Below are 57,671 nucleotides of genomic sequence, written 5' to 3' on the forward strand. Positions count from 1 at the left end.
ACCTCCTGCTCGGGCCCGAAGCCGAAGGCATCGCCGGCGTTCAATTCGGCGAGCGTTTCACGCATGGCAAGTGCGGCGCGAACCGCCTTGGTTGCGTGATCGGCCACATCGACGGGCGCATTCCAGAAGGCCATGATCGAATCGCCGATGAACTTGTCGAGCGTGCCTTCATTGGCCACAACATGGCGGCTCAGCGCATCGAGCAGGGTGTTGAGGAACGCGACGACATCCGTCGGCGCCAGCCGCTCGCTGATTTCGGTGAAGCTCCTGACATCGACGAACATCACCGTCAGCTCGCGGTCGTCGCCGCCGAGGCGCAATGCATCGCGGGTATGCTCGATGCGATGGAGCAGCGATGGAGAAAGATATTGCCCGAAGGCGCGCCGCACCGCTCGCCGCTCCCGGTCGATCACCAGGATTCGGAACGAAGTCGCGGCAAAATGGATGATCGATCCGCTGACGATCGGCGCCAGCGGGTCGAAAAGGAGCCCCGCATAGAGAAACGACAACCAGGATGCCAAAAGTGCCATTGCCGTAATCAGCAGGCCGCAGATCAGCGCGACCGCCGGGCTGACGAAGGTCGTCACCACGACGAGCAGGCATCCGAGTACGGCAATCATCAGGATTTCCAGCCCGTCCGCCCAGTCCGGCCGCGACAGGAACTGGCCGGAGAGGATCTGCTCGACCGCCTGCGCATGCAGCGAAACGCCGGGAACATTCTCGCCGAGTGCGGTGACGCGAATGTCCTGCAGGCCGGCCGCCGATGTGCCGACGAAGACGATGCTGCCGTCGATGGCGGCCGCGACCTCGGGAGAGGCCCCTTCGGCCGCAAGCACCTGCCGGGCGGATATGTAGCGCTCAGCCCGGTCGGGGCTGACATAGAGCCAAAGTTCGCCCGCAGCCGTCAGCGGCACGACGAAATCCCCGATCTTTACCGATGCCATGATGCCGGCGCGATCGGGCGCGCCTGACAAGACATAGGTCGATACTCCCTGCGCGACGCGAAGAGCTTCGATGGCGAGATTGGGATAGAGCTGCTGGCCGTCGGTCAGGAAGAGCGGCACCGCCCGCACCACCGGCGAGGGGTTGCCGGGATTGAGGCTGATATGGCCGAGCCCCGCCGCATTGGCCTCCAATTGCGGCCTGAGCGGCGTCGAGGCGCCGAGATAGGGAGGAGCCGAGACAGGGCTTTCGCCTGTGAAGGCGAAACCCGCCTTCACAGGCGGCCGGTATTTGCCCTCGTTGGAAAGGCCAAAGCCGAGGACGACAGGCTTCTCGGCAATCGAGCGGGCGAATATCTCATCATTGTCAGGCAATTTCCTAGCAAGGGAAGGATCGACGCCCGCGACCTCGCGGACGACATTGCGCGGCGACAGCCGGTCCGGCTCGGCGAAAAGAATGTCGAAGGCGATGGCCGAAGCGCCCATTTGAGAAAGCCGGTCCACCAGCAGCGCCATCCGGTCCCGCGGCCATGGCCATTGGCCGAATTCGCGCAGGGAAGCTTCGTCGATGTCGATCACCCGGACAGGCATCGGTTCGAAGGTCCTCGGAACCAGCCGCTGATATTCGTCGAACGTCACGCCGCGGATCAGCTTGAAAATCCCGGGATCGCCTGCCCGCAGGACCGTGAGCAGAGCCACGATCGCCAGGCCGATAACGACACCGATTTGCTGCGCGCGCGTCATCATCTCTCCACGCGTCCCCTCCCTCGGCCGACCGAGTAGAGCGGCCCGCATCTGCCGACGGACAGGCTACGCCGCTTTCGGTCCGAACGCCATTCGCACATGCTTCGCAGCACGCTCTTTTCGGTCTCCCCATTCTGCTTTTCACGGGGCGGCAGGGAGGACTCGTCAATATCGGCCACCCGCCAGTTTTGCCCGAGCTTTTGCCGGGATACCAAGGCTTCGACCTTGCCGGGCGCGCGGCGAAATGTTCTTGTAGCGATCGAAAACCGCATGTTTTTTCGAGAGGAATGGAGGTCGCCTTGATTTCCGAAACCGCCGCGCGTCGCAGCGGCTACTGGCTGATCGTCGTCGTGCTGGCAATGCTCGCCGGGCTGCCTCTGGCCGTCTGGCTCGATATCAGCGATCTCTCCGGAAATACCCTTCGGCGTCAGGCGCGCGACATGAGTTCGCTGATATCGAGCATCCGCTCCTATTATTCGGCCAATGTCGTGGGCCGTGTTCTGGCCGCCCACGCCAGCGGCGCGACCGAAGGCACTGTTGTCTCTCACAACTACGCCAATATTCCAGGCGCCATCCCGCTGCCGGCCACTCTGTCCCTGGAGCTCGGCGACGTCATCAAGGAGCAGCAGGCCAATATAACCTACCGTTTCGTCTCCGACCTGCCGTTCAAGAGCCGCGCATCCCACGAGCTCGACGATTTCGAGACGAAAGCGCTCGCCGCGTTGCGCGCCGATCCGCAGCAGACGCTGAACGACCTCACCCGTGTCGGATTGACCGATACTCTGCGATTCATTACCCCCGTGGTCATGGGCCAGGCCTGCGTTGCCTGCCACAACAGCCATCCCGAAAGCCCGAAGACCGATTGGAAGGTGGGCGACGTGCGCGGCATTCAGGAGGTCATCATCAGGCAGCCCTATGCGGGCAACGTCTTCGCCTTCAAATACCTGCTCTGTTATTTTCTGTTCGTCGCCATTATCGGCATCAGCTTCATTCTACTCCAGCGGCAGCAGGCGCGCGCGATCCACAGCGCCAACCGGGATCTGGAAACGGCGAACGAGTTCCTCGCCAGCGTTTCCCTGAAGATTTCGCGTTATCTCTCGCCGCAGATCTACAAAAGCATCTTCTCCGGGCAGAAGGACGTCGTCGTCCATACCGAGCGCAAGCGCCTGACGATCTTCTTCTCCGACATCAAGGATTTCACCGCCACCACCGAGCGCCTGCAGCCGGAGGCCCTGACGGAGATGCTCAACGAATATCTGACGGAGATGTCGAACATTGCTCTGGAACATGGCGGCACGGTGGACAAGTTCATCGGCGACGCAATGCTGGTGTTTTTCGGCGATCCGGAAACCAAGGGTCCGGAGGAGGACGCGAAAGCCTGTCTGCGCATGGCCGTCGACATGCAGCGCCGTCTCGGCGAACTCAAGGACAGATGGCGCAGAAACGGCACCGAAGAGCCTTTCGTCGTCCGCATGGGCATCAACAGCGGCTATTGCAACGTCGGCAATTTCGGCAGCAACGACCGCATGGACTATACGATCATCGGGGCGGAGGCCAACCTCGCAGCCCGGCTGCAATCGATCGCCCAGGGAGGAGAGATCGTCATCAGCTACGAAACCTACGCGCTGGTGAATGAAATCGTCGCGGCCCATCCCCTGCCGCCGATCACGATGAAGGGTATACAACGCGAGATCGTGCCCTATGCGGTGGATGGGCTGACGCTCGGTGCAGATCATAAGAGCCGCGTCCTTAGCGAACACCTCGCGGGCCTCGATCTGCATCTGGATATGAGCCGGCTGGAGCCTGCCGATCGCTTCCGGGTCAGGTCGGCCCTCAAGGAGGCGATCGCCGCGCTGGACGAAGCCGCGGGATCGTGACCGGATGGGGCAAGCGTGATTTTTCCGCCCGCTTCCCATATCCATCTGGACTTCCCGTACCCGATCTGCTATCTCGCATCACCAATCGCAAGGCTACGGCCGCGCGAACGTTATAGTTTTGCCCCTGGCGCTGCGCCGCCGCAGGCAGCAACCAACCAAAGGAACGTGATTCTCGTGCAGGTACTTGTCCGCGATAATAATGTCGATCAGGCTCTCCGCGCTCTCAAGAAGAAGATGCAGCGCGAAGGCATTTTCCGCGAAATGAAGATGCGCGACTACTACGAGAAGCCGTCGCAGAAGCGTGCTCGCGAAAAGGCAGAAGCTGTTCGCCGCGTTCGCAAGCTGGCCCGCAAGCGCGCCCAGCGCGAAGGTCTGGTCGCAGCACGCTGAGCGTTGCTGTCGTTTTTTTGACGTTTTCAGATGCATTGTGGCGGGGGCGATAGGTTCGCCGCCGCCTTTTTAGTTTGCCGCTGAATCGCATGTCCGCATAGCGGATGTGCCGCATGGGGAAAGCGAGCCCGAATGGCAGTCATCACCTTCAATCCGTCCCGCGCTTGGCGCTTGCAGAAAACCGCCTTCCTGCCGGCTTTGGCGCTGGCGGCAATATTCGGCCTTGCAGGCTGTGAGACGACCCCCACCTCCGATGCTGTCATCAGCATCGACAAGGCGCAGGGCTCGGAAGAGAATATCGCGTCGCTGACGGCTGTTATCAACGCCAACCCCAGGGATCCCGAGGGCTACAATGTCCGCGGCTCCGCCTATGGCCGCGGCGGCGAATTCCGCAAGGCGCTGAACGATTTCAACACGGCGCTGCAGATCAATCCGCGGTTTTTCCAGGCTTACGCCAACCGCGCCCTCGTCTATCGCAACATGGGCCAGCAAGCCCAGGCGATTGGCGACTACAATGCTGCCCTGCAGATCAATCCGAGCTATGACGTCGCCTATATCGGCCGCGGCAATGTCTATCGCATGGCCGGCCAGGACGATCAGGCCTTCAACGACTTCGACAAGGCGATCCAGCTCGGCACCACCGATGGCCGCGCCTATCACAATCGTGGCCTGATCTATCAGAAGCGCAATCAGCAGGACAAGGCGATCGACGACTTCTCGAAAGCGATCTCGCTCGCGCCGAATTCCGCCGAGCCCTATAACGGCCGTGGCATTTCCTATATCGCACTGAACGACGACGACAACGCGTTTGCCGATTTCAACCATGCGATCGAGCTCAACGGCAACATCGCCGAATCCTGGGCCAATCAGGCCCTCGTCTACGAACGCCGCGGCGACAAGGCGAAGGCCGCTCGGTCCTATCGCCACGCGGTCGGCCTCGATCCCAAATACCAGCCGGCTCGCGACGGCCTTGCCCGCGTCGGCGTCGCCCCAGCCGGCTAACGATATGGTCGGGCGGCAGGAGCGATCCTGCCGCAAAAGCGGCCGCACGACCTCAAAACGAGACGCAGCAAAAGATCCGCCGCTCTCGACCACCTGTCATAGTATGTTGCAACCTGCTCTTGCTCCCCCTAACATGGCGCTGCTTCGATAGCCCGCTATCGGGCATTCTAAAACGAGTTGAGGGCGGTTTGCGAGAGATGCGGATCTTTGCTTTCCTGGCCGCAAACGAAAACCGTTGCGGGCCGCGCGCATTACAGCGCCGCGCGTCTTTTCAGACGGGCAAAAGACCCTGTAACACTCTGTGGCGCACCAGATGAAGATTGTCGCGCTGTTCTTTCCCAAAGCCTCGATCGGCACCTATCTTGTCGCCATGGCGGTGGCGATCGCCCTGCCGATCTTCGCCTTTGTGACGCTGCTTCTGCTGCAGCTGGAAGACAACCAGCGTTCGACGCTGCGGCGCGAGACGGCCCAGGATGCGCTTGCTCTTTCGCGCATCATCGACCGCCAGCTTCAGGATATGGCAACGACGCTGCGGCTGCTTTCGAGCTCGCCGGAGCTTGAAAACGGCAATCTCGCCGCCTTCCATCAGCGCACCGAAACGGCTCTCAGAGACAATACGCTCTATGTCATCGCCGTCGACCGCAGCGGCCAGCAGTTGCTGAACACGCGCCGAGCGTTCGGCACGCCGCTTGGCGAGATAGCCAACACTGCCGCCCTCCAGTCGGCCATGACCTCCGGTCGCATCGAAGCATCAGACGTCTTTCGCGGCCGCACCAGCGGCGACTGGGTCTATAACGTCACCCTGCCGCGGAAAAATGATCCCGTCGCAGCCCTCATCATCACCCAGGACGCCAAGGATCTGGGCAAGCTCGTGACGACAGAGGGGCTTGCCCCCGGCTGGTCGGCCGCCGTCATCGATCAGAGCGGCCACGTCGTCGCCGCCACCGGCCCCGCCAATCTCGAACCCGGCACGCCCTTCGATCCGCGCATCCTGCCGGCCTTCACTGCTTCCCGCGGCGTCTTCCAGGACGAGACGATCCTGCCGCATATGCTGCTCGGTTATGCCCGGATTCCCGGCTGGTCGTGGAAGACGGTGATCTGGGGACCGATCGCCCAGGCATCGATCCTCAGCACCTGGCGTTTCCTCATCATCGGCGGCGTGGCCCTTGTGCTCGTCGCCGTGCTGGGCGCCTACGCCGTCGCACGGCAGGTGCGCACCACCATCCGCGATATCGCCGAAATGGCGAACCGCATGGGCGAAGGCCATATCGTCTCGCCGGTCGAGACCAGCGTCATCGAGGCGAACCAGGTGGCGATCGCCCTTTCGAATGCCTCTTTCGATCGCAGCCAGACCGAGGACCGGCTGCGCTTCGTCATGCATGAGCTCGTCCACCGCACCAAGAACCTTCTGACACTTGCCCAGGCAATGATGCGCCAGCTCGCCAAGCAGGCCGACAGCGTCGAGACCTTCCAGGCCGCCGTCGCCGATCGCCTCGACGGGCTGGTCCGTTCGATCGAGCTCCTGACCAGCGAGCAATGGGGAGGGGTGTCGCTGCGACGGGTCGTCGACATCCATCTGCAGGCCTTCCCCCAATCGCGCGAACAGATCGACATCACAGGCGACGATTTCGTGCTGAAGCCGGATGCGGTGCAGAATCTCGGCCTCGCCTTGCATGAACTCGCCACCAATTCGGTGAAATATGGTGCACTCTCGGTGCCGCAGGGCCGTGTCCGCTTCGAATGGCATGACGTCAAAGAGGAGGACAAACCGGATGCCTTGCTCCGATTCACCTGGGAAGAGCGCGGCGGCCCGCCTGTTGTCGAGCCATCGCGCTCGGGCTTCGGCACTACCGTTATCAAGGCTCATGCCGCCTCGGCTTTCCGCGGTACGGTGCAGGTCGATTTCCTGCCCGAAGGCCTGCGCTGGGTGCTGACGGCGCAGCGCGCCATGCTGGAACGGGATTAGACTCCAGGAACAATCACCATCTCCACCCGTTTCGGACAGGTCGTTCCAAAGGAGAAAGACCATGTTCAAGCAAACCATGATCGCAGCCGCGGCACTGGCGGCCGCTGCCTGGGCAGGCCCGGCGGGCGCGGAAAGCTATGTCACGCTTGGCCGTCTGGTCTGCGGATCGGATGGCGGCCAGGGCCTGATCGTCACCTCGCAGAAGAACCTCCTCTGCACCTATACGCCGGCGTCCGGCGGCGCCAAGGCGGTCTATGCCGGCAAGATCGAGAAATTCGGCATTGATATCGGCCAGACCGGCAAAAGCGTGATGATCTGGCAGGTGCTGGCCAAGACCGGCACGGATGTCCCGCAATTCGCCCTTGCCGGCGAATATTACGGCATCGGCGCCGATGCGAGCGTGGGCGCAGGCGCCGGCGCCAAAGTGATCGCCGGCGGCACCAACAAGGCCTTCATGCTGCAGCCATTGAATGTCCAAGCCCAGGAAGGGCTGAACCTGGCGATCGGCGTCGAGAAGATGACCCTCGTGCCGGGCGAGATATGACGAACACCCGGCCTGAATCGAACAGCCGCCCAAAGGCGGCTGTATCTGCGTCGATCAATGCGCGATGGCCTTGTTGATATCCTCGGTCATTTTCTTGGCGTCGCCGAGCAGCATCATCGTGCCGTCCTTGTAGAACAGCGTATTGTCGATGCCGGCATAACCCGAGCCGAGCGAGCGTTTGACGAAGAGGCAGGTCTTTGCCCGGTCGACGTCGAGAATCGGCATGCCGTAGATCGGCGAGGTCTTGTCGTCGCGGGCGGCCGGATTGGTGACATCATTGGCGCCGATGACATAGGCGACGTCGGCCTGGGCGAATTCCGAATTGATGTCCTCGAGCTCGAAGACCTCGTCATAGGGAACATTCGCTTCGGCAAGCAGCACGTTCATATGGCCGGGCATGCGGCCGGCGACCGGGTGGATCGCATATTTCACCTCGACGCCGTTCTTCTTCAGATTGTCGGCGAGTTCGCGCAGCGCATGCTGCGCCTGGGCGACCGCCATGCCGTATCCGGGCACGATGATGACCTTGGATGCATTCGCCATCAGATAGGCCGCATCCTCGGCGGAGCCGAGCTTGACCGTCTTATCAGAGGTATCGGGCCCACCGGACGCCGTCTCGCCGCCGAAACCGCCGAGGATAACCGAGATGAAGGAGCGGTTCATGCCCTTGCACATGATGTAGGACAGGATCGCGCCGGAGGAACCGACGAGCGCGCCGGTGATGATCAGCGCCAGATTGCCGAGCGTAAAGCCGATGCCGGCCGCGGCCCAGCCGGAATAGGAATTGAGCATCGAGACGACGACCGGCATATCGGCGCCGCCGATCGGCACGATCAGCAGGACGCCGAGTGCCAGCGACAGCGCCACGACAGCCCAGAAGTCGAAATGGCTTTCGGTGACGGCAAGTCCGATGATGAAGAGCACGATCAGCACCAGCAGGCTGGCATTGATCACATGCCGGTAGGGCAGCAGGATCGGCTTGCCGGACATGCGTCCGTCCAGCTTCAGGAAGGCGATGATCGAGCCGGTGAAGGTCAGCGCTCCGATCGCCACGCCAAGCGCCATCTCGATGCGCGCCTCGGTGTGGATCTGACCGATCTCGCCGATGCCGAACGAGGCGGGCGTATAGAGCGCCGAGGCCGCGACCAGCACGGCGGCGAGGCCGACCAGCGAATGGAAACCGGCGACCAGCTGCGGCATCGAAGTCATTGGGATGGTGCGAGCGACATAGGCGCCGACGCTGCCGCCGATGGCAAGGCCAAGGACGATCAGCACGAAGCCGCCGAAGTTCGGTGTGGCCAGCACGAGCGTGGTCAGGATGGCGATCCCCATACCGATCATGGCATAGAGATTGCCCTTGCGGCTGGTGGCCGGATGGGAGAGGCCGCGCAGCGCCAGGATGAAGAGAACGCCGGAAACGAGGTAGAGGAAGGCTGCGATATTGGTCATCACTCGCTTACCTGTCCTTCTTGCGGTACATCGAAAGCATCCGCTGCGTCACCAGGAAGCCGCCGAAGATGTTCACCGAGACGAGCACGAGGGCGACGAAACCGAAGCCGGTCGCAAGCCCGCTTGTAGAGATGCCGACCGCCAGCAGCGCGCCGACGACGATGACGGAGGAGATCGCGTTGGTGACGGCCATCAGCGGAGTATGCAGTGCCGGCGTTACCGACCACACGACGTAATAGCCGACGAAAATCGACAAGACGAAGATCGCCAGCTGAAAGACGAACGGATCGATCGCCCCGCCGGTCGCAGCACTTGCCGCTTCCGGTGCCTGGGCCGCCGCCGTGATGACGGCGGTCACCGCCTGGTCGAGCTGCTCCAGCGCTCTGTCCATTGCTTCACTGGCCATCACATGTCTCCCTTCCTCGCGCCGCCGAAGGCGGGATGAACTACGTCGCCGGCATAGGTCAGCATCGTCGCCTTGACGAGTTCGTCGTCGAGATTGGCGACGACCGTCTTGGTTTCCTTGTTGACCATGGTCTCCAGGAAGGTGACGAGGTTCTTGGCGTAGAGCGCCGAGGCGCTGGCCGCGACCCGGCCCGGCATGTTGGCGAAACCGATTACCCTGACACCCTCGACATCGGCGATCTCGCCGGCAACGACACCCTCGATATTGCCGCCGCGTTCGACCGCGAGATCGACGGCGACCGCCCCCGGCTTCATCGCGGCAAGCATGGCGCGCGAAACGAGCCGCGGCGCCGCACGGCCGGGGATAAGCGCGGTGGTGATGACGATATCCTGCTTGGCGATATGTTCGGCAACCAGAGCCGCCTGCTTCGCCTGGTAGTCGGCCGACATTTCCTTGGCATAGCCGCCGGCCGTTTCCGCCGCCTTGAACTCCTCGTCCTCGACGGCAATGAACTTGGCGCCGAGCGAGGCGACCTGTTCCTTGGCGGCCGGGCGAACGTCGGTGGCCGAGACCGCGGCACCCAGGCGACGGGCCGTCGCGATCGCCTGGAGGCCGGCAACGCCCGCCCCCATGACGAAAACCTTGGCGGCCGGCACGGTGCCGGCTGCCGTCATCATCATCGGCATGGCGCGGTCATAGACACCAGCCGCCTCGATGACGGCCTGGTAGCCAGCGAGATTGGCCTGTGAGGAAAGCACGTCCATGGACTGGGCACGGGTGATGCGCGGCATCAGTTCCATCGCGAAAGCCGAAAGCCCGGCACTTGCTAGAGCCGCGATCGCTTCGTCATTGCCGTAGGGATCCATGATGGCGATGACGACAGCGCCGCTCTTGTAACCGGCGATTTCCGACGGGCTCGGACGGCGCACCTTCAGCACCACATCGGCGGAGGCGGCATCGGCAAAGCTGCCGATCCTGGCGCCCGCGGCCTCGAACTCTCCGTCCGGAATGCGCGAAGCCGCACCGGCGCCGGCTTCGACGACGACGTCGAAGCCGAAACTCTTCATTTTCTTCACGGTCTCGGCGGAGGCCGCAACACGCGTCTCCTCGCCCGCAATTTCCCTTGCAACGAAAACGATATTGCCCAACTGCCCCCTCCTCCGGGTCAGCCAGACCGCCGCAGGCTTGCCTGCGCGGGCCAAGCACCTAGTTCACATAGCTTCGGAGAAGCTCTCCTCCCTCAGAGCGCCGTGCGTCCTTCCGGACGCACAAAGGACGCTCCGCCCCTCTGAATCGACGCGATCAGCGGAACAGGAAGATGCCGATGGCAAGAAGAATGATGAAGACGAAGAGGCCGCCGAGAAGGCCGGCGCCGCCGAAGAAACCGGCGGTCATCGCCAGCAGGAGGACGATTAGAAGCATCGAGCCGTATTTCGCGCCGGCGATGAACATGTCGTAGGTCTTTTCATGTTCCTTGTAATCCATCGGCGCGCCGGTCTCGACCGGTCCGGTATGATGTTCGGCCATAAATATCGTCTCCCTCAAATGCCTTTGCGCAGCCTGATTCCCTCGCCGAACGAGGGAAATCCCTGGCTGCAGGGATTACACAATGACAGGCGAAAGCGCAATGCATGAGAATGCCGCAGCAGCCGCCTCGCAACCACCTTCTCTTGAGCCGGAGGGAAGAAGAAATCAGAGCGGCAGATCGGTGCCGAGCTCGCCTGGCGGTACGAAACGCGCCGTCGGAATGATGGTGAGCGGCGGCAGCGTGTCGTTGGGATTGCGCGAAAACATCATGCGCTGCTCGCTGGCGCTGGAGATGAAGAAGGGATAGCGCGTCAACAGCTTGCGCCCGACCTCGATCACGTTCGTCGCCATCAGCGTCACGTCAACCCCGTAACTCTCCGCCAGCCGGCCGGGCACGATGGTATCGGCATAGAAAACCCGCTTGTAGAAGGCGGCATGTGGGGGGCGGACGGACTGAATAACGCGGTCCGCCCGGAAATACGCTGCGGCAACGATGGCGGGTCTCAGCGTCAGATAGGGAACCCATGGCATGTCGGCGGCGAAATCCGGATCGGCCGCGAAACGCGCCGGGTCGATCAAGGTCAGTCCGGCGTCCAAAAGCTCATCCATCGCCTCGGGAAAGGCCTCTCCGGACCGGCTGACACGATGCTCCGGCGTCACATAGTGAAGTCGGATCGTACTGACCAGTTCACCATAATGGTACAGACCGAAGATATAGGCATGGCTGTCGAAATCGACATCGTCCAATAGGCCTCCCGGGGCAAGCGACAGCGCGTCGTGGGCCTTGTAGGCCTTGTAGCGCAGCCGCTCTACCTCCTCCATGTCTTCGCCGCTTTCGACGCGGCGATATTCGACGTGATCCAGAATTTCCAGGATTTTCCTGCTGAAATCACCACGCGCAAAAAGTGTATCTGACATTCTCTCGATCCGCTTGTTAACGGATCATTAATCATACGCCACCGACATTTAGGCAAGGAAATCCGATAATTCGCTTTGTATATAAAGTATTAAGGTTAACGGCAGGGGGGATTTTCAGCAAAAAATGCGGCCGCTGCACGGCGCTCAGGCGACCTTGTTGCGACGGCGCGGGACGGTGCGGCGGCCGATTCCCTCTTGCAACAGCCTGATGTTCTGGGAAGGCACCGGTTGCGAGAAAACATAGCCCTGTACCAGATCGGTGCTGCGGTGTTTGTTGAGCAGGGCCAGCTGTTCCTCGGTCTCGACCCCCTCGATGACGATCTTCAGGCCAAGCTCCCGAGCGAGATGGACCGTACCGCGCAACAGCTTGAGGCGGCGGGTATCCTCGACGATGTTGCGCACGAAGGAGCGGTCGATCTTGACGATATCGAGCGGCAGGGTGTCGAGATAGCTGAGGCTGGAGAAGCCGGTACCGAAATCGTCGATGGCGATGGTGATGCCGCGGGCCCTGAGCTCCGCCAGGATGGCGCGAACGGCCGCCGGCTCGTCGATCAGGCAGCTTTCCGTGACTTCGAGATGCAGCCGCGCCGCGTCGAGGCCGGAATGAGCAAGCGCTTCGGCGACCACCTGGAGGATGTCGGCATCCCTGAGGTCCCGCGCCGAGAGGTTGACCGAGACGGCGATATGGTCCGGCCAGTTCATGCATTCGCTGCATGCCTTGAACAGGACGAAGCGGGTGATGTCGGAGATGATGCCCATATCCTCGGCGAGCCGGATGAAGACATCGGGCGGGATCGAGCCCCTCTCCGGATGCACCCAGCGCGCCAAGGCTTCGGCGCATTCGATCCGCGAGCCGTCGGCCCGGAACATCGGCTGGAAGACCAGATGCAGCGCCTGTGCCGAAACCGCATCGCGCAGATCCGCCTTCAGCTTCTGCTGCTCGATATAGCGGCCATCCATCTCGCGCTCGAAGCCTGAAATGCCGCCCCTGAAGCGCGACTTGCTTTCGAACAGCGCAAGATCCGCCTTGACGCTCCATTCGTCCATCGCGAAGGCGGTGCTTTCGAGGATCGCGTAGCCGGCGCTGAGCGAAACGAGGAAGGTCAGCTCATCGACCTCGTAGTTCCCCTGGATCGCGGCGTGCACGCGGCGGATCTCGATATCGAGCGAGGCCGGCTCCTTCGCATGCGGGAAAAACAGGATGAACTGGTCGCCCATCAGCCGGCCCAGAATAGCGTTGCCGGAAGCCTGCTTGATACGAGCGGCGATCGCACAGAGCAGATGGTCGCCGGTAACATGGCCGCGCATGTCGTTGACATGCTTGAACTCGTCGATATCGAGCACCATGAAGCCGAGCGGTCCCGACTTCCTCGGATGTTTGGCGAGATAGTCCTGCACCAGCTGGCCGAAATATTCCCGGTTGGGCAGGCCGGTCATCGCATCGAAGCGCACCATGTGCAGGATCTTCTGCTCCGCCTTCACCCGGCTCGACACGTCCTCGAAGATTAGCACGGCGCCTCCGTCGGCCCTGCGGCTGGCGGAGAATTCGAGCGACAGGCTCTCGGGAAAATGAATGAGCGTGCGCGACAGGTTGCCTTCGGCCACCTGGGTCAGCTGGCGCAGGATCAGCTCCGGCTGCGAGGCGTCCATGAAGCTGTAGCGCGCGCCATAGCGCAGCACGGCGCCGAGGTCGCGATCCTTCAGCCGCTCCGGCGCGCCGATCTTCAACAGCTCGCAGGCCTTGCGATTGACGACCTGAATGCGGTTTTCGGCATCGACCATGACAAGGCCGTGCGGCATGTTGTTGAGCGCCGTATCGAAACGATCGGCGATAATGGTGATTTCCCGGCGCGCGATGACGTTTTCATAGAGAAACTCGCGCACGCCGTTCGCCATGGCCCGCGTCGTCAGCCAGAAAGGAATGAGGAAGATCGACAGCACGCCGCGATAGAAATCCATCGCCAGCAGGCTGCAGACGATCATCGGCAGGCAGCAGAAGAAGGTCTGGAGGTCGACTGCGAAGCGCGAACCGTAATTGCGGCCGACGACGGAAACCATGGTCGCCATGGTGACGGAAATGCAGGCAAGTTCCGCAAAGGAATCATGCACGACGAAGATGGCGTAGCCGCTGGCGATGCCGAGGAGCGCGGTGGTGCAAGCTCCACTGGTAACGAGAATCCGCTCCCAACGCTCGATGTCGGCGCGCGACAGGCTGTCCTTGTCGACGCGATCGAACCGTCGGAAGATGACCATGCGAGCGCCGAAGACCAGAAGGAAGGCGGCCGACAGCAGGACATAGATGGAATACTGCGTCTTGGCGGCCACTGCTAGGCACGTCGCAATATGCACGATGACGCCAACAAGAAGCGTCATGCGGTTCCCGGAAAGGGAACTCACAAACGACAGATACACATCTAAAGGGACCCTGTTCGGGTTATCTGGCTTCATCCACACTTTCCCTGTGCGCGGGAATTCTAAGCCCAACCCTTTAAAAATTGATTTCAATGGAATCAAACATTTGGTCAAATTTTCTAAAACTAGAGGATGAACTGCACAGCCTAAGCGCGCTGACGCAGCCTATTGGCGAGATTGTTGAAATATTTTATCCACGCCTGGGTTGCTGAAATATTCGACGGTCGGATGAGCCGACCCGCACAGGTAAGACTATACTCCTAGGCAAGGCATTTATCCTTCCAATTTCAAAGGCCGTGGTCTACATCGATTGCAAGAGGGAAAGCTGCCGGAAAACCGGCAAGACAAGAACAAGGGGAGGCGAATGTCGGTACTTCTGGCAGCAAGCCGGCTGATCGACCGGATCAGCCAGTTCATGGGCAAAATTTCCGAATATATGGTGCTGTTCTGCTGTCTGATCAGCGCCGGAAACGCCATCGTTCGCTATGCCTTCAATTACAGTTCGAACGGCTGGCTGGAGATCCAGTGGTATCTCTTCGCTTTCGTCGTGCTGCTCGGCGCCTCGCATGCACTGCGCAACAATGAGCATGTCCGCGTCGACCTGATCTATGGCTCGGTTTCCGACAGGGCGAAGATCTGGATCGACATCTTCGGCCTCATCCTCTTCCTCATCCCCGTCTGCATCTTCCTCGCCTGGGTCTCCTGGCCCTTCTTCGCGCTCTCCTACCGGCAGGGGGAAATATCGGGCAATGCCGGCGGGCTGATCCGCTGGCCCGTCAAGCTGGTCCTCGTCGCCGGTTTCGCGCTGCTTTCCCTGCAGGGCGTTTCCGAACTGATCAAGCGGATCGCAGCCGTTACCGGCCATATCAGCATCGATACAAAATACGAAAAGCCGCTGCAGTAACGCGGGCTGGGAGAAACGGATTTGTTTGATTTCGGCATCATTCCGCCGGCGATGTTCCTGGGCATGGTCATCTTCATGCTCTACGGCTTTCCGGTCGCCTTTTCGCTGGCCGCGGTCGGTCTGTTCTTCGGCATTATCGGCATCGTCACCGGCCATTTCAACGAAGCCCTCCTGCAGGCGCTGCCGCTGCGTTTCTTCGGCATCGTCTCCAACGACCTCCTGCTCGCCATTCCCTTCTTCACCTTCATGGGTGCGATCCTGGAGCGCTGCGGGTTGGCCGAGGATCTGCTCGAAGGCACCGGCAAACTCTTCGGCGGCATACCCGGCGGTCTCGCCTATGCCGTCATCCTCGTCGGCGCCGTGCTCGGCGCGATTACCGGCACGGTGGCCGCCTCCGTCATCACCATGGGGGTGATCTCACTGCCGATCATGCTGCGCTATGGCTACAGCCCGCGGCTTGCCACCGGCGTTATCGCCGCGTCGGGCACCATCACCCAGGTGATCCCGCCCTCGCTCGTGCTCGTCGTTCTCGCCGACCAGCTCGGCCGGTCGGTCGGCGACATGTATCTCGGCGCCATCGGCCCTTCGATCCTGCAGGTGACGATCTTCATCCTCTTCATCCTGGTGATGTCGATCATCCGGCCGAAATCGATGCCGCCGCTGCCGAAGGAAGTGCGCGGCGACTTCAACTGGGCGCTGCTCGTCAAAGTGCTGATGGGCATGGTGCCCTCGATCGTGCTGATCTTCCTGGTGCTCGGGACGATCTTCATGGGGCTTGCGACGCCGACGGAAGCCGGCGCGCTCGGCGTCGTCGGCGCCATGCTGCTCGCCGCCATGAATCGCCGCCTCACCTGGCCGCTGATCCGCGAGGCGATGACATCGACAACGCACATCACCTCGATGGTGGTGATGATCCTGATCGGCTCCACCTGTTTCAGCCTGGTCTTCCAGGGCATGGACGGCTCGCGCTGGATCGAGCACATGCTGTCGGGCATACCCGGCGGCCCGGTCGGTTTCCTGATCTTCGTCAACATCTTCATCTTCGTGCTCGCCTTCTTCCTCGATTTCTTCGAGATCGCCTTCATCGTCATCCCGATGCTTGCCCCCGTTGCCTCCAGTCTCGGCATCGATCTGATCTGGTTCGGCGTGCTGATCTGCGTCAACATGCAGACGAGCTTCATGCACCCGCCTTTCGGCTTCGCGCTGTTCTACCTGCGCTCGATCGCCGGCAAGGATGTCAAGACCTCCGATATCTACATGGGCGCGCTCCCCTGGGTCGGCATGCAGCTGATCCTGGTGGCGATCGTGATCTTCTGGCCGCAATCGGTCACCTATTGGCTGGATCACGGCCCGAAGGTCGACCCGAACTCGATCAAGATCGAAATCCCCGCCTTCGGCGGCGGGCAACTCGGCCTGCCGCCGCTGGGCGGCGGCAACAACAGCTCACCGCAGATTCCCGGCCTCACCCTGCCGCCGCTGAACGGCCTGCCCGGGGGCGCACCGCCGGCGCCCGCCAAATAGCGTGGAAAGAAAAACCCCCGGACCGAAAGATCCGGGGGTTTTGTCATCGGCTGAAATCAAGCGTCGGCGAAAGCTTAAAGCTTCCCGGCCCGCTGCTGGATCATCATAAACGTATCGAAAGTATATTCCGAAAGCTGCATCCAGAGATAGGCGTCCCGCTTAAAGGCGGTCTGGTCGTCGTAGATCTTCTTGAAATACTGGTTGGTGCCCGAGATTTCGGCGTAGATGCCGGTCGCCGCCTGGAAGCAGGCTTCCATGATTTCCTGGCTAAACGGGCGCAGCGTCGCGCCTTCCGCAACCAGCTGCTTCAGCGCCGTCGGGTTCTTGGTGTCGTACTTCGCCAGCATGTTGGTGTTGGCGAAGGCGCAGGCATCGGTCAGCGCTGCCTGATAATGCTTGGGCAGGCTGCTCCATTTTTCGAGATTGAAGAACCCGTGCACCGTCGGGCCACCTTCCCACCAGCCCGGATAGTAGTAATACTTCGCCACCTTGTGGAAGCCGAGCTTCAGGTCGTCATAAGGACCGACGAATTCCGCCGCATCGATCGTGCCTTTTTCCAGCGCCGGATAGATGTCGCCGCCGGCGATCTGCTGCGGGATGACGCCGACTTTCTCCATGACGCGGCCGGCAAGGCCGGCAATGCGCATCTTGACGCCCTTGAGATCGTCGAGCGTGTTGATTTCCTTACGGAACCAGCCGCCCATCTGCGCACCGGTATTGCCGGCCGGCAGCGCATACATGCCCTGTGTCGCATAGAATTCGTTCATCAGCTTGTTGCCGTTGCCTTCATAATACCAGGCATTGGTCAGGCGGCTGTTCAGGCCGAACGGGATGGCCGTTCCGATGGCATAGGTCGGGTCCTTGCCGACGAAATAATAGGAGGTGGTGTGGGCTGCCTCGACCGTACCGGCGGCCACCGCATCGACGGCCTGCAGGCCCGGCACGATTTCACCGGCCGCGAAGGGCTGGATCGTGAAATTACCGTCCGTTGCGGCGGCAACATGCTTGGCGATATCCTCGGCACCGCCATAGATCGTGTCCAGGCTCTTCGGAAACGACGACGTCATGCGCCATGCGATCTTCGGATTTTCCTGCGCGATCGCAGGCGCTGCCAATGCCGTTGCGGCTACCGCACCGGCGCTGGCGGTCCCCGCCTTCTTGAAAAACGAACGACGATCCATCAAAAACCTCCCGTATAGATGGCACTGCGCGGCCGATCTTCACCCCTACCCGCAGCAAGGGCAAACCTAAGCATGGCGAAGGCCGCGATTCAAGCTTTAGTCTATTAGCCTTTGGCATCAAGACGACAATAAGACAGTGCGAACGTGCCCATCAAAATCAGCGGCTTAGCAGCAAGCACGGTAGCCTCGGCACCATTTCCGCCGCAATTTGGCCGCCTGATACAGCCAGGCGTTGACTTGACGACCCTTCTGGCGGCAGAAACGACAAGCATCAAGATTTGACCGGGGCTGATATGACGAAACCGATCGTTGCCATTCCTGCCGATATCCGCAGCTTCGACGGCGCGACCTGGCATGCCGTGCAGCATCAATATCTGCGAGCCGCATTGAACGCGGCCGGCGTCATGGCCTTCATCATTCCGGCCTTCGAAGAGGGTTACGACACCGACGCGATCCTCGACCGCGTCGACGGCCTCTTGGTTTCCGGCTCGGCGAGCAATGTGCATCCCTCCCTCTACGGCGCCGAGGCCAATGACAAGGACGGCCCCTTCGACCCTGCCCGCGACGCCACCAGCCTGCCGCTCATCCGCCGCGCCATCGACCGCGCCATCCCGCTGCTCGCCATCTGCCGCGGCATCCAGGAGCTGAACGTCGCGCTCGGCGGCTCGCTGGCAAGCGAGATCCAGGAGCAGCCCGGCATCTGGGACCACCGCCGGCCGGAAGGCGTCGACCGGGACGGCATGTACGCCATTCGCCAGAGCGTCCACGTCAAGGAGGGATCCTGCATAGCAGGCATTCTCGGCCCGGGTGAGGTCCGCGTGAACTCCCTGCATCGCCAGGCAATCGCCAGGACCGCGCCGCGCCTGCAGGTGGAAGCGATCGCCGAAGACGGCACGGTGGAGGCCGTCTCCGTCATCGACGCCAAGGCTTTCGCCGTCGGCGTGCAATGGCATCCGGAATATTGGGCCGAAACCGACAAGCCGTCGAACAAGCTGTTTGCAGCCTTCGGCGACGCCGTCCGCAGCCATGCCGCCGGCAAGCAGCCGGTCATCGCGGCCCAGGCGATCGCCTGACACTGCACTGGCCGCACCGATAATAGATAGCGTGCTGGAGCCGGGCGCAGAGTTCTTTGCGGCGCGCCTAAGCCTTTTGCGGCGTCTCCGGCACCGGCGTCAGCGCCGACCCCTTCTCGAACCAGGCGATGAGATTATCGGCGACGAGATCGGCCATCGCATTGCGGGTCGGCACTGACGCGGAGGCGACGTGCGGCAGCAGCACGGCATTCTTAGGCGCGAGCAGGTCAGCCGGCACCGTCGGCTCGTCGTAGAAGACGTCCAGGCCGGCTGCCCCCAGCGCGCCGGAGGCAAGGGCGGCACTCAGCGCCTCTTCGTCCACCGTCCAGCCGCGGCCGACGTTGACGAGAATGCCGTTCGGGCCGAGTGCGGCCAGAATTTCGGCATCGATGGTCTTGTGCGTCTGGGGCGTCTTCGGAACGATGGCGATCAGCGTATCCACCGCCTCCGCCAGCCCCTTCAGCGTCGGGTGATAATCATAGGGCGCATCGACATGGCGCGAACGGGTGTGATAGCTGATCTTCACCTTGAACGGCTCCAGCCGCTTGGCGATTTCAAGCCCGATGCGGCCAAGGCCGTAAAGCCCGATATGACGGCCCTTGAGCGAGAAGCGCGACAGCGGATAGGCCGTGCCCGGCTTCCAGTTGCCGGCGCGCAGCCAGGCTTCGGCCCGCGGCAGTTCGCGGATGGTGTTCAGGAGCAGGCCGATCGCCGTATCGGCGACCTCGTCGTTCAGCACATCCGGCGTGTTGGTGACGACGATGCCCTTATCGGCGGCACGTTTCACATCCATACCGTCATAACCGACGCCGAAGCTGGCGATCACCTCGACATGAGGGAGCTGATCCATCCAGGCGCCGGGAAAGGCGCCGGAGACGGCAACGCCGCGAATGCGGGCGGCGGTCTCACCGTCGAGTGCAAGCCTTTCCGCCCGCGGGACAGCGACAATCTCAAAACGATCCTTCAGGCTATCGAGAACACGATCGTGTATCTTCCCGGGAACGAGAATGGCGATGCGGGACACGGCTTTTCCTCTTGGGTGGCGGTCTAGGGTCAGGCGCGGGGCCGATGGGGGCTGGTGGACTGGCGAATGCGCATTTCCGGTTTGATCAGATGCATGCCGTCAGGCTCGTGGCTGCCGGCTAGGCGATCAAGCAGCGCCCGGGCGGCCAGGCGCCCGACCTCGGCCTGGCCGTTCCAGACGGTCGTCAGCGCCGGCGTGGCGATCGAGGCCTCCTCGAGATCATCATAACCGGTGACGGAAATGTCGCGTCCCGGCATCAGGCCGGCGCGCGCAATGCCGTTCATCAGCCCGATCGCCACAAGATCGTTCCAGCAGACGGCCGCCGTCGGCTTTTGCGGCAGCGACAGGAAATGCACGGCGGCCTCGAAGCCGCCCTGTTTCGAGCGCGGGCCGGGAATGCGCAGGTTCGGATCGACCTCGATACCGGCCTTGCGCAACGCATTGACATAACCCTGGTAGCGGTCGCGGCCGGTGGAGGTCTGGTCCGTGCCGCCGATCATGGCGATCGAGCGGTGGCCGAGGCCGATCAGGTGGTTGGTGGCAAGCGAGATGCCGTAGCTGTCGTCGCCGCGATAGGTCGGCAGGTCCTGCCCTTCCATCGAGCGGGCAACCAGGATCGCCGGCATGCCGTTTTCTTCCGCCAGTTGCACGTCCTCAGGCGGCGTGCCGATCGCCGGCGACATGATGACGCCGTCGCCGCCGAGCTGCAGCAGCGTCTCGATGAAGGTGCGCTGCTTTTCGACATTGTCGTAATGGTTGGACAGGATGAAGGTGTGGCGGCTGCGATCGAGCTCGCTTTCGATCGCCTTCAGGATCTCCCCGTAGAAGGGGTTCATGATGTCGTGCACGACGACGCCGATGATGCCGGAGCGCGAGGTGCGAAGACTGGCGGCGCGGCGATTGTAGATATAGCCGAGCGCGCGCGCCTGTTCCTTGATCTTCTCCCGCGTATTGCCGGCGACGAGCGGGCTGTCGCGTAAGGCAAGCGATACGGTCGCCGTTGAAATGCCGAGCGTTTCGGCAATCGTCGAAAGCTTGATCTTCTGGACCACGTGTCCTCCTCCAGGCAGCACGCAAGACAGCGAGACCCCGCCGGAAAACCGGCGCGGCCCCTTAAAATGTTTAATTAAAAGATTTAATCGGTGGAGGCAATTCGTCTTTCAGGGAAATTTCAGTCTTCGTCCGGTTCTTCGATGTGAAGGGCCTCGGCCTGCAGATTGCCGTCGATCGCTTTCAGCAGCCGGACGAGATTGCGGATTTCCTTGTCGGAGAATTCCAGCGTCGCCAGCCTGTCGCAGGCAGACGCCGCCATCTCGATCGCCTGCACGCTGCCGCGGCCGAGTTCGGTGAGATAGACCTTGGTGAGTCGCGCATCCTCGGCATCGGGCTTGCGCTCGAGGAAACCCTGCGCCTCCATGCGGCCGATCGTGCGCGTCATCGTCGGCGCCTTGACGCCGAGCTTCTGGGCAAGGCCGCCGGCCGTCATGCCGTCGCTTTCGGCGAGCGAGAGAATGACGCCGTCCTGGCCGGCATAGAGGCCGCTTTCGAGAAGGTTGCGCGACAGCACCGTACGCATGGAACGAGCCGCCTGGGTCAGCGCCGGAGAGAGGTCGACGAGCGTATACTCGGTCTGGTCCTTCTTCTTGGACTTGTTCTTTTTGCCGTCCTTATGCTTCTTTCCCATGGCCATCCCTTTGATCTTTAAGCCCCGGCACCGCTGCGATATGACATTGCCCAGGATCTCGTCATAAACAAGAGGCTACGACCGGATGATGACGCCTTCGCCGCGCTTCGAGGACAGCAACCCGGCCTTTGCTCCCGGCGAAGGCCGGCTGATCGCCGTGCTGCCGCTCGGCGCCCATGAGCAGCACGGCCCTCACCTGCCCTTCGAAACCGACACGCTGATTGCCGAAGCCATCGCCGGACGATTGCAGATGGCCTTGCCCGCCGGCCTGCCGGTCACCTTCCTGCCCGCCGAATCCGTCGGCTATTCCATAGAGCATATGGATGTCGAAGGAACGAAGACGCTTGCTTTCGACAAAGCGGTCACCCGCTGGCTCGGCATCGCCGAAGACCTGGCGAAGCAGGGCATCCGCAAATTCGTGATGCTGAATGCCCATGGCGGCAATTCGCCTGTCATGACGATCGTCGCCACCGAGGCGCGGGTCCGCTTTGCCATGCTGGCGGTGGCGACGAGCTGGACTCGCTTCGGCCTGCCGGATGGCGTGATCACGCCGGAGGAGAAGGCGATCGGCATCCATGGCGGCGATATCGAGACCTCGGTGATGCTGGCGCTTCATCCCGACAGGGTCGATATGGCGAAGGCTGCGGATTTTCCCTCGCGGCAGACGGAATTTTCCGAGCGCTTCAAACATCTGCGCGCCTACGGGCCGCATGCCTTCGGCTGGAAGATGTCGGATCTCAATACCACCGGCGCAGCAGGCAATGCCGCGGCGGCGACGGCTGAAAAGGGTGAGGCGCTGATTGCGCATGCGGTGAAGGGGCTGGTCGAATTGCTGGAGGATGTCGACGCCTTCGACGTCACGCAGCTCCGCTGAAGATGGAACCTGCACCGGGCAACCGATGTGATCTTATAACATTATAAAACCCTTTGAACTGCCGCGCCCATGCCATTATATGAGACCAACCGTTCAAGCAGCCGATCCCAAGCCGCTCGGCCGCACGCCTAATCCTAGAGGTTCTCATGACCGACGCGATCTCCACCCTGAAGCCCATTCCCGTCACCGTGCTCACCGGTTATCTCGGCGCCGGCAAGACGACCTTGCTCAACCGCATCCTTTCCGAAAATCACGGCAAGAAATATGCGGTCATCGTCAATGAGTTCGGCGAAATCGGCATCGACAACGATCTGATCGTCGAGTCGGACGAAGAAATCTACGAAATGAACAATGGCTGCGTCTGTTGCACGGTGCGCGGCGACCTGATCCGCGTCGTCGAGGGCCTGATGCGCCGTCCCGGCCGCTTCGACGGCATCATCGTTGAGACGACGGGCCTCGCCGATCCGGTGCCGGTCGCCCAGACCTTCTTCATGGATGATGACGTGCGCGCCAAGACCGAGCTCGACGCCGTTGTCGCTCTGGTGGACGCCAAGCACCTGCCGCTGCGCCTGAAGGACAGCCGCGAGGCAGAGGACCAGATCGCCTTCGCCGACGTTGTCGTCATCAACAAGAGCGACCTCGTCACCCCGGAAGAACTTGATGTGATCGAGGACATCGTCCGTGCCATCAACCCGGCCGCCCGCGTCTACAAGACCAGCCGCTCCGGCGTCGACCTTGCCCGCGTGCTCGACCAGGGCGCCTTCAACCTGGAGCGCGCGCTCGAAAACGATCCGCATTTCCTGGAACACGGCCATGACGACCATGTCTGCGGACCGGACTGCGATCACGACCACCACCATCATGATCACGATCATCACCACGGGCACGACCATCATGACCATGGCGCCCATAACCACGGTGCAATGTCGGCGATCCATGATGTGACGGTGCAGTCGGTGTCGCTGCGCGGCGGTCAGATGAACCCGGAGCGCTTCTTCCCCTGGATCCAGAAGGTCACCCAGACACAGGGGCCGAATATTCTCCGTCTCAAGGGCATCATCGCCTTCAAGGACGATCCCGAGCGTTACGTCGTTCAGGGCGTGCACATGATCATCGAGGGCGATCACCAGCGGCCATGGAAGGAAGGCGAAAAGCATGAAAGCCGTCTCGTCTTCATCGGCCGCGATCTCGACCGCGAAAAGCTCGAAGCCTCCTTCAAGGCCTGCGAGGCAGCCGCCTGATGCCGACAGTTGCACCGCTTGATCTCGACGGCCACGTTCTGGCCGTCGAATTTTTAGGTGATGTCCCCTTCTTCGCAAACGCAAACGGCACGTTTCACCGGCTGGATGGCGGCGACAGGGTCTGCGAAGCCCACCAAGGCATGCTCACCGTCATCCGCGATCCCTATAGCGAGAGCCTGATCTCGGGCGGCGAGGACGGCAAGGTGCTGCGCATCGCCGCCGATGGCAGCGTCAGCGAGATCGCCACGGCGCCGCGCAAGTGGATTTCGCAGGTCGCAGCCGGCCCGCAGGGCGCCGTTGCCTATTCCTACGGCAAGAGTTCGCTGGTGCGTCTTGCCGATGGCACGACCAAGGAATTCCCCGAGGAGCGCACCGTCGAAGGCCTTGCCTTCGCGCCGAAAGGCCTGCGCATCGCGGCGGCGCGTTATAACGGCGTGTCATTGCACTGGGTCGGCATGAGCGCCAAGCCGGTCGATCTTGAATGGAAGGGTGCGCATACCGGCGTCACCTTCTCGCCAGATGGTAATTTCCTCGTCACCTCGATGCAGGAAAATGCGCTGCACGGCTGGAAACTCGACAGCAAGCCGGGTGCCGAGGCTCGCCACATGCGCATGACCGGCTACCCTGCCAAGGTGAAATCGCTCTCCTGGTCGGTCAAGGGCAAGTGGCTCGCCTCTTCGGGCGCGCCGGCGGCCATCGTCTGGCCGTTCCAGGGCAAGGACGGGCCGATGGGCAAGGCGCCGCTCGAACTCGGCACTCGCGCCAATATCATGGCGACCGCGGTGAAATTCCATCCGCTGGAGGATATCCTCGCCATCGGCTTCATCGACGGCATGATTCTGGCCGTGCGCATCGCCGACAGCAAGGAGGCGCTGCTGCGTCGCCCCGGCAAGGGCGCAGTCACGGCGATGAGCTGGAGCAAGGACGGCAAGCTGCTCGCCTTCGCCTCCGAAGCCGGCGATTGCGGCGTCGTCGATATTTCGGCCTGAGCTATATTGGCGGCAATGGACGACCCCCCGACGGAAGCTGAGATCGTAGCGCTCTCGTCCGATCACATGCAGGCGGCCGCAGCGATCAGGCGTGTCGCCCTGTGGCAGCGGCTCCCCTGGCTGCCGGATCTGCATACGCCTTGGGAAGATGAGCAGTACTGGCGCATGCACCTGCTGCCGAACTGCACGATATTAGGTGCCGCCATGGGCAACCGGCTCATCGGCGTCATCGCCTATGGCGACAACTGGATAGAGCAGCTCTATATCCTCCCCGACTTTCAAGGCATGGGCATCGGCTCCCGGCTTCTCGGCTGCGCCAAGGAGGAGATGGACGAGATCAGGCTCTGGACGTTCCAGCGTAATATCGGCGCACGTGCCTTCTATGAACGGCACGGTTTTGCCGCCACGGAGGAGACCGACGGTGTCGATAACGAGGAAAGAGAGCCGGATGTGCTGTATCATTGGCGCCGGCTTGCGGAGTTGACCCCGGTCCTGCAGCCGTCAAGTGGCTAGACTGTCGGGGCTTGCCAAATGCCTTGCCCGGGCGAAACATGAACTGCACGCAGCGGGCGCTTGCGCCGCCGTCGCTGACAGAGGAAACGGAAATGGCGAAATCAACCGGCCTCGGTTTGGCCGAGCAACAGCCGCAGCCTTTGGGCGGCGCATCGGTCTGGGCCGTGATCCGCACCGAGGCGGCCGAGCTTGCCGCACGCGAGCCGATCTTGCGGCGGCTGCTTGCCGCGGAGGTAACGGACGCCGCCGACAACAAGGAGATCATTGCCCGTGTTCTGGCCGCGCGGCTTTGCGTGGCCCAGGTGGAAACGGGCAATCTGTTTGATCTCATCCTCTCCACACTGAACGACGATATCATGCGAAAGGTCGAGACCGATCTCGCAGCCGTGCGCGAGCGCGATCCGGCCTGCACGACGTTTCTGCACGCGCTTCTGAACCTCAAGGGCTTTCATGCGCTTGAGACGCATCGCATCGCCCATACACTCTGGAACGCCGGCCGGCCGGAGATCGCCAGCTGGCTCGCCAATCTCGCCTCGTTGGTATTCGGCCCGGATATCCACCCCGCCGCCCGGATCGGCGCTTCCATCATGCTCGACCACGGCTCGGGCATCGTCATCGGCGAAACGGCTGTCATCGAGGATGAAGTCTCGATCCTGCAGAATGTCACGCTAGGCGGCACCGGCAAAGAAAACGGCGACCGCCACCCGAAGATCCGCCACGGCGTGATGATCGGCGCCGGCGCCAAGATCCTCGGCAATATCGAGATCGGCGCCTTCAGCAAGGTTGCCGCCGGCAGCGTCGTGCTGAAGCCGGTCCCCGAGCATTGCACGGTCGCCGGCGTGCCGGCAACACTCGTGCGCGTCCACCGCGCCGACGAAATCCCAGCAGAGACGATGGATCAGAATATTTAGAGCAGATCCTGTGATCGACGAATCGATTGCGATGCGACGACGGAGCTCGAAGCTGTTTCAACATCCACGGCTCAGGCCAGTTTGGACAACGGAAACGGGAAAAATTCGCCAGTCGGACACTTTTCAATCAACGAGAGTTCGGTATTTTGAGCGCATGCTTTCGAAAGCGCGTCTCGGAGCAAAAACGGTTGCAGGCGCCAGCTTCGCGACCGTTCAGGGTCTGTTGATGGAATGACGAATGGCACCCGATCACATCGTTGACGCAATTACGATTTCCGGGGTGGAAAAGAAGTTTGGACGCGGACGGCAAGCAGTGATTGCTCTTGATGGGCTGTCGCTGCGTATTCCGCGTGGAAAGATATTCGGTCTGCTTGGCCCAAACGGCGCCGGCAAGAGCACGTTGTTACGGATCATTGCTGGCCTCGTCCGGCAAGACAAGGGAAGCGTCGAATTGTTCGGCCGCCGCCCGGACCAGGCTTCCCGGCGCAGGGTCGGCATGCTGATCGAGGCGCCGACCATCTATCCGTTCCTGACCGCACGAGAGCATCTGCGCATGCTGGGATCATATTCGGAAAGGCGCCTGCACGTCGACGCTGTCCTTCGACGTGTGGGGATATTTGCTGCGGCAGACAAAAAGGCGGGAGAGTTCTCGCTGGGAATGAAGCAGCGGCTCGGGATTGCATGCACGCTGATTTCCAGACCCGATGCCATCATCCTCGACGAGCCCACGAACGGCCTCGACCCAGACGGCATCCTGCAAATGCGGGCTCTCTTGAGAGAATTGGCAGAACAAGATGGAACAACGGTTCTCTTTTCCAGCCATCTCCTTGATGAGGTCGAGCGCGTCTGCGATCACATCGCGATCTTGCGGCAAGGCCGGGTCGTCGTTGAAGGAGATGTTGCCCATCTCCTCGATCGGGAAGGACGGTTTTGGCTCGATGTCGATCGACCGGCAGAGATCGTCGACCGCCTCGGCGCGATTGCCGAGCTTGCCGATGGCGGCCTCTATGTCCGGCTCGAGCGCAAACATATCCCAGATCTCCTGAGATCCATCGTTTCTGCGGATATCAAGGTGTATGAAGCGAAATGGGTGAAGCCGGACCTGGAAACTGTGTTCTTGTCCCAGACGAGGAATGATTGATGACAGGCCTCGTTCGCTTCGAGCTGCTAAAGCTTGCCAGACAGCCGGCGCTGCTTTTCTGGGGGTTCTTTTTCGTCCCGTTGGCGGTGACGGTGTTCAAACTGTTCCTGATCTTATTCATCTTCATACGGTCACTCCAGTCTCCGGCAACGGGATCCGATTTGATCCTCGCAGCAGCCAAGTCGCTCAGCATCTCCGGAAACTCGCTGGCGCAGCTCTTGTTTGCAATCGGCATAGCGGGCGTGTTTCACCTTGAATATCGTCTGGCGACCTGGCGCCTCGTGGTGCCGAGAGCGTCACGGGTTTCGATTTGGCTTGCCAAATTCCTGACCTGTCTCTTTTGCATTTTCATCAGCCTGTCCGTGCTTGTGCTTGGCGACTTTTCGGTTGATATCGTCGCGGCTTTCACCAGCCCCGGTTCGTCATCGCTGGAAATCCATCCTGATAGCGTTCAGATGCTGATCATCTCGTCGGCAATTGCCACGATGGAACTGACCGTCTTGATTGCGCTCGGCAATGGCGATCCTCACACGCTCATTGATTGCAGCGGTCCTGCCGGCCTTCATGCTCGCAATCGTTTCGTCAATCATGCAAGTCTATCTGGGAACAACGACATCTCCCGTCCCATTGCCCGCGTTCGGCGCAGAAATGCTGCGGACATGGTTGTTTGACCAAAGCCGCGACGTCACTGACGCCTATGCATGGAGCGGACTTGCGATTTTGACATTATGGCTCCTTGTGGGAATTGCGATTGGGTCAATCGGCTTTGCAAGGCAGCAATTGTATTCCGAGTGAGCTATTGATGTGGGTGAGGACCTGCCGCAGACCGCTCCAAGGGCTGGTCGAACGCATGCCATTTTGTGAAACTGATGAGTTGCCACGAGTGCGTAGCTTGTAACAATGCGATGCTCTTGAGAGGACTCGAGCTGCAGGCCGGACGGATCGCTCCGAGATAGGAGACTCACCCCTTCTCTAAGCAGCCTGCTGATTTTCTCCGCAGGCTTCGACCCGGTTGCGGCCTTCGCGCTTCGAACGATAGAGCGCCTCATCCGCCTTCTGCATCAGCCGTTCAAAATCCCCGTCGTTTTCACGACGCGCGGCAACACCGATACTCAGCGTCGGAAAGACGGCCAGATCCAGCCGTTGCATGACGGCGGCGGCAAAGGTGAGACGGAGGCGGTCGGCAATCAGCACCGCATCTTCGCGGGAGACATTTTTCAGCACGACCAGAAACTCATCCCCACCTTGACGGGCGAGCAGATCGCCGGACCCCATGATGTCTCGCGCAACACCGGCGAAAAGCCGCAGCATTTCGTCGCCGGCGGCATGACCATGCCGGTCGTTCAACTGCTTGAAATGGTCGATATCGATGATCAGCAGCGATACCGGCCGGGAACCGAGAGCGGGCAGATGCTGGGCAAGGCCGCCGCGATTGAGCGCACCGGTTAGTGGATCGTGGTGAGCGAGTTCGGTCAGCTGATTTCGGCTGCGCTCAGCGGCCATCAGCACCATGGCCATGCTGCGCAGCATGATGAAAGCGACCGCCGATACCGCCATCCAGCTATGAATTGCACTGCCGCCGAAAGGATCCGGCCCGCCGATCTCGCCGGTCGCCGCAAGAATGCTGCGAACCGCAAAGATCATGGCAGTGCAGGCATAGAGGCCGACAAGCAGGGCTGCCGAATAAAGCTTCTCGCGCCGGACGATGCTGACGGCTTCCCTTGCGACGGCAAGATCGCACAGGCAGCAGATGACGGAGACGTAGAGGAGCCGGGCCGATACGGCCGAAGGGTTGCTGACGATAAGCACGACAGGCACGCTGACGAGAAAGATGGCGAGCCAGAAAGTCCGCTGGTCGAGCGCTCGTCCCGAAAAGACGCGCACGGCAAAGAACATCAGCATGTAGCCCGCAATGGTGACGATATTGCCGCCATCGATCGAGACGGAATAGGGAACGAAATTGCGCAGCGCGACGAGGAAGGACCCGACACCGACAAGCAGGTTGCTCAAGCCCCACCACAGCGGCCACCTCTCGAAGCGGCCGGTCGCATAGGCTGCGAGCTGGAGAACGCCCAGCACGAAACAACTCACGGCAACAATGAAATAAATAGTCCTGAGATCCAGCAGCATGACGCTTTCCCGAGGTTCTGGCGGCGGAACCTACAGCAAGCATTTTTCAGTTTGATTGGGGGCTTCGCTAAAAATTGAACGATTGCTGGTTTTCCTGCTGCGTGACTCAAGGTGTTACAGCATCCGCCGCCAAAAAACTGGCGCTAAATTTCAAACAGGAAAGCCGGCCAGTGGCCGGCTTTCCTTCTGGTTTGTAACCCAGACCTTTTCGCTTGTTGATCAAAACTCGTGATATGCTGTGAGCAACGCTTGGACTTGGTCGTTGTTCATTGCGGCAATTTGTTGAGCTTTGAAGCCGCCAATTTGATCTTCGCTGAGGCCAGCGATGTCCGCCACCTCAAGACCTGTGATTGCTTTCGTGTTGATTGCGCCGATGTCATCAACAGAGAACTTTGCCAGATCGGCGGTGCTCATTGCTGTGATCTGAGCCGCGCTTAGCGACGCTGTTTGCGCAGTGGTGAGCGCTTCGATCTGGCTCTCGGTCATCGCATCGATCTGCCCGGCCTTGAGACCTGCAACCGCCTTGACGTTGATCGCCGCGACCTGACCTTCCGTCAGCGCACCAATCTGGCCAGTCGTCAGCGAGCCAACCTGACCAGACGTCAGAGCACCGACCTGAGCCGTGCTCAGTTTGGCGACCTGTGCCGTCGTCAACGCGCCAATCTGTTCGTTCTTCATGGCCGCAATCTGCGGAGCCTTCAAACCAGCAAGCTGATCGTCGGTCAGAGCAGCAACAGCCGTGGTCGAAAGACCGGTGATCGCATTGGCGCTGATCGCGCCGATCTGTTCCGCTGAGAACTTGGCCAGACCGCCGGTGCTGATGGCACCGATCTGGGTCGAGCCCAGAGCGCCGATCTGGCCAACGGTCAGGGCACCCGCCTGCGTGTCCGTCAGAGCGCCGATCTGCCCGACCGTGAGACCTGCAACCGCCTTGACGTTGATCGCCGCGACCTGACCTTCCGTCAGCGCACCAATTTGGCCAGTCGTCAGCGAGCCAACCTGACCAGACGTCAGGGCACCGACCTGAGCCGTGCTCAGTTTGGCGACCTGTGCCGTCGTCAACGCGCCAATCTGTTCGTTCTTCATGGCCGCAATCTGCGGAGCCTTCAGACCAGCAAGCTGATCATCGGTCAGAGCAGCAACAGCCGTGGTCGAAAGACCGGTGATCGCCTTGGCGCTGATCGCGCCGATCTGTTCCGCTGAGAACTTGGCCAGACCGCCGGTGCTGATGGCACCGATCTGGGTCGAGCCCAGAGCGCCGATCTGGCCAACGGTCAGGGCACCCGCCTGCGTGTCCGTCAGAGCGCCGATCTGCCCGACCGTGAGACCTGCAACCGCCTTGACGTTGATCGCCGCGACCTGACCTTCCGTCAGCGCACCAATCTGGCCAGTCGTCAGCGAGCCAACCTGACCAGACGTCAGAGCACCGACCTGAGCCGTGCTCAGTTTGGCGACCTGTGCCGTCGTCAACGCGCCAATCTGTTCGTTCTTCATGGCCGCAATCTGCGGAGCCTTCAGACCAGCAAGCTGATCATCGGTCAGAGCAGCAACAGCCGTGGTCGAAAGACCGGTGATCGCCTTGGCGCTGATCGCGCCGATCTGTTCCGCTGAGAACTTGGCCAGACCGCCGGTGCTGATGGCACCGATCTGGGTCGAGCCCAGAGCGCCGATCTGGCCAACGGTCAGGGCACCCGCCTGCGTGTCCGTCAGAGCGCCGATCTGCCCGACCGTGAGACCTGCAACCGCCTTGACGTTGATTGCCGCGACCTGACCTTCCGTCAGCGCACCAATCTGGCCAGTCGTCAGCGAGCCAACCTGACCAGACGTCAGAGCACCGACCTGAGCCGTGCTCAGTTTGGCGACCTGTGCCGTCGTCAACGCGCCAATCTGTTCGTTCTTCATGGCCGCAATCTGCGGAGCCTTCAGACCAGCAAGCTGATCATCGGTCAGAGCAGCAACAGCCGTGGTCGAAAGACCGGTGATCGCCTTGGCGCTGATCGCGCCGATGTCCTCGGGAGAGAACTTGGCTAGGTCGGCCGCACTCATAGCGCCAAGCTGGCTAGCGCTTAACGCCGCCGTCTGTACAGGGCTGAGCGCTTCGATCTGGCTCTCGGTCATCGCATCGATCTGCTCGGCCTTGAGACCTGCAACCGCCTTGACGTTGATCGCCGCGACCTGACCTTCCGTCAGCGCACCAATCTGGCCAGTCGTCAGCGAGCCAACCTGACCAGACGTCAGAGCACCGACCTGAGCCGTGCTCAGTTTGGCGACTTGTGCCGTCGTCAACGCGCCAATCTGTTCGTTCTTCATGGCCGCAATCTGCGGAGCCTTCAGACCAGCAAGCTGATCGTCGGTCAGAGCGGCAACAGCCGTGGTCGAAAGACCGGTGATCGCCTTGGCGCTGATCGCGCCGATCTGTTCCGCTGAGAACTTGGCCAGACCGCCGGTGCTGATGGCACCGATCTGGGTCGAGCCCAGAGCGCCGATCTGGCCAACGGTCAGGGCACCCGCCTGCGTGTCCGTCAGAGCGCCGATCTGCCCGACCGTGAGACCTGCAACCGCCTTGACGTTGATCGCCGCGACCTGACCTTCCGTCAGCGCACCAATTTGGCCAGTCGTCAGCGAGCCAACCTGACCAGACGTCAGGGCACCGACCTGAGCCGTGCTCAGTTTGGCGACCTGTGCCGTCGTCAACGCGCCAATCTGTTCGTTCTTCATGGCCGCAATCTGCGGAGCCTTCAGACCAGCAAGCTGATCATCGGTCAGAGCAGCAACAGCCGTGGTCGAAAGACCGGTGATCGCCTTGGCGCTGATCGCGCCGATCTGTTCCGCTGAGAACTTGGCCAGACCGCCGGTGCTGATGGCACCGATCTGGGTCGAGCCCAGAGCGCCGATCTGGCCAACGGTCAGGGCACCCGCCTGCGTGTCCGTCAGAGCGCCGATCTGCCCGACCGTGAGACCTGCAACCGCCTTGACGTTGATCGCCGCGACCTGACCTTCCGTCAGCGCACCAATTTGGCCAGTCGTCAGCGAGCCAACCTGACCAGACGTCAGGGCACCGACCTGAGCCGTGCTCAGTTTGGCGACCTGTGCCGTCGTCAACGCGCCAATCTGTTCGTTCTTCATGGCCGCAATCTGCGGAGCCTTCAGACCAGCAAGCTGATCATCGGTCAGAGCAGCAACAGCCGTGGTCGAAAGACCGGTGATCGCCTTGGCGCTGATCGCGCCGATCTGTTCCGCTGAGAACTTGGCCAGACCGCCGGTGCTGATGGCACCGATCTGGGTCGAGCCCAGAGCGCCGATCTGGCCAACGGTCAGGGCACCCGCCTGCGTGTCCGTCAGAGCGCCGATCTGCCCGACCGTGAGACCTGCAACCGCCTTGACGTTGATTGCCGCGACCTGACCTTCCGTCAGCGCACCAATTTGGCCAGTCGTCAGCGAGCCAACCTGACCAGACGTCAGGGCACCGACCTGAGCCGTGCTCAGTTTGGCGACCTGTGCCGTCGTCAACGCGCCAATCTGTTCGTTCTTCATGGCCGCAATCTGCGGAGCCTTCAGACCAGCAAGCTGATCATCGGTCAGAGCAGCAACAGCCGTGGTCGAAAGACCGGTGATCGCCTTGGCGCTGATCGCGCCGATCTGTTCCGCTGAGAACTTGGCCAGACCGCCGGTGCTGATGGCACCGATCTGGGTCGAGCCCAGAGCGCCGATCTGGCCAACGGTCAGGGCACCCGCCTGCGTGTCCGTCAGAGCGCCGATCTGCCCGACCGTGAGACCTGCAACCGCCTTGACGTTGATTGCCGCGACCTGACCTTCCGTCAGCGCACCAATTTGGCCAGTCGTCAGCGAGCCAACCTGACCAGACGTCAGGGCACCGACCTGAGCCGTGCTCAGTTTGGCGACCTGTGCCGTCGTCAACGCGCCAATCTGTTCGTTCTTCATGGCCGCAATCTGCGGAGCCTTCAGACCAGCAAGCTGATCATCGGTCAGAGCAGCAACAGCCGTGGTCGAAAGACCGGTGATCGCCTTGGCGCTGATCGCGCCGATCTGTTCCGCTGAGAACTTGGCAATGCCGTCATCGCCGAGCGCAGCAATCTGCGTAGCACTAAGCGCACCAATTTGCTTTGCAGTCAGATCACCGACCTGGTCGGCCGTGAGCGAATCAAGCTGAGAGTTATCCATCGCTGACACTTGCGAAGCGTCTAAGCTTTGGATTTTGGCGGCATCGAGAACAGCCAATTGAGCAACGGTCAGACCCTTGATGGAAGATGCCGAAATTGATGCAAGCTGGCTGCCGTTCAACTCGGTAAAGTCCTCAACCTCCAGCGCGGCTACTTGATCCTTGCTCAAGGCCTTCACCTGGGTCGCATTCAAGGAACCTACTTCTTCCTTAGTCAAAGAAGTAATCGTCGCGGTGGAAAGAGATTTGATCTGAGTTGCGGTAAGAGAAGAAACAATGGAGGTCATCTATGGAGCGCCTTTAGGTTGACCGATTGCGATGTTATTCCTGCCAGCGGTGTCGCGAGAAGCACCGCCGCTTGGAGCGGATCCTGCGCTTCGACGTCGCTCGCCGTCTAGCCGATACGGAACGCACCGACGACTCGGATCTTGGGAACATGAAAGTGACGAAACATCGCTCGGCGGAGCCAAGGCGTCGGGAAGGCATCATGCTCACAGGGCGAAAATGGACCCTGTCTCCCTAACCTGAAAACACCATGACTTGCCAATCAAGCCGGTGTCCTCGAATTCGATTACCGAGTACGCAAATATTTTGGACATCAGAATTCTGCTCAAATAACTATCCGGCAAATGTCTAATTTCAGGTTAACGGCGACGCGGTCTAGAGCAGATCCTGTTCAATCCGGGTCATATCCTGCAGCTCTCAAGTAGTTTGCGCATTCTCCAGGGGGGAACGGGGGTAGCAAGGCGCCGACTGCGTCCCATAGCGCATCAATCTTTCGCTCCGCTCTTGCCCGCAACATCGCTTTCAATTTCGAGAATGCGTTTTCGATGGGATTAAAGTCGGGACTATAGGGCGGCAGAAACACGCGTTTGGCGCCGGTGCGCTCGATGGCTTCGCGCACCCCGGCTGCCTTGTGGGCCGGCAGGTTATCCATAACGACGACGTCGCCGGTCTGAAGGGGCGGCGAAAGCACTTACTCGACACAAGCCATCGCTCCATCGTAGACGAAGGGTGCGGTCATGCCTGTGAGGCGGAGCGCGCAGGTGAATGTCGTTGTTTTCCAATGGCCGTGCGGTATGCCAGTCCGATAACGCTCGCCTCGAATTGCGCGTCCGCGCAACCGTGCCATTTTGGTCGACAGGCCGTTCGACGGGCAATCGATTCACTGGATCGATTGCTTCTCCGTCTCACCATCTATAAAGATCAGCCTATCGGGATCGAGATCAAGCTGACCATCGAACAGGCACATCGCCGCTTCAGGACATCCGGCCGATCCTAATGCATGTGCGGACTTTTTTAAACGTCCAGCCGCAGCGTGGCAGCCAAGCACCAAGCGCGCTACCGCTGATGCGCATCTGCCGCTCCGCGCAAAGCCACTCGACCATTTCATCGAGCGTCACGTCCTTGCGATCATCGATCATTTCGATAACGAACGCTTCGTGTGCATCCAAGCTCGAGGATCTTCGCCAACCTTGTGGACGTGCCGTTTGCTCGCCTTCTCTGCCAATGCCTCCGCACGCATCCAACCCGTCTTGCGCCGCTCTTCTCCCAGCAAACCGTCCAGAAATTGGCTCGCTGAATTCGCTACCCGCTCCTGCGTGAACAGCCGTCGCATTCGCACTTTCACATCACGCAACGAGGACGCTCAAGGCTCCAGTGTCGTCTCTATCGATACACCTGCCATCCACGACCTCCAAATCATGGAGACCTATAGATTCAGACAATGCACGTCGCCACATCCGCGGGGCTCAGGGCCGCAATCTGCAGCGAACTGAGGACGCCGACTTGGGATGACGTCAAAGCCTCTGCTTGCGCCGTCGTCAGCGCGCTGATCTGCTTGGTCGTGATTGCTGCGATCTGCAGCGAGGTTAAACTTTCGATGGCGGACGTCGTCAGTACGGCCAGTTGATCAAGAGTGAGGCCGGATACGGCACCTTGCGAAATTGCGCTCAACTGCTGAGAGCTGAGGACCTCTACGTCTTCCGTCGTCCAGGCAGCGACAGCCGCCGTCGAAAGCGACCTGATCTGAGTGAGACTGTAGGAAGAAACTATCGAGGTCATAGACAAGACTCTTTCAGCAGCCGATATGAACGGGATCGGGATGTCGCAGCCTGGCAAGGCGCGTCTTACCGATTCGCAGGAAATGAATGTCTCCAAAATTCGCCGCCAGCCTAGAGCGGTTCATTGCTTATCGGAATCGAGGTGGGATTCCCAAATCAGCAGAATTGTGATTCATCCTGGGTGCTGGAATGGAGGCCAGCATCGATGACGCGACCTTATTCGAATGATCTTCGTGAACGCGTAGTGGCTGCAGTTGCAGGCGGTCAGAGCTGCCGAGTGGTGGCTGAACGGTTCGACATTGCCGTCTCCTCTGTGGTGAAGTGGTCGCAGCGCCATCGGGTAACCGGCAGCGTCTCACCCGGCAAGATGGGTGGCCATCGCCGGCGGGTGCTGGAGCCGCATCGCGCCTTCATTGTCGAGCGGATCGAGCAGATCTCGCACCTGACGCTGCATCGGCTGAAGGACGAACTGGCCGCCCGCGGTATCGCCGTCTCCCATAATGCCATTTGGCAGTTCATGCGCCGTGAAGGTCTGAGCTTCAAAAAAAACGCTATTCGCCCTTGAGCAGGGCCGTGCCGACATTGCCCGGCACAGGCAGCGCTGGAAGACTTGGCAAGCCCGCTTCGATCCGAAGCGGCTCGTCTTTATCGACGAAACTTGGATCCGCACCAACATGGCGCCGTTACGCGGCTGGGGACCGAGGGGCAAGAGGCTGCGCGGCTTTGCCCCACATGGACGCTGGCGCACACTCACTTTCCTCGGCGCTCTGCGCTGTGATCGGCTCACTGCGCCCTGCGTCTTCGATGGCCCAATCAATGGCGAGTGCTTCGAGGCTTATGTCCGCCAACAGCTGATCCCGACACTTAAGCCCGGCGACATCGTCATCCTCGACAACCTCGGCTCTCACAAAGCTAAGGCCGTCCGCGATGCCATCAAGGCGGCCGGCGCCAGACTATGGTTCCTGCCGAAATATTCCCCTGACCTTAATCCGATCGAACAGGCATTCGCCAAGATCAAACATTGGATGCGCCAGGCCCAAAAGCGAACCATCGACGACACCTGGCGTCATCTCGGAGACCTCGTCGGCACCATCAAGCCTGACGAATGCGCAAACTACTTCACAAACGCTGGCTATGCTTCCGTCAAAACGTGAATGTTCCTGCTGGAGTCCTGATCGCCGCTTGATCCCGACCCAACCGTCTGCAGCTGGAAGGCGACCGCACGCGCGCTCGCGAAACGGGCAATCGACCAGATCGGGTGCCTGCGGCTCGGATGACGCTCCCGTCAAAACCTGGAATTACCACGCGTCGGGATATAGAAGCCGGCGAGACGCCAAATGCCGATCATCGCAGACATTGCATATGAGCGGACGGAGACGCAATGTCCACGCAAATGATGCGCGGCGCGGCGCGCCGACAAGGGCTACGACGCGGAAGACTAGGCCAAGACGAGGCCGGGCGGGCGCAGCTCAAGCTGCGTGGCCTGGGCAAGGTGAAGCTGGCCACCGGCTGAAGCGCGTCGCATCAAATTTGATTCATGCGATGCGCTTCAGCTGTTTGTTTTATGCATGCCGTTATCCCGGAACCGCTGCACACTCCGGGCGACACGCATTGGCTTCAGGCGGCGCGGCGAACCGGCGCGCTGGCCAGTATGCGTCCCGAAGGGACGATCATGCCGGCCGCGCCGTCAAGCCAGCCTTCCGTAAGCTCGAGCGCCAGAAAGCGCGAGCGTTCGAACGGGCCTGGCATGACAAGATGGCGAGCCTTCTCGGCAAAAAAGCCGAAACGCTCGTAATAGGCAGCATCGCCGACGAGCAGGACGGCGCCATGCCCACGCTTCTTCGCTTCGAGGATCGCCGCGCGCATGAGCGCCGAGCCGATGCCTTTGCCGCCGCAATGCGGCGCAACGGCGAGCGGCCCGAGCAGCAGCGCATTGATCGGCGTGCCTTCGTCGTTGACGCCGGCCTCGATGTTCCAGAGCCGCACCGAGCCGATGACATGGCCGTCGCGATCGCGCGCGACGAGCGCGAGGCCCTCGGCCGGCACGCGATTGCGGCGGATCTTCTCCGACGACTTCTTGCGGCGATCCAGGCCCATGACGCGGTCGAGCAGGTTTTCACGGGCAACGACATCCGAAGGATTTTCGGCATCGATGGCGAAAGTGGTGGGCGCAAAGAATGCGCGGACAGAATCAAGAACAGCGGCCATCTTGGCCTCCCGTACCCAATACCGTTATCAGCGGCGATGAAGGAAAATTGTGAAGTTGCCGCCCCCGCTGGTTACGGGGCCGGCGGAAACGACCTTAGATGACGTAGGCCTTCAGCGGCTCGAAACCGTTGAAAGCGACCGCCGAATAGGTCGTCGTATAGGCGCCGGTGCCTTCGATCAGGACCTCGTCGCCGATCGAAAGGGAGATCGGCAGCGGATAGAGGTTCTTCTCGTAGAGCACGTCGGCCGAATCGCAGGTCGGGCCGGCAATGACGCAGGGCTCCATCTCGTCGCCGTCGTGCTCCGTACGGATCGGATAGCGGATGGCTTCGTCCATCGTCTCGGCGAGACCGCCGAACTTGCCGATGTCGAGGAAGACCCAGCGCGCATCGTCATTGTCCGACTTCTTCGAAATCAGCACGACCTCAGCCTTGATGACGCCGGCATTGCCGACCATGCCGCGGCCCGGCTCGATGATCGTCTGCGGGATCTGGTTGCCGAAATGCGTGCGCAGCGCCTGGTAGATCGACTTGCCGTAAGCTTCCGCGGACGGAACGTCGCGCAGGTACTTGGTCGGGAAGCCGCCGCCCATGTTGACCATCTGCAGGTGGATGCCCTGCTTGGCAAGCGAGACGAAGACGCGCTTGGCATCGGCAAGCGCCGAATCCCAGGCATCGACCTTGGTCATCTGCGAACCGACATGGAACGAGACGCCGTAGGACTGCAGGCCGAGCTGATGGGCGTAGACGAGAACGTCGACAGCCATCTGCGGCACGCAGCCGAACTTGCGCGAGAGCGGCCATTCGGCGCCTTCGCCGTCCGTCAGCACGCGGCAGAAGACGCGGGCGCCGGGAGCGGCGCGCGAGATCTTCTCGACTTCCTCGTGGCTGTCGACGGCAAAGAGGCTGACGCCGAGCGCATGCGCGCGGGCGATGTCACGTTCCTTCTTGATCGTGTTGCCGAAGGAGATGCGGGCGGCGGTCGCACCGGCTTCGAGCGCCATTTCGATTTCGGCAACGGATGCGCAATCGAAATTGGAGCCGAGGCCTGCGAGCAGCTTCAGCACTTCCGGGGCCGGGTTGGCCTTGACGGCGTAATAGATGGCGCTGTCCGGCATGGCGTGACGGAAAGCGTGGAAATTGTCGCGAACCACATCGAGGTCAACCACGAGGCAGGGACCGTCGGGACGTCGGGTTGCGAGAAAGTCGCGGATGCGCTGGGTGGTCATATCGATTCCCTCTTCCAATTCCAGAGCTCCGGCATGAACCGGAGGACAAAGGGCATACGAGAACTCGCATTGGAACCAGCCGGTGGAGACCCCGGAACCATAGCAAGCGCTCGATGCGCGGATAGTGAACCAACGCCGCGGATGCGGTGTAAGTTCGGCTTTGTCTGCCATGGATTGGAGGGAGAATCCCAACCGCACTTCCGGCAATGATGGTGTGCCTCTTCAGTAACCCCCGCTGATGGAAAGCAGGGAGAGAACAAAAAGGCCCGCACCGTCGTTGCTTCAGGCGTCCTCGCATTTTCCGGTTGGCCGGAATAGCGACTGGAGGGGTTAATTCCAGGTACCTTACCGATTTCCTCACCAATTCGAGGGTTCGGCGGACACCCATGGGCACGTGCGACTTTGGGCTGAGTGGGAAATAAGAATATTCGCCTTCACAATCAAGCGTTTTTTTGATCTCGAGGCTAAAAAAAATAATTGAACAAAACAAGCCAATTTGTTCAATATTCCGAAACAGCCTGGAGGGGTGCCATGGATACCTTGACCCGCATACGCGCCTTCATCGATGTCGTCGAAGCCGAAGGCTTTTCCGCTGCGGCGCGACGCACCGGCCGTTCGAAGGCGCTGCTCTCCAAATATGTGCGCGAGTTGGAGGATGAGCTCGGCGCTCTGCTGCTCAACCGCACCACCCGGCAGTTCTCGATGACCGAGGCCGGCCACACCTATTACCGCACCGCTTCCGATATCCTCAAGGAGATCGACAACCTCGCCGACCTCGTGCGCGAGAACAATGCGCAGCTCAAAGGACGGCTGCGCATCTCGGTGCCGCGCACCTTCGTCGACGCCGATGTCGGCCAGTCGCTGATTGATTTCGCCAAAGAGAACCCGGACCTTTCGCTGGAGATCGCCGCCGACGACCGGTTCGTCGATCTGATCGAAGAAGGCTTCGATGTGGCGATCCGCGTCACCAAGCTCGAGGATTCCGGCATGATCGCCCGCAAGATCTCGGATTTCCGCGTCCATCTCTGCGCCACTCCGGAATTTCTCGAGCGCCATCCGAACATCGAGCATCCGACCGATATTTCCAACGTCCCCTTCATCGTCGATACCAATGCGCGGAGCCAGGCGAGCATCCGCTTTCACAATCCCGACAACACCTCATTCGCCGTCGCCGTTTCCGGGCCGATCGAGGTCAACAGTCCGCATGCGACATTGCGCGCAGCACTCGCCGGCATCGGCATCGCCCTCATCCCGGATTTCATCGCCCGCAAGCCGATCGAGAGCGGCGAACTGGTGACGCTGTTCAACGACTACCTCCCGACCGACCGCGGCATCTACGCCGTCTATCCGCACCGGCGCTACTTGCCGGCCAAGGTGAGGATCTTCGTCGACTACCTGCACAACTGGTTCAAAAAGCATCCGTAATGCCACCCTTCTCAAGCGATGCGACATTCCGTCCCGCTTCAGCCTCCGGTTCCGCGAATCCGATGCGGAGCCCGGTCCCAATTCCGTCCCAATTTCTGGCAAGAAGTCAGGGTCACCGAACAGGGCAGCGGGATAGATGAGATATTCGACGATACTGATGGCCGCGCTTCTTTCGCTGGCGCCGGCCGCCGCCTTTGCCCATCCGCACATCTTCGTGGAGGCTCGCCTCGAGGTCGTGGCCGACAAGGACGGCAGCGTCGAGGAATTGCGCAATGTCTGGCGCTTCGACGAGGTCTTCTCCTCCTCGGTGGTCATGGATTTCGACAAGAACACCGATCTGAAGCTGGAGCCGAACGAGCTCGCGGAGGTCGGGAAAACGGTGAAGCAGTCGCTTGCCGAATACGATTACTACATGAACCTGACGATCAACGGTAAGAATATCACCGTCCAGAAGCCCGATATCATCCATGTCGACTACAAGGACGGTCAGCTGCTGATGTTTTTTGCGGTGAAACCGGCGGAGAAGATGCCGCTCAAGGGCAGGCTCACCTTCGGCGTCTACGACCCGTCGCTTTATACCTCGATCGATTTTCCGACAGACAACGAACTTTCATTGGTCGGCGACGGCTTCAAGGCCTGCAAGCATCAGGTGGTAAGACCTGATGCCGACCAGGTGATCTCGCAGAACAAGCAGTCGCTGACCGACGCCTTCTTCAACGATCCCACCGGCACCAACATGTCCAAACTCTTCGCCACCCGGCTGGAGGTCACATGCTGATGAGACGCCTGACCCTTTCCGCTGCAGTCCTCGCGCTCCTGACGGCGGCAAGTCTCGCCCATGCGCAGTCGCCGCTCGGCATCGGCACGGCGGAGCCGAGCTTCCAGCCGACCGGCGGGCCGCTCGCACCGCTTTTGCTCTATGTGAATTATGAACAGCAGGCCTTTTACCGGGCACTGACCGAAGCCTTGAAGGCGATGCGCCAGGATCCGTGGCAGCTGGCATCGCTGATCGGCCTCTCCTTCGCCTACGGCGTCTTCCATGCCGCCGGCCCCGGCCACGGCAAGGCGGTCATCTCCTCCTACATGATCGCCAACGAGATCGAGCTGAAGCGCGGCGTCGTCATTTCCTTCATTTCGGCTTTTATCCAGGGCGTCGTCGCGGTGGCGCTGGTCGGCGGTGCCTGGCTGGTGCTGCGCGGCACCGGCATCACGCTGACGGCGGCGACCCATGCGATGGAGATCGCAAGCTTCGTCATGGTCATCCTCTTCGGCGGCTGGTTGCTGTTGCGCAAACTGCGCTCGATGGTGGGCAACATGCCGCGCCGCCGGCTGATGGCCACATCTGCCGGTCCGGTCAGCATGATGCTCGACTGGAAGGACAATGCCGCCGAACGCCAGACCTATGCCTTCAACGGCAAGGCGCAGGCCGTCGAAGCCGGCCACACCTTCGTTCCCGGCATGGCCTGCGAGACCTGCGGCAATGCCCATGTGCCTGATCCGGCCCTGCTCTCCGGCGACAGGTTCAGCGCACGCGAGGCCTGGTCGGCGATCGTTGCCGTCGGTCTTCGCCCCTGCTCCGGCGCTTTGCTGGTTATGACCTTCTCGCTGTTGAACGGGCTATATCTCGGCGGCGTGCTTTCCGTCGCCGCCATGTCGCTCGGCACGGCGATCACCGTTTCCCTGCTTGCCACCCTTGCCGTCACCGCCAAGAGTGCCGCCGTCCGCCTCTCCGGCCACGGCTCGACCGCCTCGGTCTGGATCGGCAACACCATCGAAATCCTCGGCGCCGTGCTTGTCATCCTGATGGGCGCCCTGCTGCTCGGGGCCTCGCTGCAGGGCTAGCAATTCCAGCAAGGCTGCGCAGCGGCTTTGCCAGGCAAAGCGTGAAACGCTTTTGCCGGGAATTGCGCAACGCTCAATGCTGTCGGCCTATTTCTCCTGGCCGCGCTGATAGCGCGCCCGCAGCCAGAAGACCACGAAGAACGCCAGGATCAGGCAGACGCCGACGGCAATCGCCAGCGTCGGCGAGAAATTGCCGATCCACAGCACGATGGTCGGCAGGAAATAGATGACGAGGCTGGCGCCGAGCAAGATGATGCCGGCGGCGATTGCCTGCGAGCGGCTTTCCGGGCTCATGCCAGCCTTTCCTTTTCCAGATCGGCGCGGATATCCTGCAGGCGGCGGATCTGGTTGCCCTCGGCGTCGAAATTCCCCGGCGAAAGCCAGGCCTCGAAGGCGTCGTTGATCGTCGGCCATTCGGCATCGATCATCGAGAACCAGGCTGTGTCGCGGTTGCGATGCTTGGAGATCATGTGCTGGCGGAAGACGCCTTCGAAGCTGAAACCGTAACGCGCGGCCGTCGTCTTGCTCGCCTCGTTCTTATTGTCGCATTTCCATTCGTAGCGGCGGTAGCCGAGTTCCTCGAAGACGTGCTTGGCCATCAGATAATGCGCTTCGGTGGAAAGCGGCGAACGCTTCATCTCCGGACCATGCGCCACGCCGCCGATCTCGACGACGCCGTTTGCCGGGTCGGCGCGCATATAGTTCGCCATGCCGACAATCTTTCCGGTGGCGTTGTCACGGAAGATATGGGTGAGCCAGCCGGACTTGGTGTAGACCGTTTCCAGCCAGTTGGCGAAATCGTCGATACCGGAAAAATCGTCCTGCGCGAAATAGAGAAGCAGCGGGTTGATACCCATGCCGCCGAGCCCGTCCCACAGGGCCTCGAGATGTTCCGCGCGCCGATAGGGCTCGACGGTGACGAAACGGCCCTTCAGCATGACCGGCTTCGGCGCCGGGCAGCCTTTGAAATTTGCAAGATCCCGCATGTTCACTCCCCTTGTCTAGGAGTGGATAGGCCAGCCGCCCGACAAAGGCAACCGGCCTAAAGCGCGTCGCAATCTTTCAGTTTCGCTCCTCGCGCTTTAGGACTTTATTTCTAAGCATGTCGTTATCGCAAAACCGCTGCACACTTTTGCGCGCCATGCCTTAGATGTCACTGTGACAAGGTCACCTTGGCGGAGGAGACCGTCGCCTCGATATGGTCGACCAATTGGTCGGCAAGGCCAAGCCGGCCGGCGAGGAGATCGAGATAACCGCGCTCGGCGCGCGAATCCCGCTCGATGGTGAGCCGCGAGGCGGTGTAAAGTTCGACGCGCTGTTCTTCCGTCCTCGCGGCAGCGACGAGTGCATCGAGATCCGTCGGCGAAGCGAGTTCCCGCTCGATGAAGGCCGCAGCCTCGCCGCTGACATCGGCCGCCTTGACCTTGTCCATGATGAGGGCGCGTTCGGCATCGTCGATATGACCGTCGGCCTTGGCGGCGGCGATCATCGCGCGGATCAGCACCAAAACGAATTCATTGCTGCCGGCAGGCGACGCCGGCCCGAAACCGGATTCGACCGGCGGCGGCAGGAGAACCGGATTGTTGGCCGAGGGCGCATCCGAGGGGGCTGCGGGCGCCTGCCCCGCCTGGTGATTCTTGTAGGCCTGGTAGCCGAGGCCAGCAATGGCGGCAAGACCGCCGATCGCCAATGCATTGCCGGCAATACCCCGGCCGGTCTTAGTGCCGAGAAGCGCGGCGGCAATCGCACCTGTCGCCAGCGGGTTGTTTTTAGCCGTCTGAACAGCGTCGCCCGCCCTGTCGCGGACCGAACCGCCGAGACCCGGCACCTGCGAACCCAAGAACTGGTCGAGAAGCTTCTTTGCGTCGAACATTCCTCGTCATCTCCCTGTTTGAAGCTGGAGAGGTACATAGGTTTGCGACGGCTGAAATACAAATTGAGGAGTGGGGATTATGCCCGAAGGCCGACCCCACCCTGCCGAAACTCAGGCCTTCAGTGCCGCCGCTTCTGCCGCGAGCCTGGTAATGCCAGCCCAGTCGCCGGCTGCGACCAGTTCTTTCGGCGCCACCCAGGAGCCGCCGACGCAGATGACATTCGGCAGCGAGAGATAATCATTGGCGTTCTTCAGCGAAATGCCGCCGGTCGGGCAAAACAGCGTGCCGGCGAGCGGCGAAGAGAGCGCCTTTAGCAAGGCCGCGCCACCGGCCTGCTCCGCCGGGAAGAATTTCAGCACTTGATAGCCTTCTTCGCGCAAAGCCATCACTTCGCTGGCGGTCGCAGCCCCGGGAAGCAATGGCACATCGGAGTCGGCGGCGGCATCGAGCAGTTCCTGTGTCGTGCCCGGGCTGACGATGAACTTCGAACCGGCCTCGACGGCGGCTTGCCAATGGGCGGCATTCAGGATTGTGCCGGCGCCGACTTCGGCGCCCTCGACCTCGGCGGCGACGGCGCGCACGGCATCGAGTGCCGCCGGCGTGCGCATGGTGATCTCGATCGCCTTCAGGCCGCCCGCGACGAGTGCGCGGGCCAGCGATACCGCCGACTTCGCATCGTCGACGATCAAGACCGGAACGACAGGCTGGAGTTTCAGGATGGAAAGGAGCTTTTCGGTTTTCTCGCCCATGGTCGTGCGACTTCCTTGAAACGATTGAATTCGGATCCCGAATAACGCTCCCGCCGACCCTTGTCGAGATAAAACCAGACCATATGACAAGATGGGTATGAAATGCGTGGAAATTGGTCTACCGTGCCGCAATCGTCACAAAAGGTTCACCGATATGGCGAAAGAGATCGAGCGAAAGTTTCTTGTACGCAGCGATGGATGGCGTTCCGCCGTCGAGGCGAAGTCTGTCCTGAGGCAGGGTTACATCGCCTCGATGGACGACCGTTCCGTCCGGGTGCGCATCCTCGACGGCAAGAGTGCGAGACTGACGATCAAGATCGGCCGCAGCGCCATCACCCGGGACGAATTCGAGTACGACATCCCGATCGCCGATGCCGAAGAGCTGTTGCAGAATGCGATCGGCATCGTCATCGAGAAGACACGCTACCGCGTTCCGCATCAGGGTTTCGTCTGGGAGGTCGACGTCTTTGCCGGCGAACATCGCGGGCTTGTCATCGCCGAGGTGGAGATGACGGCCGAAACCGACAATCCGGCCCTGCCCGCCTGGCTCGGCCGCGAAGTAACCGGTGATTTCCGCTATTCCAATCAGGCCCTTGTCACAGAATACGAGCACGACAGGCATGGCCTATCGCATTCGGCCTGACGCCGATTTCACCGATGAGTTCCGCAGTGTCGCGACGGAGCAATTGGAACGCGCCGCCGCGGTTCTCGAGGAACGCCCGGACGGCGCGCATGAGGCGATCCATTCCTTCCGCAAGAACCTGAAACGATTGCGTTCGCTCTACCGCCTCGTGGCCCGCGAGGTACCGGATTTCCAGGCCCGAGAAAACGCCAGGCTGCGCGATGCCGCGCAGTCGCTGTCAGCGATCCGCGATGCGGCCGCCCTCATCGGCACCGCGCAATATCTGCAGCAGTCGGCCCGTGGGCCGGAGGAGAGCGAGGCGCTCGGCCGCATCGTCACGATTCTAGAAGGACGCCGCGACTGGATGGCGGCTGCCGAAAGCGACCTGGAACAGCGGCTGACGGAAACCTCCGGCGTTCTGCAGGAGGCGATCGCTGCCCTGGGTGGAGTCTGTTTTGATGGCGGCCATCGCAAGACTGCCCGCAAGCTGGGGAAGAGCTGGCGCCGAACCGCGCGGAAGGCGAAGGCAGCACTGGCGGCCTGCCACGGCGAGGCATCGGCCGACGATTTCCATACTCTGCGCAAACGCACCTACGACTACCGGCTCTATCACGGCCTTTTGCGCGATGCCTGGCCTGGCGCGATGAAGGCCAAGCGCGATGCGGCCAGGGAACTCGTCGAGGATCTCGGCCATATCCACGATCTCGCCGTGCTCTCCGAACTCGTCGAAGCCGAGCCGCAGCTCTTCACCCGCAACGACGATCTGGCCCATCTGCTCGACGCCATCATCTTCCGCCAGCAGGAAGACCGGCGGCAAGCGCTTGTCAAAGCCGAAACCGTCTTCACCGATGATCCCGACGAGGAAGCGCAGCGGATCGAGCTTCTGTGGCTGACGGCCGGGAGTTGAAGGGCGGCGAAATCGAGCGGCTTGTGCGCTGACGGGTTTGCATTGCGCCGGCGCGCCTAAGAAATTTTCACAGGAAATGCCATTGACCTCAAGCAATCTTGAGGTCCTACCCTCCGGAGGTCGAACAAGCAGAGACCTGACCCGCGAGGACGAAATGACCGCCAAAAATGCCGCGATGCCAAAGCTGCTCGGACTCTACGAGACCCATCTGACCGTTGCCTATCTCAAGACCTCCACGGATTTCTATCGCGATGTCGTCGGGCTCGAACCGGCGGCCTCATTCGAGGAGCGCAAAGTCGCTTTCCTCTGGGTGGACGATAGAAAGACCGGCATGCTCGGCCTCTGGGAAACCGGAACCGGACCGCTGAAGATGCGGTTGCATATCGCCTTCCGCATGACCGCCGACGGTGTGCTGCAGGCTCCCGCCATTCTCAAGGCGAAGGGCGTGGAGCCTCTCGGCTTTACCGGTGAACCGGCAACGGAGCCGGTGGTTCTCGGCTGGATGCCGGCGCTGTCGATCTATTTCAAGGATCCAGACGGGCACTCGATCGAGTTCATCAGCATTCTCGACGACACCCCCGACCGGAGCTTCGGCGTGCGGCCGTTTTCCGAGTGGCAGGCGCGAGCGTAGTCGGCCGCCTGTCGAAGCCGCCGCTGGCAAGGGCAATTGCGCGGCCCGCCGATTTTCTGTATTTCCTGGCGCATGACCGACAGCCTCACACCCACCAGCCCGTTCCTCGTGGCGGCACTCTATCATTTCGTTTCCGTGCCGCGCTTTGCCAGCCTGCAGGATCCGCTGCAGACGCTTTGCGAAGAGAATGGCGTCAAGGGAACGCTGCTTCTGGCGCATGAGGGCATCAACGGCACGATCGCCGGCCCGGATGCCGGCATTGGCGCCGTGCTCTCCTTCCTGCGCACCCAGCCGGAATTTTCGGGTCTGGAGCATAAGGAAAGCCGCGCATCGAAAATGCCCTTCCTGCGCATGAAGGTGAAGCTGAAAAAGGAAATCGTCACCATGGGCGTCGAGGATATCGACCCCAACAAGGTGGTCGGCACCTATGTGGCGGCGAAGGACTGGAACGCGCTGATCTCCGATCCCGATACGATCGTCATTGATACCCGCAACGACTACGAAACGGCGATCGGCACCTTCCGCGGCGCGATGGACCCGAAGACGAAGACCTTCCGCGAATTTCCGGATTGGGTGCGGAACAATCCCGGCCTGCACAACAAGCCGAAGGTCGCCATGTACTGCACCGGCGGCATACGCTGCGAAAAGGCCACCGCCTTCATGAAGGCTGAGGGCTTCGACGAGGTCTATCATCTGAAGGGCGGTATCCTGAAATATCTGGAGGACGTGCCGCAGGAGGAAAGTCTCTGGGACGGCGCCTGTTTCGTCTTCGACGAGCGCGTGTCGGTCGAGCACGGGCTGAAGGAAGGTGAACACCGCCTCTGCCACGCGTGCCGCAACCCGATCACTGCCGAGGAGATCACCTCGCCGCTCTACGAGGAAGGTGTTTCCTGCAGCCATTGTTATCCCAAGCGCACAGAAGAAGACCGGCTGCGCTACCGCCAGCGGCAGCACCAGATCGCCCTCGCCAAAAAGCGCGGCCAGCGGCATATCGGCAGCTGAGCCGGGGTGCGGATCAAGCCTGCTGTCTGAAGATCAGGCCGCCGGTCAGGCTGCGCCAATGCGACGCCAAGCCTCCGGCGGCGGCGCTGCACGCCGCTCGTTCAGCATCTCAGTGATAAGGTCTGATGTAACCGGCTTTCCGAACAAATAGCCCTGCAGGCAATCGCAGCCGAAGAGGCGCATGGCGATGGCCTGTTCCTCGGTCTCGATGCCTTCGGCCGTCACCGGAATGTCGAGCGAGCGGGCAAGCGCCACCGTCGCCTGCAGCATCTCGCGCTGGCGCTTGTCCTCGTTGACACCCATGACCAGCGAGCGGTCGATCTTGATCCGGTCGAAGCCGAACTGCCTGAGATAACCGATCGAGGAGAAGCCGGAGCCGAAATCGTCGAGCGCCACCTTGACCCCGAGCGCCTTCAGCCGTTCGATCGACTGGCGGGTGCGTTGCGGGTTCTGGATCATATAACCTTCGGTGATCTCAAGCGTAATGCGCCCGGTCTCGATCTCCGTCTGCTTCAGCACGTAGCGCACATAGTCGGCGAAGGCGGGATTGCGGAACTGGCCGGGCGAGACGTTGACCGAGACGTTGAGGTCCGGCCATTGCTTGGCCGTCTCGCAGGCCTTGCGCAACACGAACAGGCCAAGCGATTCGATGAGGCCGCTGGTCTCGGCGATCGGGATGAACAGCTCGGGCGAAACAGGGCCATGGCCCGGACGATTCCAGCGCACCAGCGCCTCGACGCCGGTGATCGCATGTGTGCTTGCATCGATCAGCGGCTGATAGGCGAGCGTAAGGTCGCCGCTTTCGATGGCGATCCTGAGATCGAGCTCCAGCGCATTGCGCTGCTCTCGATCCGCATCCATCGACGGATCGTAAAGCATCATGCGCGCGCGGCCGGCCTCCTTCGCCTTATACATGGCAAGGTCGGAGCGCCGCACCAGTTCTTCCCGCCCGATCGTACCGAGAGACGACATGGCGATGCCGATGCTGGCCCCGACGACGACGACCCGGCGGCCGATCTCCAGCGGCTCGACAAGAAAATCGAGGATCTGCTCGGCAAGCTGCAGTGCGGCGGCATTCTCGCTGTCGGAGAGAAAGGCGATTGCAAATTCATCGCCACCGATACGAGCGAGGACCGCTCCTTTCGGAATGAGCACGTCGAGCCCGGCCGCGACGGCACGGATCAACTGGTCGCCGGTGCCGTGGCCATAACTGTCGTTGACTTCCTTGAAACCATCGAGATCGAGATAGAGGAGCAGCACGTTGCGCTTGGTCTGGCGCGCCTCGACGACAAAACGGTCGACGGCGAGCCCAAGACCATCGCGATTGGAAAGACCGCTCAGCCGGTCGCGCAGCGCCTCTTCGCGGGCGTTGTTTTCCTCGCTTTTCAGCCTGCGGCCGGCAAGCCAACCGATGAGCAGCAGCACCACGAAGAACAGGCCGACGAGGCCGAGCGCCTGAATGACCATCGGCCGCACCTGTGCATAGCCGGCATCACCAGGCGAACGCGAGGTCCAGACGAGCTTTTTGAGCGTCGCCCCCGCCGGATCGGCGATCGGCACGAAATAATCGGCCTCGAAGTTCGCCGGCGCCAGCCTCAGCCCGCCGATGACATAAGTCTGGCCAAGCGCCGCCACCCTGTCGTTATCGAGATGGCGGGCGAAAACCAGATAGCGGTGCTGGCCGGCGGGCACTTCAAGGGCACCGGATTTTTTCCGCACCAATGCCACGCCGACAGCCGCAATACCCCTTCTGGTGGTGACGAAGCCAACCGCCTGCGGAGTACCGGTCGGGCCGATGGCCTTCACCGTCTCGAACAGGGTCCAAAGCGTAGGCGCGAAGAAATCCGTGAGCGGCTCCTCCATCGGCTTGCCGTCGCGATAGGCCATGATCGCCTTCTTCTCGTCATCGATGACGATCGCCATGTCGAACAGCGAGCTGTTGGCAGACACTTCGCCATAATTGCTCACGGTCCAGGCCATACCATCAGGCGCGTAGACATTGACGGCGGCATCGTCCCAGGCGGCGTAATCGTCGAGCGTCGCGCCGAGCTGATCCTCGAAGGTCTTCACCGCGCCGATCGTCGTTTCGCGCGAGCGCTCGTCATCGAGGAGATTGGCATTTTCGGCCACCCGTTCGAGCGCCGTCAGCACCATGAAGGTGACGACGGCGACAATGACGGCAAAGGAGAAAAGCACGCCCGTGACGGTGATGTGACGGCCTATTTTCGATCCCTTGCTCTGCGATTTTCCGGCTGTCTGCATCACGGCTCCCTGACCGTCGGACTTTGCCAGCTAAGGGTTCAAAAACGTTTAAGCAAGCACTGCAGATCTTTGTGCCCGCTGCGTGAGGGCAATGGCTAACCCGCCTTGTGATTGCCCTTTGGGAATTGCGCTGCGAGTTTGCTGTACCACTTGCCGCTGTTCTTCACCGTACGCAGCTGCGTCTGATAATCGACATGGACGAGGCCGAAGCGCATGCGATAGCCTTCCGCCCATTCGAAATTGTCCATCAGGCTCCAGGCGAAATAGCCGCGCAGGGGATAACCGTCCTTGATGAGGTCGGCCACGACATCGAGATGGTCCCCGAGATAATCGAGACGCATCGTATCATCGACCGCGCCGTCGACGACGCCGGTGTTGTCGCAGGCGCCGTTCTCGGTGATGTAGCATTCCGGCAGGTCGTAGCGGCGGTAAAGGTCCTCAACCGAAAGCTTCAGGCCCGGCGCATAGATTTCCCAGCCGATATCGGTCTTGACGTCGCTTGCCGGCGGCGCTTCCACAGTCCAGGGGAAATCGCCCTTGCGTTCGGCATCATCGGTGATGCGCTCGGGCTTGTAGTAGTTCAGGCCCCACCAATCGAGTTTCTGGCTGATGAGTTTTAGGTCGCCATCCTCGATGACGGGCATACGGTCGCCGAGCGCTTCGACGAATTCTCTGGGATATTCGCCCTTGAAGACGGGATCGAAGAAGGCGCCGTTGTGGAACTGATGCGCCCGCTCGCCGGCGGCAAGATCGGCCGGGCTGTCGGAGCCCGGGATGATCGAGGCGGCGTTGAGCACCAGCCCGACGGGCACATCAGGGGCTTCCGAGCGGATCGCCTCGACGCCGAGGCCATGGGCAAGGTTCATGTAATGCATGGCATGCAGGGCGGCCTGCATGTTGCGTTCGCCCGGGGCATGGATTCCATAGAGATGGCTGAGCCAGACGATGCACCAGGGTTCGTTGAAAGTCGCGACCCGGTCGAGGCGGTCGCCAAGGCGGTTCATCACCGTCTTGGCGTAGCGCTGAAACGCATAGGCGGTCGAGCGCGCGGTCCAGCCGCCGTCGCCGGCAAGCAACAGGGGCAGATCCCAGTGGTAGAGCGTCGCGAAGGTCTTGATCCCGCGCGCCTTGCAGCCGTCGATAAGCCGATCGTAGAAATCGAGCCCGGCCTCGTTCACCGGACCCGTGCCGTCGGGGATAATGCGCGGCCAGGCAATGGAGAAGCGATAGGCTTCGACACCCATCTCCTTGATGAGATCGAGGTCCTGCTCCAACCGGTTGTAGTGGTCGCAGGCAACGTCGCCGTTATCGCGATTATAGACGCGGCCGGGCATGTTGCAGAAAGCATCCCAGATGGATGGCTTGCGGCCATCGGCCTTGCTGGCGCCCTCGATCTGGAAGGCGGCGGTGGCAACGCCGAAGGTGAAATCGCCGGGAAGGCGGGCTGCAAGCGTCTTTGCATCGATCATTGGTAAACCCCGTCTTTCGGCTTGTCGACTGACCGTCTGGGTTCGGATTTAGCCAAGCCGGAAAGCAAAGTACAGGCCCGGAAGAAGAAAAACTGCAACGTTACAGTATGGCGACGGAACGGTGGTACCTGCACCGTTCAATCGTCCGAGCCAGCGGACTTTCCGCCTCCGACTGCTCTTATAACGCGAATGTCAGCAGTCGTGATTTGCCGCCGAGCCGACGATCACCGACACAGCCATCATCGCAAACATGAAAGGAATCCGATGCTGTCTTCGATCCATCTGCTGCAGCCGCATCTGCTGAGCCTGTTGCGCATCGTCTCGTCACTCGTGCTGTTCAGCTACGGAACGCAGAAGATCCTGCATTTTCCGGTTGCGGCAAGCGTACCGCCCGTCGGCTCGCTGTCCTGGGTTGCCGGCCTGATCGAACTCACCCTCGGCTTCCTGGTCCTGGTCGGATTCCAGACCCGGATCGCCGCCTTCGTGCTCTCGGGCCTCATGGCCTTTGCCTATTTCATCGGGCATGCGTCGAAAGGTATCTACCCCGCGCAGAATGGCGGCGTCGCGGCGATCCTGTTCTGCTTCGTGTTTCTTTATCTGGTGGCGGCGGGCGCCGGACCATTGAGTGTCGACAACCTGCTCAAGCGCGGCCGCACGGCCGCGGTCTGATCGACCATAAACAAGAACGCCGAGGCGATTCGAGCCCGCCTCGGCGTTTTCATTGGGCAACCGGGATCGATAGACTCAGACCTTGACCCATGCGCCGTTCTTCTTCGAAGACGCGACGCAGGCTTCGACGAAGGCCACGCCCTTCACGCCGTCGTCCACGGTCGGGTAGACCACGGCCTTGTCGACGGCCTTGCCCTTCTTGCGGGCATTGATCGCATGGGCAGCTTCGGTATAGATCGTCGCAAAGGCCTCGAGATAACCCTCGGGATGCCCTGACGGCACGCGCGAGACGCGGCCGGCGGCCGCGCCTGAACCGGCGCCGCCCCGGGTGATCAGCCGCTTCGGTTCGCCGAAAGGCGTGTACCAGAGATAGTTCGGGTCCTTCTGGGTCCATTCCAGCCCGCCCTTGCTGCCGTAGACGCGGACCATCAGGCCGTTTTCATGGCCGGGCGCCACCTGGCTGCACCAGAGCATGCCCTTAGCCGGCTTCTCCGAACCCTTCGCCTTGAAACGCAGCATGACATGGGCATTATCGTCAAGCCGGCGGCCGGGAACGAAGCTGTCGAGATCGGCGGCCAGGCTGTCGAGTTCCAGGCCTGATATGAACGAGGCGAGATTATAGGCATGCGTGCCGATATCGCCTGTGGAGCCGCCGACGCCGGACTGCGCCGGATCGGTGCGCCAGGCGGCCTGTTTCTGGCCGGTCTGCTCCACGGCTTCGGTCAGCCAGTCCTGCGGATATTCGGCCTGGACGACTCTTATATCGCCGAGTTCGCCGTTCGCGATCATCTCGCGCGCCTGGCGGACCATCGGATAGCCGGTGTAATTATGCGTCAGCACGAACAGCGCGCCGCTCTCGTCGGCGATTTTCTTCAGCTTCTTCGCATCGGCAAGGTTTGACGTCAGCGGCTTGTCGCAGATGACGTGGATGCCGCGCTTCAGGAATTCCTTGGCCGCATCGTAATGCACATGGTTCGGCGTGACGATCGCCACCGCCTCGATGCCGTTCTTCAGCTTTGCCTCGCGGATCGCCATCTCGCGATAGCTGGAATAGGTCCGCGACGGATCGAGACCGAGATCGCGGCCGGACTGCACGGCCTTTTCGGGCGTCGATGACAGCGCGCCGGCGATAAGATCGTACTGATCGTCGATGCGCGCCGCGATACGGTGCACCGCGCCGATAAACGCGCCCGCGCCGCCGCCCACCATGCCAAGCCGGATGCGCGGCTCGCGGGTCTGTTCGGATGATGCTTCGATTGCCATTCTGTCCTCCTGGAATTCAACTTGGTGCGGATGCGTGCCCCTCATCCGGCTGCCGCCACCTTCTCCCCGCAAACGGGGCGAAGGGACTGTGTCGCACCCTCTCCGTTCCACCTCACTCTCGCAAGGCACGCCCCCTCTCCCCGTCAGAACGGGGGTGCGAAGGACGGGTCGAGACGAGTGGCTCGACCCGGTACGGTCAGGGTGAGGGGCAGCCTCGCGTCAAGACCTATATCTTAAAGCCCCAGCATCCGCCGGTTCGCAGCCTGATCGGTGCCGCTGCCGGCGAAATCGTCGAAGGCCTTTTCCGTGACGCGGATGATATGAGCGGCCACGAATTCGGCCCCTTCGCGGGCACCATCCTCCGGATGTTTCAGCGCGCATTCCCATTCGACCACGGCCCAGCCGTCGAAATTATTGGCGGTCATCTTGGAAAAAACCGCGCCGAAATCGACCTGGCCGTCGCCCAGCGAGCGGAAGCGGCCGGCGCGTTCCACCCAGCCCTGATAGCCGCCGTAGACGCCCTGGCGCCCGGTCGGATTGAACTCCGCATCCTTGACGTGGAACATCTTGATGCGGTCCTTGTAGATATCGATATTGTCGAGATAATCGAGGCACTGCAGGACGTAGTGCGAGGGATCGTAGAGCATGTTGGCGCGCGGATGGTTCTTCACGCGCTCCAGGAACATCTCGAAGGTGATGCCGTCATGCAGGTCCTCGCCCGGATGGATCTCGTAGCAGACGTCGATACCGTTCTCGTCCGCATGGTTGAGGATCGGCGTCCAGCGGCGGGCGAGTTCGTCGAAGGCCGTCTCGACCAGACCGGCAGGACGCTGCGGCCAAGGATAGATGAAGGGCCAGGCAAGGGCGCCGGAGAAGGTCGCATGCGCTTTGAGCCCGAGGTTTTTGGATGCCGTCAGCGCCAGTTTGACCTGCTCGACCGCCCATTCCTGGCGCGCCTTCGGATTGCCCCGCACCTCGGGTGCGGCAAAGCCGTCGAAAGCTTCGTCATAGGCCGGGTGCACGGCGACGAGCTGGCCTTGCAGATGGGTCGAAAGTTCGGTGATCTCGATGCCGTTTTCGCGCGCCTTGCCGGCGAATTCGGCGCAATAATCCTTGGATGTGGCAGCCTTTTTCAGATCGATCAGCTGGCTGGCCCAGGTCGGCACCTGGACGCCCTTGTAACCGATGTCGGCCGCCCATTTGGTGATTGCGTCCCAGGAATTGAAAGGAGCGGTATCGCCCGCGAACTGGCCAAGGAAAAGGCCGGGGCCCTTGATCGTCTTCATGTCAGATTCCTCCCTGAATATCGACCGTAAACGTTTCTGAAGTGTTGTAGCACGCAATTTGGCGGGCGCAAGGCGCCTCCTTGCCCTGGGCTCGTGATTGGCGCGAAGCCGGATGCGATATGGCGGCGAGCTAATCATGATGGGCTGTGGCGGGCAAGAGGTACGTGCAGCATATTCGGCGGGGCACGGTATGGACGCATAAAAAATGCGCCCATCCCTAACGAATGGGCGCATCTCTCCAATCGATGGATCAGAACGGAGAATCCGGGAAATAGAAGTCCTTGGCATTCTCCTTGGTGACGAGCGTTGCGTCGAGGATGTAGCTGCCGTGGACCGGCACCTGATCATAGAGCGCCGCCGCCGTCAGCTCCATTGCCGTACCGACCATTGCCGGCGGATAGAGAACGTCGACCGGGATCAGCTTGTCGCCGTTCATGACCTTCTTGACCATATCCTTGGAGCCGGCACCGGCGACGACATACTTGATGTCGGTGCGCTTGGCCTGCTCGATCGCCTGCAGAACGCCGACGGCCATGTCGTCGTCCTGGCACCAGACGACATCGATCTTCTGATACTTCGTCAGGTAGTCCTGCATGACCTTGAAGGCATCGTCGCGGTTCCAGTTGCCGTACTGACGGTCGAGAACCTTGACCTTGGAGCCGGCAATACCCTTGTCGAAACCGTCCTGGCGCTGCTGGTCGATCGGGATCGGCAGTCCGCGGATGATAACGACCTCAGCTTCCGGGGTCTTTTCGGCAATGTACTTGCCCGCGACTTCGCCGAGCGCCGGGTTGTTGCCGGCGACATAGAGGTCGCGCACGGAATTGTCATTGTTGCTCGGCGCACGGTCGACGAGGGCGACGAACTTGCCCTTGCCTTTGACTTCCTTGATGGCGTTGACGAGCGGATCCGGATCCGACGGCAGAATGACCAGGGCGTCGATGCCCTGCGTCTCGAGATCCTGCACGGCGTTTGCCTGGCTTGCGGCATCCGGCGAGGTCTTGACGATAACGTTGAGACCGGGATGTTCGGCCATCAGCAGTTTGGCGACGCGTTCGGCATGGAAGACAACGCCCGAGGTCCAGCCGTGGTCGGCGGCCGGGATGGAGACGCCGATCGTGAATTTCTTGTCCTGGGCGTAAGCGGCGCCGGCGAATGTCACCGCCGCAACCGCGAGACCCAACATCAATTTCCGCATGCTATTTCCTCCCAATGATTTCAGGGACTTTTCCATACCGGACCGGACGCCCTGTAAACCCGGTCAAATGCAAGCGGTCAGATCATGATTTGCGCACCAGCGAGCGCTGCACGAACATGGCGATGATGATGATCGCACCCTGGATGGCGCCGATCAGATACTCGCTGATGAAATTCGAAAGCAGCATGATGTTGCCGACCAGTTCGAGAATGAAGGCGCCGCAGATCGTGCCCCAGACCCTGCCCGCGCCACCCTTGAGCGCCGTACCGCCGACGACGACAGCCGTAATCGCCTGCAGCTCCCACAGGATGCCCGTTGTCGCCGACGTCGAGCCGAGCCTGGGAACATAGAGCAGCACGGCAATGGCGACGCACAGTCCCTGGATGACGAAGGCGATCGTCCTGACACGGTTGACCGCGATACCGGAATAGCGGGCGACATCGCTGTTTGATCCCACCGCGACGACGTGGCGCCCATAACGGGTGCGATAGAGGATGAAGGCCGCAACCGCGGTCACTGCCAGGATCACCACGATCGGCACCGGTATGCCGGCGATATTGCCGAAATAGGCAGGACGATAGAGCGTCTGGATATCGGCGGAGCGAAGGGTGATCGCGCCGCCCTGCGACAGCCATGTCGTCAGACCGCGATATATGCCCATCGTGCCGAGCGTCGCGATGAAAGGCTCGATCTTGCCCACCGTGGTGATCAGGCCGTTCGCCAGACCGCAAAGCGAACCGGCGACCATCGTGAAGACGACCGCAACCGTCAGCATCAGGGCCGGGTTTTCGATGGCGCCCGAATTCATCAGCAGGATCATCAGGCTGGCGACAAAGGCCACCATCGAGCCCACCGACAGGTCGAGATCACCTGCCGAGATCACGAAGGTCGCGCCGACCGCAATGATAGCGATGAAGGCGCTGCGCGTCGCGACATTGGCAAGGTTGGTGATGCCGATGAAATTGGGATTGACCAGAGCTCCGACGATCAGGAGCAAGGCCAGGGCGACGAAGGGTGCCACCGCTCGCAGGTCGACATCCCGCCAGGACCGGCGCCGGATTTCCCTGGTCTCCTCGTTGACACTCATTTCCAAAACCAACCTCCCGTCCCGTATTTTATGGGCATCTTATCTCTCGTCCTGATCGGCGAAGCCCTGCTGTCGCCCTCAGGCGGCCGCCGTCTTCTTGAGCCCGGCGGCGTAACGCATGATCTCCTGCTCGGAAATCTCGTCTCCCTCGAGCATGCCGACGATACGTCCTTCACGCATCACCGCCACTCTCGTGCAGAGGCCGATGACCTCCGGCATCTCCGAGGACACGACGATGATCGACCGGCCGTCCCGGGCGAGCGCCGAGATGAAATGATAGATCTGCTGCTTGGTGCCGACATCGATGCCGCGCGTCGGCTCGTCGATGATGATGATCTGAGGCT

General features: G+C 61.4%; 50 protein-coding genes and 3 pseudogenes (2 of these 53 cut by a window edge). 24 read left to right on the top strand and 29 right to left on the bottom strand.

Features of this window, described 5'->3' with window-relative positions; translation table 11 throughout:
* On the bottom strand, positions 1-1,685 hold the 5' portion of the coding sequence (locus tag PO860_RS17395) for a CHASE2 domain-containing protein (protein ID WP_275038337.1). The gene continues 487 nt to the left of window position 1, outside the view; the window shows 1,685 of its 2,172 coding nt (coding positions 1-1,685); the start codon lies at positions 1,683-1,685; its stop codon lies off the left edge, out of view.
* Positions 1,686-1,972: 287 nt separating this feature from the next.
* On the opposite strand from PO860_RS17395, the gene PO860_RS17400 reads away from it, so the two are divergent.
* The 5 genes from PO860_RS17400 (at position 1,973) to PO860_RS17420 (ending at position 7,464) form a co-directional block, all read left to right on the top strand.
* Positions 1,973-3,562, top strand: a complete 1,590-nt coding sequence (locus PO860_RS17400) for an adenylate/guanylate cyclase domain-containing protein (protein ID WP_275037905.1) — start codon at positions 1,973-1,975, stop codon at positions 3,560-3,562.
* A gap of 174 nt (positions 3,563-3,736) precedes the next feature.
* Entirely contained in the window at positions 3,737-3,952 is a 216-nt protein-coding gene (gene rpsU, locus PO860_RS17405) for a 30S ribosomal protein S21 (RefSeq protein WP_003542939.1), read from the top strand.
* A 132-nt stretch (positions 3,953-4,084) separates the two neighbouring features.
* On the top strand, positions 4,085-4,954 hold the full coding sequence (locus PO860_RS17410; protein ID WP_183609482.1) for a tetratricopeptide repeat protein: 870 nt from the start codon (positions 4,085-4,087) through the stop codon (positions 4,952-4,954).
* 313 nt (positions 4,955-5,267) lie between these two features.
* The gene (locus PO860_RS17415) at positions 5,268-6,920 is read left to right on the top strand and encodes a sensor histidine kinase (protein ID WP_183609481.1); all 1,653 of its coding nucleotides are present in this window, start codon (positions 5,268-5,270) and stop codon (positions 6,918-6,920) included.
* A gap of 61 nt (positions 6,921-6,981) precedes the next feature.
* Entirely contained in the window at positions 6,982-7,464 is a 483-nt protein-coding gene (locus PO860_RS17420; RefSeq protein ID WP_273881722.1) for a DUF992 domain-containing protein, read from the top strand.
* A gap of 54 nt (positions 7,465-7,518) precedes the next feature.
* Here the strand turns inward: PO860_RS17420 and PO860_RS17425 are convergent, their stop codons facing one another.
* From PO860_RS17425 to PO860_RS17450, 6 genes are all read right to left on the bottom strand, one after another.
* Positions 7,519-8,913: an NAD(P)(+) transhydrogenase (Re/Si-specific) subunit beta gene (locus tag PO860_RS17425; RefSeq protein ID WP_275037906.1), complete on the bottom strand. Its 1,395-nt coding sequence runs from the start codon at positions 8,911-8,913 to the stop codon at positions 7,519-7,521.
* Positions 8,914-8,920: 7 nt separating this feature from the next.
* On the bottom strand, positions 8,921-9,319 hold the full coding sequence (locus PO860_RS17430; RefSeq protein WP_003542949.1) for a proton-translocating transhydrogenase family protein: 399 nt from the start codon (positions 9,317-9,319) through the stop codon (positions 8,921-8,923).
* On the bottom strand, positions 9,319-10,467 hold the full coding sequence (locus tag PO860_RS17435) for a Re/Si-specific NAD(P)(+) transhydrogenase subunit alpha (protein ID WP_183609478.1): 1,149 nt from the start codon (positions 10,465-10,467) through the stop codon (positions 9,319-9,321). The genes PO860_RS17430 and PO860_RS17435 overlap by 1 nt, the downstream gene beginning before the upstream one ends.
* A 154-nt stretch (positions 10,468-10,621) precedes the next feature.
* Positions 10,622-10,846: an aa3-type cytochrome c oxidase subunit IV gene (locus tag PO860_RS17440; protein ID WP_097618207.1), complete on the bottom strand. Its 225-nt coding sequence runs from the start codon at positions 10,844-10,846 to the stop codon at positions 10,622-10,624.
* Positions 10,847-11,011: 165 nt separating this feature from the next.
* Positions 11,012-11,764: an N-acyl amino acid synthase FeeM domain-containing protein gene (locus PO860_RS17445; RefSeq protein ID WP_183609477.1), complete on the bottom strand. Its 753-nt coding sequence runs from the start codon at positions 11,762-11,764 to the stop codon at positions 11,012-11,014.
* Between the two features lie 144 nt (positions 11,765-11,908).
* Positions 11,909-14,212 carry a putative bifunctional diguanylate cyclase/phosphodiesterase gene (locus tag PO860_RS17450; protein WP_183609476.1) on the bottom strand — a complete coding sequence of 768 codons (2,304 nt, stop codon included), beginning with the start codon at positions 14,210-14,212 and terminating at the stop codon, positions 11,909-11,911.
* 328 nt (positions 14,213-14,540) lie between these two features.
* Here PO860_RS17450 and PO860_RS17455 point away from each other — a divergent pair, with 328 nt between their 5' ends.
* Complete coding sequence (locus tag PO860_RS17455; protein ID WP_183609475.1) at positions 14,541-15,080, top strand: TRAP transporter small permease subunit; 540 nt, start codon at positions 14,541-14,543, stop codon at positions 15,078-15,080.
* Between the two features lie 21 nt (positions 15,081-15,101).
* Positions 15,102-16,601: a TRAP transporter large permease gene (locus PO860_RS17460; RefSeq protein WP_183609474.1), complete on the top strand. Its 1,500-nt coding sequence runs from the start codon at positions 15,102-15,104 to the stop codon at positions 16,599-16,601.
* A gap of 74 nt (positions 16,602-16,675) precedes the next feature.
* On the opposite strand, the gene PO860_RS17465 is transcribed toward PO860_RS17460, so the two are convergent.
* Positions 16,676-17,782, bottom strand: coding sequence for a TRAP transporter substrate-binding protein (locus PO860_RS17465; protein ID WP_097618202.1), 1,107 nt, complete (start codon positions 17,780-17,782; stop codon positions 16,676-16,678).
* A 293-nt stretch (positions 17,783-18,075) separates the two neighbouring features.
* On the opposite strand from PO860_RS17465, the gene PO860_RS17470 reads away from it, so the two are divergent.
* A complete protein-coding gene (locus PO860_RS17470; RefSeq protein ID WP_183609473.1) occupies positions 18,076-18,855 on the top strand; it encodes a gamma-glutamyl-gamma-aminobutyrate hydrolase family protein in 780 nt (259 codons plus the stop codon).
* A 67-nt stretch (positions 18,856-18,922) separates the two neighbouring features.
* Here the strand turns inward: PO860_RS17470 and PO860_RS17475 are convergent, their stop codons facing one another.
* The 3 genes from PO860_RS17475 to PO860_RS17485 all read right to left on the bottom strand — a co-directional run bounded on the left by PO860_RS17475 (position 18,923) and on the right by PO860_RS17485 (position 21,563).
* On the bottom strand, positions 18,923-19,879 hold the full coding sequence (locus PO860_RS17475; RefSeq protein WP_273881720.1) for a 2-hydroxyacid dehydrogenase: 957 nt from the start codon (positions 19,877-19,879) through the stop codon (positions 18,923-18,925).
* A 29-nt stretch (positions 19,880-19,908) separates the two neighbouring features.
* Positions 19,909-20,931, bottom strand: coding sequence for a LacI family DNA-binding transcriptional regulator (locus tag PO860_RS17480; protein ID WP_003566610.1), 1,023 nt, complete (start codon positions 20,929-20,931; stop codon positions 19,909-19,911).
* A gap of 119 nt (positions 20,932-21,050) precedes the next feature.
* Entirely contained in the window at positions 21,051-21,563 is a 513-nt protein-coding gene (locus PO860_RS17485; protein ID WP_085739052.1) for a MarR family winged helix-turn-helix transcriptional regulator, read from the bottom strand.
* An 85-nt stretch (positions 21,564-21,648) separates the two neighbouring features.
* Between PO860_RS17485 and PO860_RS17490 the strand changes: the two genes are divergently transcribed.
* From PO860_RS17490 to PO860_RS17520, 7 genes are all read left to right on the top strand, one after another.
* Complete coding sequence (locus PO860_RS17490; RefSeq protein WP_273881719.1) at positions 21,649-22,437, top strand: creatininase family protein; 789 nt, start codon at positions 21,649-21,651, stop codon at positions 22,435-22,437.
* A 146-nt stretch (positions 22,438-22,583) separates the two neighbouring features.
* Positions 22,584-23,678 carry a CobW family GTP-binding protein gene (locus PO860_RS17495; protein ID WP_273881718.1) on the top strand — a complete coding sequence of 365 codons (1,095 nt, stop codon included), beginning with the start codon at positions 22,584-22,586 and terminating at the stop codon, positions 23,676-23,678.
* Positions 23,678-24,667 (top strand): WD40 repeat domain-containing protein, encoded by a 990-nt coding sequence (locus PO860_RS17500; protein ID WP_183609469.1) that lies wholly within the window; start codon positions 23,678-23,680, stop codon positions 24,665-24,667. The genes PO860_RS17495 and PO860_RS17500 overlap by 1 nt, the downstream gene beginning before the upstream one ends.
* Positions 24,668-24,682: 15 nt before the next feature.
* Positions 24,683-25,180, top strand: coding sequence for a GNAT family N-acetyltransferase (locus PO860_RS17505; RefSeq protein ID WP_272783854.1), 498 nt, complete (start codon positions 24,683-24,685; stop codon positions 25,178-25,180).
* A gap of 92 nt (positions 25,181-25,272) precedes the next feature.
* Complete coding sequence (gene cysE, locus PO860_RS17510) at positions 25,273-26,091, top strand: serine O-acetyltransferase (RefSeq protein ID WP_273881717.1); 819 nt, start codon at positions 25,273-25,275, stop codon at positions 26,089-26,091.
* Positions 26,092-26,329: 238 nt separating this feature from the next.
* Entirely contained in the window at positions 26,330-27,232 is a 903-nt protein-coding gene (locus PO860_RS17515; protein ID WP_183609466.1) for an ABC transporter ATP-binding protein, read from the top strand.
* The gene (locus tag PO860_RS17520) at positions 27,232-27,903 is read left to right on the top strand and encodes a hypothetical protein (RefSeq protein ID WP_273881716.1); all 672 of its coding nucleotides are present in this window, start codon (positions 27,232-27,234) and stop codon (positions 27,901-27,903) included. The genes PO860_RS17515 and PO860_RS17520 overlap by 1 nt, the downstream gene beginning before the upstream one ends.
* A 301-nt stretch (positions 27,904-28,204) precedes the next feature.
* Here PO860_RS17520 and PO860_RS17525 read toward each other — a convergent pair whose 3' ends face one another.
* The 5 genes and pseudogenes from PO860_RS17525 to PO860_RS17545 all read right to left on the bottom strand — a co-directional run.
* Positions 28,205-29,362 carry a GGDEF domain-containing protein gene (locus tag PO860_RS17525; protein ID WP_183609464.1) on the bottom strand — a complete coding sequence of 386 codons (1,158 nt, stop codon included), beginning with the start codon at positions 29,360-29,362 and terminating at the stop codon, positions 28,205-28,207.
* A gap of 219 nt (positions 29,363-29,581) precedes the next feature.
* Positions 29,582-33,829 (bottom strand): beta strand repeat-containing protein, encoded by a 4,248-nt coding sequence (locus PO860_RS17530; RefSeq protein ID WP_275032510.1) that lies wholly within the window; start codon positions 33,827-33,829, stop codon positions 29,582-29,584.
* Between the two features lie 389 nt (positions 33,830-34,218).
* Positions 34,219-35,113: pseudogene (locus PO860_RS17535) on the bottom strand (IS630 family transposase).
* Positions 35,044-35,247 (bottom strand): annotated as a pseudogene (locus tag PO860_RS17540) (IS701 family transposase); the annotation flags it as partial. The pseudogenes PO860_RS17535 and PO860_RS17540, both read right to left, overlap by 70 nt.
* A 26-nt stretch (positions 35,248-35,273) precedes the next feature.
* Positions 35,274-35,606 (bottom strand): annotated as a pseudogene (locus PO860_RS17545) (hypothetical protein); the annotation flags it as partial.
* 204 nt (positions 35,607-35,810) lie between these two features.
* Between PO860_RS17545 and PO860_RS17550 the strand changes: the two are divergent.
* Positions 35,811-36,759 (top strand): IS630 family transposase gene (locus PO860_RS17550; RefSeq protein WP_275032514.1). Its coding sequence is split into 2 segments (ribosomal slippage): positions 35,811-36,146 and positions 36,148-36,759, totalling 948 coding nucleotides; the frame shifts between segments, so codons are not numbered across the junction.
* A gap of 463 nt (positions 36,760-37,222) precedes the next feature.
* Here the strand turns inward: PO860_RS17550 and PO860_RS17555 are convergent.
* Entirely contained in the window at positions 37,223-37,813 is a 591-nt protein-coding gene (locus PO860_RS17555) for a GNAT family N-acetyltransferase (RefSeq protein WP_275032516.1), read from the bottom strand.
* 94 nt (positions 37,814-37,907) lie between these two features.
* Positions 37,908-39,041 carry an ornithine/lysine decarboxylase gene (gene odc2 / locus PO860_RS17560; protein ID WP_012485255.1) on the bottom strand — a complete coding sequence of 378 codons (1,134 nt, stop codon included), beginning with the start codon at positions 39,039-39,041 and terminating at the stop codon, positions 37,908-37,910.
* 531 nt (positions 39,042-39,572) lie between these two features.
* Between odc2 and PO860_RS17565 the strand changes: the two genes are divergently transcribed.
* The 3 genes from PO860_RS17565 to PO860_RS17575 all read left to right on the top strand — a co-directional run bounded on the left by PO860_RS17565 (position 39,573) and on the right by PO860_RS17575 (position 42,308).
* Positions 39,573-40,466 carry a LysR family transcriptional regulator gene (locus tag PO860_RS17565; RefSeq protein ID WP_183609461.1) on the top strand — a complete coding sequence of 298 codons (894 nt, stop codon included), beginning with the start codon at positions 39,573-39,575 and terminating at the stop codon, positions 40,464-40,466.
* Between the two features lie 136 nt (positions 40,467-40,602).
* Positions 40,603-41,244 carry a DUF1007 family protein gene (locus PO860_RS17570; RefSeq protein WP_183609460.1) on the top strand — a complete coding sequence of 214 codons (642 nt, stop codon included), beginning with the start codon at positions 40,603-40,605 and terminating at the stop codon, positions 41,242-41,244.
* A complete protein-coding gene (locus tag PO860_RS17575) occupies positions 41,238-42,308 on the top strand; it encodes a nickel/cobalt transporter (protein ID WP_273881712.1) in 1,071 nt (356 codons plus the stop codon). Before PO860_RS17570 ends, PO860_RS17575 begins: the two co-directional genes overlap by 7 nt.
* A gap of 87 nt (positions 42,309-42,395) precedes the next feature.
* On the opposite strand, the gene PO860_RS17580 is transcribed toward PO860_RS17575, so the two are convergent.
* From PO860_RS17580 to PO860_RS17595, 4 genes are all read right to left on the bottom strand, one after another.
* On the bottom strand, positions 42,396-42,602 hold the full coding sequence (locus PO860_RS17580) for a hypothetical protein (protein WP_272784894.1): 207 nt from the start codon (positions 42,600-42,602) through the stop codon (positions 42,396-42,398).
* Complete coding sequence (locus tag PO860_RS17585; RefSeq protein ID WP_272784893.1) at positions 42,599-43,294, bottom strand: GNAT family N-acetyltransferase; 696 nt, start codon at positions 43,292-43,294, stop codon at positions 42,599-42,601. The genes PO860_RS17580 and PO860_RS17585 overlap by 4 nt, the downstream gene beginning before the upstream one ends.
* A gap of 167 nt (positions 43,295-43,461) precedes the next feature.
* Positions 43,462-44,181, bottom strand: coding sequence for a tellurite resistance TerB family protein (locus PO860_RS17590; RefSeq protein ID WP_275037908.1), 720 nt, complete (start codon positions 44,179-44,181; stop codon positions 43,462-43,464).
* Positions 44,182-44,292: 111 nt separating this feature from the next.
* Positions 44,293-44,931 carry a 2-dehydro-3-deoxy-phosphogluconate aldolase gene (locus tag PO860_RS17595; protein WP_047616308.1) on the bottom strand — a complete coding sequence of 213 codons (639 nt, stop codon included), beginning with the start codon at positions 44,929-44,931 and terminating at the stop codon, positions 44,293-44,295.
* A gap of 154 nt (positions 44,932-45,085) precedes the next feature.
* On the opposite strand from PO860_RS17595, the gene PO860_RS17600 reads away from it, so the two are divergent.
* The 4 genes from PO860_RS17600 (at position 45,086) to trhO (ending at position 48,093) form a co-directional block, all read left to right on the top strand.
* Positions 45,086-45,574, top strand: a complete 489-nt coding sequence (locus PO860_RS17600; protein ID WP_275037909.1) for a CYTH domain-containing protein — start codon at positions 45,086-45,088, stop codon at positions 45,572-45,574.
* Positions 45,552-46,460, top strand: a complete 909-nt coding sequence (locus PO860_RS17605; RefSeq protein ID WP_275037910.1) for a CHAD domain-containing protein — start codon at positions 45,552-45,554, stop codon at positions 46,458-46,460. The genes PO860_RS17600 and PO860_RS17605 overlap by 23 nt, the downstream gene beginning before the upstream one ends.
* A 154-nt stretch (positions 46,461-46,614) precedes the next feature.
* Entirely contained in the window at positions 46,615-47,091 is a 477-nt protein-coding gene (locus PO860_RS17610) for a VOC family protein (RefSeq protein ID WP_275037911.1), read from the top strand.
* 72 nt (positions 47,092-47,163) lie between these two features.
* Positions 47,164-48,093 (top strand): oxygen-dependent tRNA uridine(34) hydroxylase TrhO, encoded by a 930-nt coding sequence (gene trhO, locus PO860_RS17615; RefSeq protein ID WP_183609454.1) that lies wholly within the window; start codon positions 47,164-47,166, stop codon positions 48,091-48,093.
* A gap of 45 nt (positions 48,094-48,138) precedes the next feature.
* On the opposite strand, the gene PO860_RS17620 is transcribed toward trhO, so the two are convergent.
* On the bottom strand, positions 48,139-50,355 hold the full coding sequence (locus tag PO860_RS17620) for a putative bifunctional diguanylate cyclase/phosphodiesterase (RefSeq protein ID WP_275037912.1): 2,217 nt from the start codon (positions 50,353-50,355) through the stop codon (positions 48,139-48,141).
* Between the two features lie 95 nt (positions 50,356-50,450).
* Positions 50,451-51,824: a GH1 family beta-glucosidase gene (locus PO860_RS17625; protein WP_275037913.1), complete on the bottom strand. Its 1,374-nt coding sequence runs from the start codon at positions 51,822-51,824 to the stop codon at positions 50,451-50,453.
* A gap of 264 nt (positions 51,825-52,088) precedes the next feature.
* Here PO860_RS17625 and PO860_RS17630 point away from each other — a divergent pair, with 264 nt between their 5' ends.
* Positions 52,089-52,493, top strand: a complete 405-nt coding sequence (locus tag PO860_RS17630; protein ID WP_183609451.1) for a DoxX family protein — start codon at positions 52,089-52,091, stop codon at positions 52,491-52,493.
* A gap of 75 nt (positions 52,494-52,568) precedes the next feature.
* On the opposite strand, the gene PO860_RS17635 is transcribed toward PO860_RS17630, so the two are convergent.
* The 5 genes from PO860_RS17635 to PO860_RS17655 form a co-directional block, all read right to left on the bottom strand.
* Positions 52,569-53,756: a Gfo/Idh/MocA family protein gene (locus PO860_RS17635; protein WP_275037914.1), complete on the bottom strand. Its 1,188-nt coding sequence runs from the start codon at positions 53,754-53,756 to the stop codon at positions 52,569-52,571.
* A 233-nt stretch (positions 53,757-53,989) separates the two neighbouring features.
* On the bottom strand, positions 53,990-55,042 hold the full coding sequence (locus PO860_RS17640; protein WP_183609449.1) for a sugar phosphate isomerase/epimerase family protein: 1,053 nt from the start codon (positions 55,040-55,042) through the stop codon (positions 53,990-53,992).
* A gap of 250 nt (positions 55,043-55,292) precedes the next feature.
* Positions 55,293-56,240, bottom strand: coding sequence for a substrate-binding domain-containing protein (locus PO860_RS17645; RefSeq protein ID WP_275037915.1), 948 nt, complete (start codon positions 56,238-56,240; stop codon positions 55,293-55,295).
* Positions 56,241-56,322: 82 nt separating this feature from the next.
* A complete protein-coding gene (locus PO860_RS17650) occupies positions 56,323-57,327 on the bottom strand; it encodes an ABC transporter permease (protein ID WP_183609447.1) in 1,005 nt (334 codons plus the stop codon).
* Between the two features lie 78 nt (positions 57,328-57,405).
* A protein-coding gene (locus tag PO860_RS17655; protein WP_275037916.1) for a sugar ABC transporter ATP-binding protein crosses the window boundary here: on the bottom strand, positions 57,406-57,671 show its 3' portion. The gene runs 1,261 nt beyond the window's last position; the window shows 266 of its 1,527 coding nt (coding positions 1,262-1,527); the start codon falls outside the window, past its right edge; its stop codon occupies positions 57,406-57,408.

This window comes from Rhizobium binxianense, assembly GCF_028994275.1.
Lineage (GTDB): Bacteria > Pseudomonadota > Alphaproteobacteria > Rhizobiales > Rhizobiaceae > Rhizobium > Rhizobium binxianense.

Bases quoted from the DNA above. Each gene is read 5' to 3' on its own strand.
- PO860_RS17400 (WP_275037905.1), top strand. From the start codon at position 1,973: ATGGAGGTCGCCTTGATTTCCGAAACCGCCGCGCGTCGCAGCGGCTAC.
- PO860_RS17410 (WP_183609482.1), top strand. From the start codon at position 4,085: ATGGCAGTCATCACCTTCAATCCGTCCCGCGCTTGGCGCTTGCAGAAA.
- PO860_RS17415 (WP_183609481.1), top strand. From the start codon at position 5,268: ATGAAGATTGTCGCGCTGTTCTTTCCCAAAGCCTCGATCGGCACCTAT.
- PO860_RS17420 (WP_273881722.1), top strand. From the start codon at position 6,982: ATGTTCAAGCAAACCATGATCGCAGCCGCGGCACTGGCGGCCGCTGCC.
- PO860_RS17425 (WP_275037906.1), bottom strand. From the start codon at position 8,913: ATGACCAATATCGCAGCCTTCCTCTACCTCGTTTCCGGCGTTCTCTTC.
- PO860_RS17430 (WP_003542949.1), bottom strand. From the start codon at position 9,319: ATGGCCAGTGAAGCAATGGACAGAGCGCTGGAGCAGCTCGACCAGGCG.
- PO860_RS17440 (WP_097618207.1), bottom strand. From the start codon at position 10,846: ATGGCCGAACATCATACCGGACCGGTCGAGACCGGCGCGCCGATGGAT.
- PO860_RS17445 (WP_183609477.1), bottom strand. From the start codon at position 11,764: ATGTCAGATACACTTTTTGCGCGTGGTGATTTCAGCAGGAAAATCCTG.
- PO860_RS17450 (WP_183609476.1), bottom strand. From the start codon at position 14,212: ATGAAGCCAGATAACCCGAACAGGGTCCCTTTAGATGTGTATCTGTCG.
- PO860_RS17455 (WP_183609475.1), top strand. From the start codon at position 14,541: ATGTCGGTACTTCTGGCAGCAAGCCGGCTGATCGACCGGATCAGCCAG.
- PO860_RS17465 (WP_097618202.1), bottom strand. From the start codon at position 17,782: ATGGATCGTCGTTCGTTTTTCAAGAAGGCGGGGACCGCCAGCGCCGGT.
- PO860_RS17470 (WP_183609473.1), top strand. From the start codon at position 18,076: ATGACGAAACCGATCGTTGCCATTCCTGCCGATATCCGCAGCTTCGAC.
- PO860_RS17485 (WP_085739052.1), bottom strand. From the start codon at position 21,563: ATGGGAAAGAAGCATAAGGACGGCAAAAAGAACAAGTCCAAGAAGAAG.
- PO860_RS17490 (WP_273881719.1), top strand. From the start codon at position 21,649: ATGATGACGCCTTCGCCGCGCTTCGAGGACAGCAACCCGGCCTTTGCT.
- PO860_RS17495 (WP_273881718.1), top strand. From the start codon at position 22,584: ATGACCGACGCGATCTCCACCCTGAAGCCCATTCCCGTCACCGTGCTC.
- PO860_RS17500 (WP_183609469.1), top strand. From the start codon at position 23,678: ATGCCGACAGTTGCACCGCTTGATCTCGACGGCCACGTTCTGGCCGTC.
- PO860_RS17505 (WP_272783854.1), top strand. From the start codon at position 24,683: ATGGACGACCCCCCGACGGAAGCTGAGATCGTAGCGCTCTCGTCCGAT.
- cysE (WP_273881717.1), top strand. From the start codon at position 25,273: ATGGCGAAATCAACCGGCCTCGGTTTGGCCGAGCAACAGCCGCAGCCT.
- PO860_RS17515 (WP_183609466.1), top strand. From the start codon at position 26,330: ATGGCACCCGATCACATCGTTGACGCAATTACGATTTCCGGGGTGGAA.
- PO860_RS17520 (WP_273881716.1), top strand. From the start codon at position 27,232: ATGACAGGCCTCGTTCGCTTCGAGCTGCTAAAGCTTGCCAGACAGCCG.
- PO860_RS17525 (WP_183609464.1), bottom strand. From the start codon at position 29,362: ATGCTGCTGGATCTCAGGACTATTTATTTCATTGTTGCCGTGAGTTGT.
- PO860_RS17530 (WP_275032510.1), bottom strand. From the start codon at position 33,829: ATGACCTCCATTGTTTCTTCTCTTACCGCAACTCAGATCAAATCTCTT.
- PO860_RS17555 (WP_275032516.1), bottom strand. From the start codon at position 37,813: ATGGCCGCTGTTCTTGATTCTGTCCGCGCATTCTTTGCGCCCACCACT.
- odc2 (WP_012485255.1), bottom strand. From the start codon at position 39,041: ATGACCACCCAGCGCATCCGCGACTTTCTCGCAACCCGACGTCCCGAC.
- PO860_RS17565 (WP_183609461.1), top strand. From the start codon at position 39,573: ATGGATACCTTGACCCGCATACGCGCCTTCATCGATGTCGTCGAAGCC.
- PO860_RS17570 (WP_183609460.1), top strand. From the start codon at position 40,603: ATGAGATATTCGACGATACTGATGGCCGCGCTTCTTTCGCTGGCGCCG.
- PO860_RS17575 (WP_273881712.1), top strand. From the start codon at position 41,238: ATGCTGATGAGACGCCTGACCCTTTCCGCTGCAGTCCTCGCGCTCCTG.
- PO860_RS17580 (WP_272784894.1), bottom strand. From the start codon at position 42,602: ATGAGCCCGGAAAGCCGCTCGCAGGCAATCGCCGCCGGCATCATCTTG.
- PO860_RS17585 (WP_272784893.1), bottom strand. From the start codon at position 43,294: ATGCGGGATCTTGCAAATTTCAAAGGCTGCCCGGCGCCGAAGCCGGTC.
- PO860_RS17590 (WP_275037908.1), bottom strand. From the start codon at position 44,181: ATGTTCGACGCAAAGAAGCTTCTCGACCAGTTCTTGGGTTCGCAGGTG.
- PO860_RS17595 (WP_047616308.1), bottom strand. From the start codon at position 44,931: ATGGGCGAGAAAACCGAAAAGCTCCTTTCCATCCTGAAACTCCAGCCT.
- PO860_RS17600 (WP_275037909.1), top strand. From the start codon at position 45,086: ATGGCGAAAGAGATCGAGCGAAAGTTTCTTGTACGCAGCGATGGATGG.
- PO860_RS17605 (WP_275037910.1), top strand. From the start codon at position 45,552: ATGGCCTATCGCATTCGGCCTGACGCCGATTTCACCGATGAGTTCCGC.
- PO860_RS17610 (WP_275037911.1), top strand. From the start codon at position 46,615: ATGACCGCCAAAAATGCCGCGATGCCAAAGCTGCTCGGACTCTACGAG.
- trhO (WP_183609454.1), top strand. From the start codon at position 47,164: ATGACCGACAGCCTCACACCCACCAGCCCGTTCCTCGTGGCGGCACTC.
- PO860_RS17620 (WP_275037912.1), bottom strand. From the start codon at position 50,355: ATGCAGACAGCCGGAAAATCGCAGAGCAAGGGATCGAAAATAGGCCGT.
- PO860_RS17625 (WP_275037913.1), bottom strand. From the start codon at position 51,824: ATGATCGATGCAAAGACGCTTGCAGCCCGCCTTCCCGGCGATTTCACC.
- PO860_RS17630 (WP_183609451.1), top strand. From the start codon at position 52,089: ATGCTGTCTTCGATCCATCTGCTGCAGCCGCATCTGCTGAGCCTGTTG.
- PO860_RS17635 (WP_275037914.1), bottom strand. From the start codon at position 53,756: ATGGCAATCGAAGCATCATCCGAACAGACCCGCGAGCCGCGCATCCGG.
- PO860_RS17640 (WP_183609449.1), bottom strand. From the start codon at position 55,042: ATGAAGACGATCAAGGGCCCCGGCCTTTTCCTTGGCCAGTTCGCGGGC.
- PO860_RS17645 (WP_275037915.1), bottom strand. From the start codon at position 56,240: ATGCGGAAATTGATGTTGGGTCTCGCGGTTGCGGCGGTGACATTCGCC.
- PO860_RS17650 (WP_183609447.1), bottom strand. From the start codon at position 57,327: ATGAGTGTCAACGAGGAGACCAGGGAAATCCGGCGCCGGTCCTGGCGG.